52 protein-coding genes and 1 pseudogene (2 of these 53 only partly in view) are annotated in these 56,357 nt (G+C 69.8%); 32 read left to right on the forward strand and 21 right to left on the reverse strand.

Annotated features, from left to right (window positions below; genetic code table 11):
* Both hsaD and hsaA read right to left on the reverse strand, forming a co-directional pair.
* Positions 1 to 802, reverse strand: partial view of a 4,5:9,10-diseco-3-hydroxy-5,9,17-trioxoandrosta-1(10),2-diene-4-oate hydrolase gene (gene hsaD, locus M3Q35_RS18655; protein WP_273943153.1) — the 5' portion only. Its footprint begins 23 nt before the window's first position; only the first 802 of its 825 coding nucleotides appear in the window; it begins with the start codon at positions 800 to 802; its stop codon lies off the left edge, out of view.
* Positions 799 to 1,965 (reverse strand): 3-hydroxy-9,10-secoandrosta-1,3,5(10)-triene-9,17-dione monooxygenase oxygenase subunit, encoded by a 1,167-nt coding sequence (gene hsaA / locus M3Q35_RS18660; RefSeq protein WP_273943155.1) that lies wholly within the window; start codon positions 1,963 to 1,965, stop codon positions 799 to 801. The genes hsaD and hsaA overlap by 4 nt, the downstream gene beginning before the upstream one ends.
* A gap of 103 nt (positions 1,966 to 2,068) precedes the next feature.
* On the opposite strand from hsaA, the gene M3Q35_RS18665 reads away from it, so the two are divergent.
* Genes M3Q35_RS18665 through M3Q35_RS18675 form a run of 3 tightly spaced genes read left to right on the forward strand, consistent with a single transcriptional unit; the run spans position 2,069 to position 4,362 of the window.
* On the forward strand, positions 2,069 to 3,190 hold the full coding sequence (locus tag M3Q35_RS18665) for a 3-ketosteroid-9-alpha-monooxygenase, oxygenase component (RefSeq protein WP_273943157.1): 1,122 nt from the start codon (positions 2,069 to 2,071) through the stop codon (positions 3,188 to 3,190).
* Positions 3,180 to 3,422: a hypothetical protein gene (locus tag M3Q35_RS18670; protein ID WP_273943158.1), complete on the forward strand. Its 243-nt coding sequence runs from the start codon at positions 3,180 to 3,182 to the stop codon at positions 3,420 to 3,422. Before M3Q35_RS18665 ends, M3Q35_RS18670 begins: the two co-directional genes overlap by 11 nt.
* A complete protein-coding gene (locus M3Q35_RS18675) occupies positions 3,415 to 4,362 on the forward strand; it encodes a ferredoxin--NADP reductase (RefSeq protein WP_273943159.1) in 948 nt (315 codons plus the stop codon). The genes M3Q35_RS18670 and M3Q35_RS18675 overlap by 8 nt, the downstream gene beginning before the upstream one ends.
* On the opposite strand, the gene M3Q35_RS18680 is transcribed toward M3Q35_RS18675, so the two are convergent.
* Positions 4,350 to 5,249, reverse strand: coding sequence for an LLM class flavin-dependent oxidoreductase (locus M3Q35_RS18680; protein WP_273943160.1), 900 nt, complete (start codon positions 5,247 to 5,249; stop codon positions 4,350 to 4,352). The genes M3Q35_RS18675 and M3Q35_RS18680 overlap by 13 nt on opposite strands.
* Before the next feature lie 130 nt (positions 5,250 to 5,379).
* Between M3Q35_RS18680 and M3Q35_RS18685 the strand changes: the two genes are divergently transcribed.
* Complete coding sequence (locus M3Q35_RS18685) at positions 5,380 to 5,826, forward strand: hypothetical protein (protein ID WP_273943161.1); 447 nt, start codon at positions 5,380 to 5,382, stop codon at positions 5,824 to 5,826.
* On the opposite strand, the gene M3Q35_RS18690 is transcribed toward M3Q35_RS18685, so the two are convergent.
* Entirely contained in the window at positions 5,795 to 6,577 is a 783-nt protein-coding gene (locus M3Q35_RS18690) for a class I SAM-dependent methyltransferase (protein WP_273943162.1), read from the reverse strand. The two genes, M3Q35_RS18685 and M3Q35_RS18690, sit on opposite strands and share 32 nt — an antisense overlap.
* 46 nt (positions 6,578 to 6,623) lie before the next feature.
* On the opposite strand from M3Q35_RS18690, the gene M3Q35_RS18695 reads away from it, so the two are divergent.
* On the forward strand, positions 6,624 to 7,184 hold the full coding sequence (locus M3Q35_RS18695; protein ID WP_273943163.1) for a TetR/AcrR family transcriptional regulator: 561 nt from the start codon (positions 6,624 to 6,626) through the stop codon (positions 7,182 to 7,184).
* On the opposite strand, the gene M3Q35_RS18700 is transcribed toward M3Q35_RS18695, so the two are convergent.
* Genes M3Q35_RS18700 through M3Q35_RS18730 form a run of 7 tightly spaced genes read right to left on the reverse strand, consistent with a single transcriptional unit; the run spans position 7,168 to position 13,229 of the window.
* Entirely contained in the window at positions 7,168 to 7,776 is a 609-nt protein-coding gene (locus M3Q35_RS18700; RefSeq protein WP_273943165.1) for a phosphotransferase, read from the reverse strand. The two genes, M3Q35_RS18695 and M3Q35_RS18700, sit on opposite strands and share 17 nt — an antisense overlap.
* 7 nt (positions 7,777 to 7,783) lie before the next feature.
* Positions 7,784 to 8,596, reverse strand: coding sequence for a DUF1932 domain-containing protein (locus M3Q35_RS18705; RefSeq protein WP_273943166.1), 813 nt, complete (start codon positions 8,594 to 8,596; stop codon positions 7,784 to 7,786).
* Positions 8,593 to 9,057 carry a GNAT family N-acetyltransferase gene (locus tag M3Q35_RS18710; protein ID WP_273943167.1) on the reverse strand — a complete coding sequence of 155 codons (465 nt, stop codon included), beginning with the start codon at positions 9,055 to 9,057 and terminating at the stop codon, positions 8,593 to 8,595. Before M3Q35_RS18710 ends, M3Q35_RS18705 begins: the two co-directional genes overlap by 4 nt.
* A gap of 14 nt (positions 9,058 to 9,071) precedes the next feature.
* Entirely contained in the window at positions 9,072 to 10,073 is a 1,002-nt protein-coding gene (gene dmpG, locus M3Q35_RS18715; RefSeq protein ID WP_273943168.1) for a 4-hydroxy-2-oxovalerate aldolase, read from the reverse strand.
* A 3-nt stretch (positions 10,074 to 10,076) separates the two neighbouring features.
* Positions 10,077 to 10,958: an acetaldehyde dehydrogenase (acetylating) gene (locus tag M3Q35_RS18720; RefSeq protein WP_273943169.1), complete on the reverse strand. Its 882-nt coding sequence runs from the start codon at positions 10,956 to 10,958 to the stop codon at positions 10,077 to 10,079.
* Positions 10,955 to 11,755 (reverse strand): 2-keto-4-pentenoate hydratase, encoded by an 801-nt coding sequence (locus tag M3Q35_RS18725; protein ID WP_273943170.1) that lies wholly within the window; start codon positions 11,753 to 11,755, stop codon positions 10,955 to 10,957. The genes M3Q35_RS18720 and M3Q35_RS18725 overlap by 4 nt, the downstream gene beginning before the upstream one ends.
* The gene (locus M3Q35_RS18730) at positions 11,742 to 13,229 is read right to left on the reverse strand and encodes an FAD-binding protein (protein ID WP_273943171.1); all 1,488 of its coding nucleotides are present in this window, start codon (positions 13,227 to 13,229) and stop codon (positions 11,742 to 11,744) included. The genes M3Q35_RS18725 and M3Q35_RS18730 overlap by 14 nt, the downstream gene beginning before the upstream one ends.
* Before the next feature lie 83 nt (positions 13,230 to 13,312).
* Between M3Q35_RS18730 and kstD the strand changes: the two genes are divergently transcribed.
* Together kstD and M3Q35_RS18740 are read left to right on the forward strand one after the other, a co-directional pair.
* Positions 13,313 to 14,941, forward strand: coding sequence for a 3-oxosteroid 1-dehydrogenase (gene kstD, locus M3Q35_RS18735; protein ID WP_273943172.1), 1,629 nt, complete (start codon positions 13,313 to 13,315; stop codon positions 14,939 to 14,941).
* On the forward strand, positions 14,931 to 15,743 hold the full coding sequence (locus M3Q35_RS18740) for a MaoC/PaaZ C-terminal domain-containing protein (RefSeq protein WP_273943174.1): 813 nt from the start codon (positions 14,931 to 14,933) through the stop codon (positions 15,741 to 15,743). Before kstD ends, M3Q35_RS18740 begins: the two co-directional genes overlap by 11 nt.
* Before the next feature lie 98 nt (positions 15,744 to 15,841).
* Here the strand turns inward: M3Q35_RS18740 and M3Q35_RS18745 are convergent, their stop codons facing one another.
* Genes M3Q35_RS18745 through M3Q35_RS18770 form a run of 6 tightly spaced genes read right to left on the reverse strand, consistent with a single transcriptional unit; the run spans position 15,842 to position 22,316 of the window.
* Complete coding sequence (locus M3Q35_RS18745; protein ID WP_273943176.1) at positions 15,842 to 17,002, reverse strand: lipid-transfer protein; 1,161 nt, start codon at positions 17,000 to 17,002, stop codon at positions 15,842 to 15,844.
* Complete coding sequence (locus M3Q35_RS18750) at positions 16,999 to 17,370, reverse strand: MaoC family dehydratase (protein ID WP_273943177.1); 372 nt, start codon at positions 17,368 to 17,370, stop codon at positions 16,999 to 17,001. Before M3Q35_RS18750 ends, M3Q35_RS18745 begins: the two co-directional genes overlap by 4 nt.
* Complete coding sequence (locus M3Q35_RS18755; protein ID WP_273943178.1) at positions 17,367 to 18,239, reverse strand: bifunctional MaoC family dehydratase N-terminal/OB-fold nucleic acid binding domain-containing protein; 873 nt, start codon at positions 18,237 to 18,239, stop codon at positions 17,367 to 17,369. Before M3Q35_RS18755 ends, M3Q35_RS18750 begins: the two co-directional genes overlap by 4 nt.
* Entirely contained in the window at positions 18,236 to 19,390 is a 1,155-nt protein-coding gene (locus M3Q35_RS18760) for an acyl-CoA dehydrogenase family protein (RefSeq protein WP_273943179.1), read from the reverse strand. Before M3Q35_RS18760 ends, M3Q35_RS18755 begins: the two co-directional genes overlap by 4 nt.
* Positions 19,375 to 20,313, reverse strand: a complete 939-nt coding sequence (locus tag M3Q35_RS18765; protein WP_273943180.1) for an acyl-CoA dehydrogenase family protein — start codon at positions 20,311 to 20,313, stop codon at positions 19,375 to 19,377. Before M3Q35_RS18765 ends, M3Q35_RS18760 begins: the two co-directional genes overlap by 16 nt.
* A 41-nt stretch (positions 20,314 to 20,354) precedes the next feature.
* Positions 20,355 to 22,316: an acyl-CoA dehydrogenase family protein gene (locus M3Q35_RS18770; protein WP_273943181.1), complete on the reverse strand. Its 1,962-nt coding sequence runs from the start codon at positions 22,314 to 22,316 to the stop codon at positions 20,355 to 20,357.
* A 171-nt stretch (positions 22,317 to 22,487) separates the two neighbouring features.
* Between M3Q35_RS18770 and kstR the strand changes: the two genes are divergently transcribed.
* The gene (kstR, locus tag M3Q35_RS18775; RefSeq protein WP_337960607.1) at positions 22,488 to 23,087 is read left to right on the forward strand and encodes a cholesterol catabolism transcriptional regulator KstR; all 600 of its coding nucleotides are present in this window, start codon (positions 22,488 to 22,490) and stop codon (positions 23,085 to 23,087) included.
* Between the two features lie 381 nt (positions 23,088 to 23,468).
* A complete protein-coding gene (locus tag M3Q35_RS18780) occupies positions 23,469 to 24,215 on the forward strand; it encodes an amidohydrolase family protein (RefSeq protein WP_273943183.1) in 747 nt (248 codons plus the stop codon).
* Between the two features lie 5 nt (positions 24,216 to 24,220).
* On the opposite strand, the gene M3Q35_RS18785 is transcribed toward M3Q35_RS18780, so the two are convergent.
* Complete coding sequence (locus tag M3Q35_RS18785; RefSeq protein ID WP_273943184.1) at positions 24,221 to 24,886, reverse strand: PASTA domain-containing protein; 666 nt, start codon at positions 24,884 to 24,886, stop codon at positions 24,221 to 24,223.
* A gap of 5 nt (positions 24,887 to 24,891) precedes the next feature.
* Complete coding sequence (locus M3Q35_RS18790) at positions 24,892 to 26,019, reverse strand: amidohydrolase family protein (RefSeq protein ID WP_273943185.1); 1,128 nt, start codon at positions 26,017 to 26,019, stop codon at positions 24,892 to 24,894.
* A gap of 76 nt (positions 26,020 to 26,095) precedes the next feature.
* Here M3Q35_RS18790 and M3Q35_RS18795 point away from each other — a divergent pair, with 76 nt between their 5' ends.
* Both M3Q35_RS18795 and M3Q35_RS18800 read left to right on the forward strand, forming a co-directional pair.
* Positions 26,096 to 26,590 (forward strand): MarR family winged helix-turn-helix transcriptional regulator, encoded by a 495-nt coding sequence (locus M3Q35_RS18795; RefSeq protein WP_273943186.1) that lies wholly within the window; start codon positions 26,096 to 26,098, stop codon positions 26,588 to 26,590.
* A 40-nt stretch (positions 26,591 to 26,630) separates the two neighbouring features.
* Positions 26,631 to 29,141, forward strand: a complete 2,511-nt coding sequence (locus M3Q35_RS18800; protein ID WP_273943187.1) for a DEAD/DEAH box helicase — start codon at positions 26,631 to 26,633, stop codon at positions 29,139 to 29,141.
* Between the two features lie 136 nt (positions 29,142 to 29,277).
* Here M3Q35_RS18800 and M3Q35_RS18805 read toward each other — a convergent pair whose 3' ends face one another.
* Positions 29,278 to 29,592, reverse strand: a complete 315-nt coding sequence (locus M3Q35_RS18805) for a hypothetical protein (protein ID WP_273943188.1) — start codon at positions 29,590 to 29,592, stop codon at positions 29,278 to 29,280.
* A 260-nt stretch (positions 29,593 to 29,852) separates the two neighbouring features.
* Between M3Q35_RS18805 and M3Q35_RS48915 the strand changes: the two are divergent.
* The 19 genes and pseudogenes from M3Q35_RS48915 to M3Q35_RS18900 form a co-directional block, all read left to right on the forward strand.
* A pseudogene (locus tag M3Q35_RS48915) lies at positions 29,853 to 29,930 on the forward strand (hypothetical protein); the annotation flags it as partial.
* 265 nt (positions 29,931 to 30,195) lie between these two features.
* Complete coding sequence (locus M3Q35_RS18815) at positions 30,196 to 32,241, forward strand: ABC transporter ATP-binding protein (RefSeq protein ID WP_273943191.1); 2,046 nt, start codon at positions 30,196 to 30,198, stop codon at positions 32,239 to 32,241.
* Entirely contained in the window at positions 32,207 to 33,898 is a 1,692-nt protein-coding gene (locus tag M3Q35_RS18820) for an ABC transporter ATP-binding protein (protein WP_273944393.1), read from the forward strand. Before M3Q35_RS18815 ends, M3Q35_RS18820 begins: the two co-directional genes overlap by 35 nt.
* 136 nt (positions 33,899 to 34,034) lie before the next feature.
* Positions 34,035 to 35,273, forward strand: a complete 1,239-nt coding sequence (locus M3Q35_RS18825) for an SHOCT domain-containing protein (protein ID WP_273943192.1) — start codon at positions 34,035 to 34,037, stop codon at positions 35,271 to 35,273.
* Positions 35,274 to 35,372: 99 nt separating this feature from the next.
* Positions 35,373 to 36,077 carry a GntR family transcriptional regulator gene (locus M3Q35_RS18830; protein WP_273943193.1) on the forward strand — a complete coding sequence of 235 codons (705 nt, stop codon included), beginning with the start codon at positions 35,373 to 35,375 and terminating at the stop codon, positions 36,075 to 36,077.
* Positions 36,078 to 36,157: 80 nt separating this feature from the next.
* The gene (locus M3Q35_RS18835) at positions 36,158 to 37,609 is read left to right on the forward strand and encodes an NCS1 family nucleobase:cation symporter-1 (protein ID WP_273943194.1); all 1,452 of its coding nucleotides are present in this window, start codon (positions 36,158 to 36,160) and stop codon (positions 37,607 to 37,609) included.
* Positions 37,603 to 38,307: an aspartate/glutamate racemase family protein gene (locus tag M3Q35_RS18840; RefSeq protein WP_273943195.1), complete on the forward strand. Its 705-nt coding sequence runs from the start codon at positions 37,603 to 37,605 to the stop codon at positions 38,305 to 38,307. Before M3Q35_RS18835 ends, M3Q35_RS18840 begins: the two co-directional genes overlap by 7 nt.
* A 137-nt stretch (positions 38,308 to 38,444) precedes the next feature.
* A complete protein-coding gene (locus M3Q35_RS18845) occupies positions 38,445 to 40,226 on the forward strand; it encodes a serine/threonine-protein kinase (RefSeq protein WP_273943196.1) in 1,782 nt (593 codons plus the stop codon).
* Between the two features lie 45 nt (positions 40,227 to 40,271).
* On the forward strand, positions 40,272 to 40,775 hold the full coding sequence (locus tag M3Q35_RS18850; protein ID WP_273944394.1) for a DoxX family protein: 504 nt from the start codon (positions 40,272 to 40,274) through the stop codon (positions 40,773 to 40,775).
* Positions 40,776 to 40,791: 16 nt separating this feature from the next.
* A complete protein-coding gene (gene malQ, locus M3Q35_RS18855; protein WP_273943197.1) occupies positions 40,792 to 42,735 on the forward strand; it encodes a 4-alpha-glucanotransferase in 1,944 nt (647 codons plus the stop codon).
* Positions 42,736 to 42,842: 107 nt separating this feature from the next.
* Positions 42,843 to 43,616: an esterase/lipase family protein gene (locus M3Q35_RS18860; RefSeq protein ID WP_273943198.1), complete on the forward strand. Its 774-nt coding sequence runs from the start codon at positions 42,843 to 42,845 to the stop codon at positions 43,614 to 43,616.
* A complete protein-coding gene (locus M3Q35_RS18865; RefSeq protein WP_273943199.1) occupies positions 43,613 to 44,542 on the forward strand; it encodes an alpha/beta fold hydrolase in 930 nt (309 codons plus the stop codon). The genes M3Q35_RS18860 and M3Q35_RS18865 overlap by 4 nt, the downstream gene beginning before the upstream one ends.
* 8 nt (positions 44,543 to 44,550) lie before the next feature.
* Positions 44,551 to 45,981 carry a WS/DGAT/MGAT family O-acyltransferase gene (locus M3Q35_RS18870; protein ID WP_273943200.1) on the forward strand — a complete coding sequence of 477 codons (1,431 nt, stop codon included), beginning with the start codon at positions 44,551 to 44,553 and terminating at the stop codon, positions 45,979 to 45,981.
* A 92-nt stretch (positions 45,982 to 46,073) separates the two neighbouring features.
* Positions 46,074 to 46,433 (forward strand): helix-turn-helix domain-containing protein, encoded by a 360-nt coding sequence (locus M3Q35_RS18875; RefSeq protein WP_273943201.1) that lies wholly within the window; start codon positions 46,074 to 46,076, stop codon positions 46,431 to 46,433.
* 69 nt (positions 46,434 to 46,502) lie between these two features.
* The gene (locus M3Q35_RS18880) at positions 46,503 to 46,808 is read left to right on the forward strand and encodes a hypothetical protein (RefSeq protein WP_273943202.1); all 306 of its coding nucleotides are present in this window, start codon (positions 46,503 to 46,505) and stop codon (positions 46,806 to 46,808) included.
* A 312-nt stretch (positions 46,809 to 47,120) separates the two neighbouring features.
* Positions 47,121 to 48,245, forward strand: coding sequence for a Gfo/Idh/MocA family protein (locus M3Q35_RS18885; RefSeq protein WP_379793983.1), 1,125 nt, complete (start codon positions 47,121 to 47,123; stop codon positions 48,243 to 48,245).
* A complete protein-coding gene (locus M3Q35_RS18890) occupies positions 48,242 to 49,264 on the forward strand; it encodes a dihydrodipicolinate synthase family protein (protein WP_273943204.1) in 1,023 nt (340 codons plus the stop codon). Before M3Q35_RS18885 ends, M3Q35_RS18890 begins: the two co-directional genes overlap by 4 nt.
* Complete coding sequence (locus M3Q35_RS18895; protein ID WP_273943206.1) at positions 49,261 to 50,085, forward strand: sugar phosphate isomerase/epimerase family protein; 825 nt, start codon at positions 49,261 to 49,263, stop codon at positions 50,083 to 50,085. Before M3Q35_RS18890 ends, M3Q35_RS18895 begins: the two co-directional genes overlap by 4 nt.
* A gap of 24 nt (positions 50,086 to 50,109) precedes the next feature.
* Positions 50,110 to 51,144 carry a LacI family DNA-binding transcriptional regulator gene (locus M3Q35_RS18900; protein ID WP_273943207.1) on the forward strand — a complete coding sequence of 345 codons (1,035 nt, stop codon included), beginning with the start codon at positions 50,110 to 50,112 and terminating at the stop codon, positions 51,142 to 51,144.
* Here M3Q35_RS18900 and M3Q35_RS18905 read toward each other — a convergent pair.
* The gene (locus tag M3Q35_RS18905; RefSeq protein ID WP_273943208.1) at positions 51,086 to 52,216 is read right to left on the reverse strand and encodes a low temperature requirement protein A; all 1,131 of its coding nucleotides are present in this window, start codon (positions 52,214 to 52,216) and stop codon (positions 51,086 to 51,088) included. The genes M3Q35_RS18900 and M3Q35_RS18905 overlap by 59 nt on opposite strands.
* A 154-nt stretch (positions 52,217 to 52,370) precedes the next feature.
* Here M3Q35_RS18905 and M3Q35_RS18910 point away from each other — a divergent pair, with 154 nt between their 5' ends.
* Complete coding sequence (locus M3Q35_RS18910; protein ID WP_273943209.1) at positions 52,371 to 54,569, forward strand: helix-turn-helix transcriptional regulator; 2,199 nt, start codon at positions 52,371 to 52,373, stop codon at positions 54,567 to 54,569.
* 97 nt (positions 54,570 to 54,666) lie between these two features.
* On the forward strand, positions 54,667 to 56,357 hold the 5' portion of the coding sequence (locus M3Q35_RS18915; RefSeq protein WP_273943210.1) for a glycosyltransferase. It continues 838 nt past the right edge of the window; 1,691 of the gene's 2,529 nt are visible here — the first part of the coding sequence; it begins with the start codon at positions 54,667 to 54,669; its stop codon lies off the right edge, out of view.

Consider the following 56,357-nt stretch of genomic DNA (forward strand, 5'->3'; position numbering starts at 1 on the left):
TCGCGAGCCGGTTGAACTCGTCGAACTTCTCCAGCTGCGCCCAGTGCCCGCAGCCGCCGAACACGTGCAGCTGCGCGCGGCGGATCAGTTTCAGCGCCACCAGGGCCCCGTCCAGGGGATTGACCCGGTCCTCACGGCCCCACACGAGCAGAACCCGTTGGCGCAGGCGGTAAGCCTCGCGCCAGAGCATGCCTTCCTCGAAGGTGTCCGGACGGGAGAAGGACGCGCCCATGGCCGCCATGGCTTTCAGCGACTCCGGCTGGCTGGCGTACTCGAACCGCTCGTCGACCAGCTCGTCGGTGACGAGTTTCTGGTCGTACACCAGGGTTTTGAGGAAAGCCTTGAGCGCTTCCTTTGACGGCGCCATGCCGAAGGCCCCGAGCCGCTTCACGCCTTCGGTCGGATCCGGCGCGAATACGTTGAGGCCAAGGCCGCCTGGGGCCATGAGCACCAGCCGGCCGGCGCGGTCGGGGTACTTCAGCGCGAACCGCACGGCGGTGCCGCCGCCGAGGGAATTCCCCAGCAGGTCGGCCTTTTCCACGTCGAGCTCGTCCAGCAGCGCCTTGAGTGCGTCGGCGCTGTGCGTGAAGTACTGGCCGTGCTCGGTCGGCTTGTCCGACTGCCCGAAGCCCGGCTGGTCCGGTGCGATCACCCGGAAGTGCTTGGCGAACACCGGGATGTTGCGGCCGAAGTTGCTCAAGGCCGAGGCGCCGGGGCCGCCGCCGTGCAGCAGGACAAGGGGTTTGCCCTCACCGGCGTCGTGGAAGTGCAGCTTGATCGCGGCTTTTTCGGTGTACGTCATAGCATGGCGTCCTGTACCGGGATGCCGAACTCGCCGTTGCCGAACATGGCCAGCGCCCGCTCGGGGTCGTTGATCGCGTGCACCCGGCCGGCGTGCGCGTCCCGCCAGAAGCGCTGGATCGGCGTGCCGGTGCGCAGCGCGCGGCCGCCGGAGTTCTCGAACAGCAGGTCGATCGCCTCGATCGCGCGGCCGGTGCCGCGCACCTGGTCGCGGCGGATCCTCAGCCTGAGCGGCAACGGAATCCGCTCGCCGCGGTTGGCCAGGTCCATCAGCTCGGTCATGTTGTACTTGAGCTGCAACCAGGCCGCGTCGATCTCGCCGGCCGCGTGGGCGATGCGCACCTTGGCGAACGGGTCCTCGTTGGACCGTTCTCCCTTGTAGGACACGCGAACCCGGGCCGCCATGTGCTCGACGTGCGCGTTGTAGGCGCCGGTGGCCATGCCGATGATCGGCGTGGTGATGGCGTACGAGAACAGCGAGGCGAAGGGCAGCTTGTACAGCGGAGAGGTGTTCACTTCCTGGCCCGGGCACACGCATTTCGACGTGTCGGCGAAGCTCAGCGCCCGATGCCTGGGCACGTACACCTTCTCCACGATGACGTCGTTGCTGCCGGTGCCGCGCAGGCCGACCGTGTCCCACACGTCTTCGATGACGTAGTCCTTGCGCGGCAACAGGAACGTGCAGAAGTCGACCTGCTTGCCGTCTCCGTCGGTGACCACGCCGCCGAGGAACACCCAGGACGCGTGGTCGCAGCCGGAGGAGAAGCTCCAGCGGCCGGTCAGCTCGTAGCCGCCGTCGACCAGCTTCGCCCGGCCGGTCGGGGCGTAGGAGGAGGAGATGCGGCTGTCCGGGTCGTCGCCCCAGACCTCGCGCTGCGCCTCGTCCGGGAACAGGCCCAGCTGCCAGGGGTGGATGCCCACCACCGAGCTGACCCAGCCGGTCGAGCCACAGGCGCCGGCGATGGCCCTGATCGTCTCGTAGAACGTGATCGGATCGGCCTCGTGCCCGCCGTAGCGGGCCGGCTGTAGCAGCTTGAACACGCCGGCCAGCTGCAACGCCTTGATCGACTCGTCCGGCACCCGCCTGCGGTCCTCGGCCTCCTGGGCCCGCTCGCGCAGCGCCGGCAGGACCTCACGTACCGCCGCGGTCACCTGCTCGCTCATGGAGCCTAGACTAGAACGTGTTCTCGTTTGTGTCGACCGCTGGCGGTAGCCATCCGGGCCCGCAAAACTATAACCTGTTCCAGTAGTCGCCTCTGGAGGTGTGATGGGTACCGACGTCCGCACGATCGAGGCCGGCGCGCCGCCGTCCCGGTTCGCTCGGGGCTGGCACTGCCTGGGGCTGGTCAAGGACTTCGCCGACGGGCAGCCGCACGCCGTGTCGGCCTTCGGCACGAAACTGGTGGTGTTCCAGGGCTCGGACGGGTCGCTGAACGTGCTCGACGCCTACTGCCGGCACATGGGTGGCGACCTGACCCAGGGCACCGTCAAGGGGGCCGAGGTCGCCTGCCCGTTCCACGACTGGCGGTGGGGCGGCGACGGGCGCTGCAAGTCCATCCCGTACGCCAAGCGGGTGCCGCTGCGGGCCCGGACCCGGTCGTGGATCACGTGCCAGCAGAACCACCAGCTGTTCGTCTGGAACGACCCGCAGGGCAATCCGCCGCCGCCGGAGCTGGCCATTCCCCGCATCGAGGGCGCCTTCTCCGACGAGTGGAGCGACTGGACCTGGGACTCGGTGCTGATCGAGGGGGCCAACTGCCGCGAGATCGTCGACAACGTGGTCGACATGGCCCACTTCTTCTACGTGCACTTCGCGTTCCCCACGTTCTTCAAGAACGTGTTCGAGGGGCACACGGCCAGCCAGTACCTGAACTCCAAGGCGCGGCCGGACGTCAACGCCGGCTCGGCCTACTCCGGCAACGACATCGCCACCCGGTCCGAGGCCTCGTACTACGGCCCGTCGTACATGATCGACTACCTGTGGAACGACTTCCACGGCGCGACGGTCGAGACCGTGCTGATCAACTGCCACTATCCCGTGACGCCCAACTCGTTCGTGTTGCAGTGGGGCGCGATCGTCAAGAAGTTCCCCGGCATGGACGACGCCCAGGCCAACAAGATCGCCGGCAAGTTCGCCAAGAACACCGGCGTCGGTTTCCTTCAGGACGTGGAGATCTGGCGCAACAAGTCCCGTGTGGACAATCCGCTGCTGTGCGAGGAGGACGGTCCGGTGTACCAGCTTCGGCGCTGGTACGAGCAGTTCTATGTGGACGTAGAGGACGTGCAGGACGACATGGTGCGGCGGTTCGAGTTCGAGGTGGACACCACGCGGGCCAACGAGGTGTGGCAGCAGGAGGTCGCCGAGAACCTGGCCCGTCGTGGCGGCTGAGCCCGTGCGCGAGTCCGCCTGGTACCTCACCGACGGCCTTCGGCCGCATGTCTGCGACGGCTGCGGGACCACCGTGCTGGTCAAGAAGAACAGCCTCCAGCACACCAGCGTCCAGTGGCAGTCCACGACATGCTCCCGGCTGGGCCCCACGGTCGCCGGCTGCCCCGCGTTGCGGGACAGCATCGAGCGGGCCGTCCGGGACGGCACGATCGAGGTGGGTGGCGATGACTGAGCCGGTTCGCGTCGCCGAGGTGATCGAGGAGACGGCCGACGCCGTGTCGCTGGTGCTGGACGCCTCGTTCTCCTATGAGCCCGGGCAGTTCTTGACGTTCCGGCTGCCGAACGGGTTGGAGCGGTGCTACTCGCTGTCCAGTTCTCCCTACACCGGCGAGAAACCGACCGTCACCGTGAAGCGGATGGCCGGCGGCGCCTGCTCTTCGTGGATCTGCTCGGACGTGGTGGCCGGGACGGTGTTGGAGACCCGGCCGCCGGCCGGTGTCTTCACGCCGGCGTCGTTGGACGACGATCTGCTGCTTTTCGCCGGCGGCAGTGGGATAACGCCGGTGATGTCCATCGTCAAGTCGGTGTTGGCGTCGGGTTCGGGGCGAGTGGTTCTGTTCTACGCCAACCGTGATCCCGCCTCGGTGATCTTCGCCGGCGAGCTGCGGCGGCTGGCCGCCGAGCATCCGTCCCGGCTTCAGGTCGTGCACTGGCTGGAGTGCTTGCAGGGCCTGCCGTCCCGGGCTCAGCTGGCCGGCTGGGCCGCGCCTTTCGCCGGCTGGTCGGCCTTCGTGTGCGGTCCCGCGCCGTTCATGGACGCCGTGGTGTCGGTGCTGCCATCGGCCCGGGTCGAGCGCTTCGACGTCGTGCAGGAGGAGGTCGCCGACACCGGCGAGTCGTCCACTGTGGATGTGTTGCTGGACGGCGTAAGCAAAAGACTGACATGGCCGTCGCACAAGCGGCTGTTGGATGTGTTGCTGGACAACGGTTTGGACGCCCCGTACTCGTGCCGGCAGGGCCAGTGCAGCGCGTGCGCCTGCCGGATCGTGCGCGGCGAGGTCCGGTTGCTGCACAACGAGGTTCTCGACGCGGACGATCTGGCCGACGGCTATGCCCTGGCCTGCCAGGCGCTGCCCGTGACCGACGAGGTCGAGATCAGCTACACCGACTGACGGGCCTGGGCCAGCAGTTCCACCTGCTTGAACCAGTCCCCGCCGGCGAAGCTCACCACCAGTTCCTCGGCCCCGGCGGCGAAGTGCGTCGCCATCCGGTCCGCGGCCTCGCGGCCGACCCCGGTGATCGGGATGGACTCGGCCTGCTCCAACGGCATCTTGAAGCCGTTGGCCAGGCTGGAGACCAGCGCCTGCCGGCTCGACGCACCCTCGCCGAGCGACGCGACCACGCCGGTCGTGATGCCCGGCGGCGTGCGGCCACGCTGTTCCGCACCGTCATGGAGAATCTGGCGCACGGCGGCCACCGACGTCGGCGTCACCATGGACGGGAACCAGGCGTCGCCGAACTCCAGCGTGCGGCGGATCGCCACCCGCCCCGCGCCGCCGACGATCACCGGCGGCATCGGCGAACCCGGCGCCAGCGTGATCGTCGGGGTTCCGGGCAGATGGGCCAGTTTCGTCGGCTTGCCCGTGACCAGCCCCGGCAGCACCGCCAGCGCCGCGTCGGTCAGCCGCCCTCGGTCGTTCTGCGGCACGCCCACCGCCTGCCAGGAGGACACACCGTGCGGCGTGCCGCCCGAGCCCACGCCCAGCAGCACCCGGTTACCCGACAACTGTTGCAGCGCCGAGACCTGCTTCGCCACCGCCGCCACCGGCCGCAGCGGCAGGATCAGCACGCCGAACCCCACCCGCAGCCGCTCCGTGACCGCCGCTGCTGTCGTCAGCACGATCATCGCGTCCAGCATCGGCGTCCCCGACCCGACCACGATCTGATCACCGGCCCACACGGCATCAAGGCCGTGCTCCTCCGCGTGCCGCGCATACGCGACGACATCGCCCGGACTGCCACCCCGACCCACGGTCGGCAGGAACACACCGACCCGCACCGGAACAGTCTAACCGGCCGGATTCACGTCCAGTCGCAACGGGACAAAGCCGTCACTGGCCGGCCGGGGCGACTCCGGCCGGCGGCCGGCTCAGTACAGTCCCGCCATCCCTGCGGCCCGAGGAGACGATGTGGGCAAGATCTACGAGAGACAGCTGCTGAAGAAGGCCCGGCCCCTGATGGCCGAGGACGAGCAGGTGGAGGTGGTGGCCGCGGCCAAGGTCGGCTCGGTCCGCGCCAGCGCCGCGCGCAGCCTGGCGGTCGGCGTGGCCACGGCCATCGCGACCGGCGGCGCCGGCTACGGCATGCTCGTCCAGGCCGAGGCGTACTTCATCCTCACCGACCGCCAGGTGCTGGTGTTCCAGTCCGTACAGGGCAGCCCCGGCAAGCACCTCGCGACGATTCCCCGCCACCTGGCGCACCCCGTCGACGTTCGCGACGGCGCGCTGTTCCTCAAGTTCTTCCTCCAGGTCGACAGCTGGCAGGACATGTACAAGCTGACCGTGCCGCCGCTACCGCCGCGCCTGCGCAAGCGCGGCCGCCTGTTCATCCAGTCGCTGGGCGCAGTCGCGCGCTGACCGAGACCGTCACGTACGGCAGCGTGAAGCCCTCGCCGAGAGCCGGGGCGAGGCCCGTGAGGATCTCTGAACGCTGGTCGGCGGTCAGCGGCGTCATGCCGCCGTGGGTGGACAGCAGCTCCAGCCATTCGTCGCGGCTGTAGTGCCGTTCCCAGGCGTAGCGGCGGTCCTCGGACGGGTCGAAGCCGGCCTGGCGCATGCCGTCGGCGGTGCGGTCGAACTGGGCCTGGTAGAGGTCGATCATCGACTGGCCGGTGCTGAAGTCGAACGGGGCGTCGGGCACCACCCGCCGGTAGACGTCGGCGAAGGCGGCGGCGATGGGCTCGGGCAGGTCGAAGATGTGCCAGAACGTGGCGAGCCGGCCGCCGGGGTTGAGCACCCCGGCGGCTTTGGCCGCGCCGGCGACGGGGTCGACCCAGTGCCAGGCGGTGCCGGAGACGACGGTGTCGAAGCGACGGCCTTTCCCGTCCCAGGTCTCGAAGGTGGACACCTCGGTCTCGACGCCGCTCGCACGGGCGAAGTCGGCCATCCGGGCGTCCGGCTCGACGCCGAGCACGGTGCAGCCGGCAGCCTGGAACTGCCGGGCGGCGATCCCGGTGCCGCAGCCGACGTCGAGCAGGTTCCTGCCGGGGCTGTCGGCCACGATTCGCGTGATCAGGGCATCCGGATAGTGGGGGCGGTTGCGGTCATATCTGGCGGCGTCGATGCCGAAGGACTCCGCCACGGCACGCTGCTTGTCCGGAGTGGGCATGCGCCCACTCTAGTGGGCATCTGCCCACTTGGATAGAGTTCGCCGCGTGCCCACCGGGGTTCACATCCAGGACGCCCGCGCGCAGCTGTTCGACGCCGCCGAGCGGGTCCTGCTGCGCGAGGGCCCGCATGCCCTGACCAGCCGGGCCGTCACGACCGAGGCCGGCGTGGCCAAGGGGGTGCTGCACCGGCATTTCGCCGACTTCGACGGCTTTCTCACCGAGCTCGTGCTCGACCGCATCGCCCGGCTGCCCGACCTGCCGGCGATCGCCGGCCGCGGCGCCGTCGCCGACAATCTGACCGAGTTCCTGACCTCGGTGTTCTCCTCGGTCGCCGTTGGGATCGTCGCCCTGATCACCTTCCGTGACGACCTCCGCCGCCACCTGCGGGCCGCCCGTGGCCCCGGCATTCCCCTCGCCACCGAGGCCGCCGCCCTGGTCCGGGCCTACCTCGCCGCCGAACGCGACCTCGGCCGCCTCCCCGCCTCCGTCGACATCGACGCCCTGGGCCTCACCCTCATCGGCGGCTCCCACCTGCTGTTCGCCGACCGTCAGGCCGAGTCCTCCGCTGACGCCGTGCGGCGCATGGTCGTCACCGTGCTGCCCTGACCAGATCCGCCGCCCGGTCCAGATCGGCCAGTTCCCGAGCCGACATGGTCGGGTTGGCCCGGCGGTACTGAACTGCACGGTCCAGTTCAGTAGTCACGTCGAGGTGCGGGGCAAATGCCTTGAGCAGCTCGTCGGCCAGCACCGCCCGCCCCGACCCGCTGAGCGCCTCCTGCGCCAGGATCAGCGCCGACACCGCCGCGTCCAGCTCCGGCGGCCCGTCGGCGGCGTTCGTCCAGTCGATCAGGACCGGCCCGTCCGGCCCCATCAGCACGTTGTCCGGATGCAGATCCAGGTGCAGGACGTGGTGCTTCCGCAGGCGCTCATGCAGGTCCCGCATGACCGCCGCGGCTTCGGCGATGCCCTTGTCCCCGTTGCGAATCGCCGCCAGCAGGGTCGGCCCCGGCACCCGCTCCATGATCAGGTCGGCGCCGGCGGCCTCGAACACCTCCGGCACCGGGAATCCGCTTTCCCGCAGCCGGACCATCACCGCGGCCTCGGCCGCGACGTCGCCGTCGTGGCGAAACCGCCGCAGCACCCGGCCGTCCCCCAGATCGAACACGTCGGCATCCCGCCCATGGGCCAGCAGTCGCACGCTTTCCTCACCCAATTCGAAGCAGATCCAACACGTCCTTCAGCGGCAGGTCGGGGCGATCCTTGGCCGGGTCCCAGCGGCGCATGGTCTCAGCCGAGCCGCGGGCCAGGCCATCGGGCAGGCCGGCGGCGCGGAGGGCTTCAGCGGCTTCGAGCATCTCGGGGGCCCAGCGCCAGCCGCGGGCGGCCATGTCGGGGTAGGCGTCGACCTGGAGCAGCGGCCGGGCCTTGAGGCGTTCGGCCTCGGCCAGCAGCTCGTCGCCGACACCGTGAGCGGCGGCGAAGGCGTGGGAGACGGCGGCCAGCGCCCAGGTGGTCTTCTGGTACGCGGCGTAGGCGATCTTCAACGCCGAGGCGACGCCGACCTCGCCGGGCAGAACCACGACGTCGAGGGCGGTGCCGTCGAACAACTCCGGCACCCCGGTGGCATCGCCGGAGAGGTACAGCCTCGTCCCCGGACGCTGCGGCGGCCCGCCGATGATGCCGCCGTCCACGACCCGTGCACGAGGCAGCAAGGCCGCGATGCGCTGCGACCGCTCCGGCGCGATGGCGTTGGCCTCGACATAGACGCCGCTGAAGCCGGCGGCCTCCCGCGCGACGTCCTCGGCAAAGGCCGGCGGGCAGATCGAGAGCACGACATCGGACTCCGCCAGCGCCGAGCCGACATCGTGCCGCTCGACCAGCCCGGCCTCGGCCGCCCGGCGACGGGTGGCCTCGGAGCGGCCGGTGCCGACCCAGAGCACGGTCGCCCCGGCGGACACGGCCTGCCGGCCGACAGCGGCGCCCATCGCGCCCGGGTGCAGCAAGGTGACGACGGTCATGCCCCAGTCTTACCGGCCGGCACATCGAAGACCAGGTCGGGACGGGACCAGGTGACCTTGGGCGGTCGCGGCGGCACGGTGCCGACCTGACGAGCGCCGACGCGGCGGTAGAAGCCGACGGCGGGCGGATGGGAGACGACCCGTACCGAGGTGATGCCCCGGTCGGCGGCCTGGCCGAGCATATGGGTGACCAGCCGCGCGCCGATGCCGAGACCCTGCGCGGCATCGGCGACGAAGAGCATGTCCAGCTGGGCCGGTTCGGTGATCAGGCCGTAGAACCCCAGAATCTGCCCGTCGGACACGGCGACGAAGGTCGGATGTTGCTCCACATAGGACGCCGTGACCCGATATCCGTCCAGGATCGAGGCATACTCTCCCTGGTACGCCTCGGATCCGTGCATCAGGTCGGTGAGTGCGTCGGCATCTCGCGGCATCGCCTCGACGATGGTGATGGTCCCCATGCCGAGCAGCCTAGTCAGCGGCCCCGCAGCTCCAGGGCGATGTCGATGAGCTGGTCCTCCTGGCCGCCGACCAGACGGCGCTGGCCGGCGCGGACGAGGATCTCGGGGCCGGAGACGTCGTAGCGCTCGGCGGCGCGGTAGGCGTGGCGGAGGAAGCTGGAGTAGACGCCGGCGTAGCCCATGAGCAGGGCCATCCGGTCGAGCAGGCACTCCTGGTCCATGACCGGCGCGACGACGTCCTCGGCGGCGTCGAGGATCTTGAAGAAGTCGATGCCGGTGTCGATGCCGAGCTTGTCGCAGACGCCGACGAAGGCCTCGACCGGCGTGTTGCCGGCGCCGGCGCCGAAGCGGCGGGCGCTGCCGTCGATCTGACGGGCCCCGGCGCGATAGGCGATGACGGAGTTGGCGACGGCGAGGCCGAGGTTCTCGTGGCCGTGGAAGCCGACCTGGGCGTCGGTGCCGAGCTCGGCGACGAGGGCGGAGACCCGGTCACCGACCTGGTCCATGATCAGGGCACCGGCGGAGTCGACGACGTAGACGCACTGGCAGCCGGCATCGGCCATGATCCGGGCCTGCCGGGCCAACACCTCGGGCGGCTGGGAATGGGCCATCATCAGGAAACCGACGGTCTCCAAGCCCCGCTCCCGCGCCAAACCGAAGTGCTGCACGGAGATATCGGCCTCGGTGCAGTGGGTGGCGATCCGGCAGATCTGGGCGCCGTGGTCGGCGGAGACGAGAATGTCGTCCTTGACGCCGACGCCGGGCAGCATGAGGAAGGCGATGCGGGCCCGTTTCGCTGTGGCGACAGCGGTTTTGATGAGCTCCTGCTCGGGCGTGTGACTGAAGCCGTAGGTGAACGACGACCCGCCGAGCCCGTCGCCATGGGTCACCTCGATGACCGGCACGCCGGCATTGTCAAGCGCCCCAACGATGTTGCGCACATCGTCCACAGTGAACTGATGCCGCTTGGCGTGTGAGCCGTCGCGCAGCGAGGTGTCGGTGACACGGACGTCCATCGCTCAGCCCTTCGCCAGCTGTTCGCCGACGCGCGTCGCGGCGGCGGTCATGATGTCGAGATTCCCCGAGTACGAAGGCAGAAAGTCGCCGGCCCCCGCGACCTCGATGAACACGCAGACGCGGGCCATGCCGCCGGTGGCGGCGGACGGCGGGTCGAACTGGGGCTCGTCGAGCAGCCGGTAGCCGGGCACGTAGCCGGCGACCTCGGCGACCATGTCCCGAATGGACACTGCAACCAGCTCGGTGTCGGCGTCCTCGGGAATGGCACAGAAGATGGTGTCCCGCATGACCATCGGCGGCTCGGCCGGATTCAGCACGATGATCGCCTTGCCTTTGGCGGCTCCCCCGATCACCTCGATGCCGTGGCTGGTCGTACGGGTGAACTCGTCGATGTTGGCCCGCGTGCCCGGGCCGGCCGACCGTGACGACACGGTGGCGACGATTTCGGCGTAGCTGACCGGAACCGCGCGGGACACGGCCTTGACGATGGGGATCGTCGCCTGCCCGCCGCAGGTGATCAGGTTGACGTTCGGCGCGGTCAGGTGCTCGCCGAGGTTGACCGGCGGCACCACGTACGGCCCGATCGCCGCCGGGGTCAGGTCGATGGCCTTGATACCGGCTTCCTCGTACCGCGGCGCGTTGGCCCGGTGCACGGACGCCGACGTCGCCTCGAACACCAGGTCCGGCAATTCGGATTGGCTCAGCAGCCAGTCCACGCCCTCGACCGACGTCTGCAAGCCGTGCTTACGCGCCTGGGCAAGGCCTTCGCTCAGCGGGTCGATGCCGACCATCCACAGTGGATCGATCAGGTCGGAGCGGAGCAGCTTGTACATGAGGTCGGTGCCGATGTTGCCGGAGCCGACGATCGCGGCGGTCGCGGTCATGCCACTCCTTCCCCAGAGGGAGTCGATGCGAATTTCAGCGAAACCCGGCCAAGACCGGTGAAATCGGCCTGGAAACGATCACCCGGGTGGACGTCGAAGGCCCGGGTGCACGACCCCGGCAACACGATGTTGCCGGCGCGCAGCCGAACGCCGAAGTCGGCGACCTTACGCGCCAGCCAGGCCACGGCGGTGACGGGATTGCCCAGCACGGCGTCGGATCGGCCCTCGGCGACGACTTCCCCGTTACGGCGCAAGGTGGCCTCGATCTTGCGGATGTCCAGCGCCCCCGGCGGAACGCGGGCCGCGCCGAGCACGAAGCCGGCCGAGGAGGCGTTGTCGGCGATGGTGTCGGCCAACCCGATCTTCCAGTCGGCGATCCGGCTGTCGATCAGCTCGATCGCCGGGGCCAGCGCGGACGTGGCCCGCAGCACGTCGTCCTCGGTGCAGCCGGCGCCCGGAAGGTCTTCCCCCAGTACGAATCCGACCTCGACCTCGACCCGCGGCTGGCAGTACTTCAGCGGCACGGTCTGCCGCTCGTCGAGCGCCATGTCGTCGAGCAGGTGCCCGTAGTCGGGCTCGTCCACGCCCATCATCTGCTGCATGACCAGCGACGACAGCCCGACCTTGTGGCCGAGCACGGGCCGGGCGCGGCGGCCGATGTTGAGCAGCTGGATCTCGTACGCGTCGACGACGTCGATCTCCGGGAACAGCGAGGTCAGAGGCGGGATCGGCACGCGATCCCGTTCGGCGGCGGCCAGCCGGGCCGCCGCATCGGCACGCTGGTCAGCGCTGAGCACCGGACCTCCTCACCGCGGCGACGTGCCGGCCGGCCCGTCGACCCGAATACACGCAGTCGGCCAGGGACAGGCCGCTGACGTACGAGTTGGAGCAGATGCCGACGGCGTTGCGGCCGGCGGCGTACAGCCCGGCGATTGCCGTGCCGTCAACGGAAAGCACCTCGCCGGTGCGCTCGTCGACGACCAGCCCGCCGAGCGTCAGCATCGGACAGGGATACCCGACGCTGCGCTTGATCGAGACGTCGATGAGCGAGAACGGTGGCTGGCCGTCGAAATCCTTGATCGTGACGCCGGTTCGCCGGGAAAGCTCGTCGAGCGTGTCGGCGGTCGTTCGGGCCCGGCCGAACAGGTAGCGGGTCTGCAACCGCTGGAACCACGTGGTCTGCACCGGGATCTGCCGGCGGGCCTCGTCCAGCGTCGGCCCGTCGACCAGCAGCCACCCTTTGCCGTCATGCGACGTGATCATGGCGTGCCCGACGGCGGCCCCGTAGCGGTTGAGGTCGCAGATCTCGACGCCGTCCGAGTTGATCAGCTTGCCCTTCATCAGGGCGCTCGGTGGCGTGACGAACCGCCACGCCGACACGTGGTCGAGCTTTGCCGTGGCGGCACCGAGATCGGCGCCGAGCCGGATGCCGCTGCCGTCGTCGCCCAGCGTGCCGAGCGGGAGTCCACGCCGATAGGTCGGCGCATGTTCCTTCATCATCACGGGATTCGCCACGAACCCGCCGGCGCACAAGATCACGCCGTCCCGCGCGTCGATGGTGATCTCGACGCCGTGCCTGCTCTCGATACGCCGGATGGACCGGTGTAGCCGACGCCGCAACTGTGGCACGTACAGGCCGGGCTTGGCGGCGATACGTCCCAGGAACCGGTGCAGCCGCGCCGGAAACCCGGTCAGCTGCCGGCACACCACCCCGGTCACGCGGCCGTTCGGGTCGGTGATCAGCCGCTGCGCGGTGGTACGCCGCAGGATCCGCACACCGCGGTCGATCGCCGCCTGCTCCAATCGTTGGAACAGCAGCTTTCCCGACGTGCCGCGGCCGGCGGTGCGATGCCCGCGCGGGGCCGGGTTGTCGTACAGCGTCTCGCTGCCGGAGTAGTAGAGGTAGTGCCGGTCGGTCGGGTAGGACGTCTTGTACGGGCAGACGCTGGACGCGAACGGCACGCCGCGTTCCTCCAGCCAGGCCAGCATGGCCGGGCTGCCGTCACAGAAGGCGCGCAGGGTCCGGTCGCTGACGGCGTCGCCGACCTCGTGCGCGAGGTAGTCGTACATGGCGTCGGCGGTGTCGGCGATGCCGGCCTCGGTCTGCTGGGCCGTGCCGCCGCCGGCGTAGACCACGCCGCCGGACAGCGCGGTGGCCCCGCCGCCGTCGAACCGGTCCAGCACGAGCACGTCCGCCCCGGCTTCGGCGGCCTCGATCGCGGCGCACGCGCCGGCCGCCCCGAACCCGACCACCACGACCCCGGCGAGCACCCGACCTCCCGAGTAGAACGTGTTTCAGTTTCTACGCCTCCAACCATAGCGTTCCACGCGTCCTTGTCTATAACCTGTTCTACATGCCCGAGTTCGACACCGTTGTCGTCGGCAGCGGGGCCGCCGGCATGACGGCCGCGCTGACCGCCGCCCGCCGCGGCCTGAGCGCGGTCGTGCTGGAGAAGGCCGACACGTTCGGCGGCTCGACCGCCCGCTCCGGCGGCGGCATCTGGATCCCCAACAACGAGGTGCTGGTCCAGGCCGGCGTCCGCGACACCGCCGAGGACGCCCGGGCCTACCTGTCCGCGATCGTCGGCACGGACGTGTCGGCCGAGCGGCAGCGCGCCTTCCTCGACCACGGCCCGGCGATGTTGTCGTTCGTGCTGGCCAACAGCCCGCTGCGGCTGCGCTGGGTCGCCGGCTACAGCGACTACTACCCGGAGCAGCCGGGCGGCCGGCCGCGCGGCCGGTCCGTCGAGCCGCGCCCGTTCGACGCCAACCTGCTCGGCGAGGACCGCCCGCTGCTGGAGCAGCCGTACCTGCCGAGCCCGCTGCCGATCACCCAGGCCGACTACAAGTGGCTCACCCTGATCGCGCGCAACGTCCGGGGGCCGCTGCGCGCGGCCCGGGTCGGCGTCCGCGGGATGATCGGCCGGGTGCGCGGGCAACGGTTGCTGACCATGGGGCAAGCGCTTGCGGCCGGGTTGCGGGTGGGTCTTCGACGGGCCGGTGTCGAGGTGCGTCTCGGCACGCCGCTGGTCTCGCTGATCACCGAAGGTGATCGGGTCGTCGGCGTCGTCACGCCGAACGGCGAATACCGCGCCCGCTACGGCGTGCTGATCGCCTCCGGCGGCTTCGAGCGCAACGAGGCGATGCGGTCGAAGTGGCAGGACATCGGCACCGAGTGGACCGTCGGCGCGCCGGCCAACGAGGGCGACGGCATCCTGGCCGGGCAGGAGCTCGGCGCGGACGTGGCCATGATGGACGACGCGTGGTGGGGGCCGTCCATTCCGCTCAGCGGAGGCCCGTACTTCTGCCTGTCGGAACGGACTTTGCCCGGCTGCATCCTGGTCAACGGCGACGGCCGGCGCTTCGTCAACGAGGCCTCGCCGTACGTCGATGCCGTGCATGCCATGCGGGACACGGGAAGCGTGCCGGCCTGGCTGATCGCCGACCAGCGCTACCGGGACCGCTACATCTTCGCCGGCATCCCGCCGCGACGGCCGCTGCCCGGCCGGTGGCACAAGTGCGGGGCCGTGCACAAGGCGCAGACGTTGGCGGAGCTGGCGTCGGCCATCGGCGCACCGCCGGAAGCCTTGCAGGACACGGTGTCCACCTTCAATGGCTACGCGAGGACGGGCAAGGACCTGGACTTCGGTCGCGGCGACAGCGCGTACGACCACTACTACGGGGATCCGCGCGTCAAGCCCAATCCCAGCCTGGCCGAGCTGGTCAAGCCGCCGTTCTACGCGGTGCGGATCGTGCCCGGCGACCTCGGCACCAAGGGCGGCCTGTGCACCGACGTCGACGGCCGCGTGCTGCGGGCCGACGGCACGGTGATCGCCGGCCTGTACGCCGCCGGCAACGCCAGCGCGCCGGTGATGGGCCACACCTACGCCGGCCCGGGCGCGACCATCGGCCCGGCGATGACCTTCGGTTACCTTGCGGCGCAGGCCATGGCGGCGGTGAAGGAGCAGTCCGGTGTCCATTGATCCCGAGATCGCCGTCGGTGCGTCGCTCGGCGCCCGCGAGTTCGAGTGGTCGGCGTCCGACGTCATCCTCTACCACCTCGCCCTCGGGGCGACGGAGCTCAGGTACGCCTTCGAGCCGCAGCTCACCGTGCTGCCGACGTTCGGCATCGTCGCGCCGACCTTCCACGTGACCGAGCCGCCGGCCGTGGTCTTCCCGGGCATCGACATCGACCTGGCCGACACTTTGCACGGCTCGCAGCAGATCACCGTGCACGCGCCGCTGCCGACCAGCGGCAAGGCCCGGGCCACCGGCCGCATCGCCGACGTGTACGACAAGGGTTCGGCGGCTGTGATCGTCACCGAGAACGACGTCACCGACCTCGACGGAAACCCGCTCTACACCACGCGTTCCGAGATCTTCGCCCGTGGCCACGGCGGCTTCGGCGGCAACCGTGGCCCCTCAGCCAAGTCCGCCCTCCCCGACGGGCCGCCGGACGCCGTCCTGGTCACGCAAACGCTTCCGCAGCAGGCGTTGTGGTACCAGCTGTGTGGCGACCGCAACCCGCTGCACACGGACCCCGAGTTCGCCGCCCGCGCCGGCTTCCCCCGGCCCATCCTGCACGGCCTGTGCACGTATGGCATGGTGTACAAGTCCATTGTGGACCACGTCGGCACGCCGCTGCCTCGCTTCCAGGCCCGCTTCGCCGGCGTCGTCTTCCCCGGCGACACCCTGCGAACCCGCCTGTGGGGCAGCCAGTTCGCCACGTACGTAGACGACCGTGTGGTGCTCACCGGCACCCACACCCCCGCGAGTCCCGCTTAGCGACACACCGAAATGCGGTTTCGGACAGAACGGGGACTTGAGGCTCGGTTCTGCCTGAAACCGCATTTCGGTGTGACGGAGAGCGGGACTCGCGGGGGTCAGCGGTTGCGGGTGAGGACGAGACCGCTGGTCGGGACGCCGGTGCCGGCGGTGACGACGACGTTCTCCACGCCGCGGACCTGGTTGACCGAGGTCCCGCGGATCTGGCGGACAGCCTCGGCGATGCCGTTCATGCCGTGAATGTACGCCTCGCCGAGCTGGCCGCCATGGGGATTGAGCGGGAGCGTGCCGGTGAGGCCGATGCGGCCGTCGGCGATGAACTCCTTGGCCTCGCCGCGGCCGCAGAAGCCGAGCTCCTCCAACTGGATCAGGACGTACGGGGTGAAATGGTCGTAGAGCACGGCGACGTCGATCTCGTCGGGGCCGAAGCCGGCCTGGTGCCAGAGCTGCCGGCCGACCAGGCCCATCTCGGGCAGCTGGGCGATGTCGTCACGGTAGTAGCTGCTCATGACGTACTGGTCGGCGGAACTTCCTTGTGCGGCAGCGGAAATCAGCGCCAAAGGCTGCGCAAGGTCGCGGGCGCGGGCGGCCGAGGTGACGACGATGGCCACGGCGCCGTCGCTCTCCTGGCAGCAGTCGAGCAGGTGCAGCGGCTCGGTGATCCAGCGCGAAGCCTGGTGCTCCTGCAAGGTGATCGGCCGGCCGTGGAACCAGGCGTGCGGATTGGTGGCGGCGTGCTCGCGCATCGTCACGGCGACGCGGCCGAAATCCTCGCTGGTGGCCCCGAATTCGTGCATGTAGCGCCGGGCGACCATGGCCACGGTGGACGCGGGCGTGCCCAATCCCATGGGATACGACCAGCTGTTGTCCACACCGGACGACGTCGGCACGGTCGCCGCGGCCGTCGCGAACTGTCCGAACCGGTGCCCGGAGCGCTCGTTGAACGCCCGGTAGCACACGACAACCTCGGCCACGCCGGTGGCGACGGCCATCGCCGCGTGCTGCACGGTCGCGCAGGCCGCACCGCCGCCGTAGTTGATACGGCTGAAGAACGTCAGCTCGGGCACGCCGAGTTCGCGGGCCACGGCGATCTCGGCGTTGCTGTCCATGGTGAACGACACCAGTCCGTCCACATCGGACGGCTTGAGGCCGGCGTCGGCCAACGCCGCCGACACGGCCTCCACGGCCAGCCGAAGCTCACTGCGGCCGGAGTCCTTGGAGAACTCGGTCGCGCCGATGCCGGCGATCGCGGCGGTCATGGCAGCACCACCTTGACCGTGCCGGTGACGTGGTCGCCGAGGCTGTTGCGGCCGACGACCCGCACGGTCGCCTCCGCCCCGTCCTGCGCAGTCACCGAACCGCTGAAGGTCAGCGTCTCCCCGGCGTAACACGGCACGCCGAGCTTGATGGAGACGTTGCGCACGAAGGCATCCGGGCCGGCCCAGTCGGTGACGAACCGCTGCACCAGGCCGGTGGTGGTGAGGATGTTGAGGAAGATGTCCTTGGATCCCCGCTGCACGGCCTTGTCGCGGTCGTGGTGCACGTCCTGGAAATCCCGCGTGGCCAGCGCCGTGCTGATCACGAACGTCGGCGTGACATCGATGGTCAGTTCTGGCAGGTCGGTCATCGGACCTCCCACGCCGGCAGGACGAATTCGCCCGAAGGCACGTACCGCACCCGCACCGGCAGGCCGATCTTGACCTGCTCGGGGTCGATGTCGTGCAGCTCGCCGAGCATGCGCACGCCCTCCTCCAACTCCACCAGGGCAATCACGAACGGGGTGCGCTTGCCCGGCACCTGCGGATGGTGGTGCACCACATAGCTGTACACCTCGCCCAGTCCACTGGCGACGACATACGTCGGGTCAAGGGCGTTGCAGCGCGGGCACATCGGGCCCGGCGGATGCCGCAAAGCCCCGCAGGCCGAGCACTTCTGGATGCGCAGCTCGCCGGTCTTCGTCCCGTCCCAGAAGAAGGCGGTGTCCCGGCTGACCAGCGGCGGCACCGAAGCCGTGACAGCCGGCTTGGGCTTGAACTTCAGGACGCTCCACAGCATTTCGCCGACGACCTCGTCGCCGGACCGCCAGATGTTGTGGGTGGTGACGAACCAGCCCTCGCCCAGCGCGGTCCGCTTGGGGCCGACCACGTCGGCCAGCCGACTGGTCACGGCCAGCCGCTCCCCCGGCTTCACCAGCCGGTGGTAGGTCTGGTCGCTGTTGGTGGCGACGACGGAGGTGTAGCCGGCGGCGTCGAGCACCTCCATCATCCGGCCGAGCGGATCGTCGTCGGACCGCTGGGGATGCAGGCCGCCCATGGTCCACACCTGGATCATGGCCGGCGGTGCGACGGCGGGATAGGCGGAACTGTTGTCCCCCAACGCCTCCGTCCAGTTGTTGATCATCGGCTCGTTCACCGGGTCACGGGCGGTGCGCGGCGTGCACTCGCCCCGCGCGGCCAGTTCCCGCGCGGCGGCCAGGATCTGCTCGTCGGCGTTCATCGCGGCACCCTCGGCAGGCCAAGGCCGGCCGTCGCGATCAGTTCCCGCTGCACCTCGTCCACACCGCCGCCGAAGGTCAGCACCAGGTTGCGTTTGGCCTGGATGTCCAGCCAGCGCACCAGGTCCGCGGTGTCCCGGTCGGCCGGGTCGCCGTGCCGGCCGACGATCTCCTCCAGCTCGGCGGTGATCGTCTGGGTGCGACCGGAGGCGAAGACCTTGGTCGCGGAGGCGTCGGCGATCCGGTCCAGCCCGGTCGACTCGGAGCCGGCGACCTGCCAGTTCAGCAGCTCGTTGACCCGTACCACCGCGGCAACCCGCGCCAGCGTGGTGGCAACGTCCACATGGGACAGCAGGTCGTGCTTGGCCGCCCACTCGTGCACGCGGTCGTGCAGCGCCGCCATCCGCCCGGCCGGCCCGAGCATCACGCGCTCGTGGTTGAGCTGCGTGGTGATCAGCCGCCAGCCGGCGTGCTCGGTGCCGACCAGTCGGGTCACGGGCACGCGGACATCGTTGTAGTAGCTGGCGTTCACGTGGTGCGCGCCATCGCAGGTGATGATCGGCGTCCACGAGAAGCCGGGATCGGTGGTGTCGACGATCAGGATCGAGATGCCCTTGTGCTTGGGGGCAGCCGGATCCGTGCGGCAGGCCAGCCAGATGAAGTCGGCGTCGTGCGCGCCGGTGGTGAAGATCTTCTGCCCGTTGACCACGTAGTGATCGCCGTCGCGAACCGCCTTGGTACGCAAGGAGGCCAGGTCGGTGCCGGCGCCGGGTTCGGTGTAGCCGATGGCGAAGTGCAGGTCGCCGGACAGGATCCGCGGCAGGAAGTAGGACTTCTGCTCGTCGGTGCCGAAGGCTTGCAGCGTCGGACCGACGGTCTGGAGCGTCACGTACGGCAGCGGCACATCGGCCCGCGCCGCCTCGTTGACGAAGATCTGCTGCTCGATCTCGCCGAAGCCGCGGCCGCCGTACTCGACCGGCCAGCCGACACCGAGCCAGCCGTCCCGGCCCATACGTTTGACGACCTCGCGGTAGACGTCGCCGTGCCGGGCGGTCAGCATCACCTCACGCTCGGCCGGTGACAGCAGGCCGGCGAAGTAGGCGCGCAGCTCGTCGCGGAGTTTCCGTTGCTCGCCGGTCAGTTCGATGTGCACAGCGCCTCCAGCCGGTGCCGTGCGCCGCCGATCGAGCGCACCAGGTCCTTGGCGAGCGAGTAGTAGCGGTGCAGTGGGTACGTAATGTCAAGACCGAGGCCGCCGTGCAGGTGGTGGCAGGTTCTCATGGCCGGCAACAACTCCTCGGCCAGCCAGTGCGCGGCGATGTCCACATCGGACTCCGCGTCCAGCCCCTCGGCCAGCCGCCAGCACGCCGACCACGTGGCCAGGTGCAGGGTCCGCGAGGAGATGTAGACCTCGGCGATCTGCTGTGCGACGGCCTGGAAGGTGGCCAGCGGCCGGCCGAACTGCTCACGGGTCGCAACGTGCTTTCTGGTCAGCTCCAACGCCTCCGCCAATACGCCGTCGGCCGTCGCGCAGGCACCGGCGAGGGCAAAGAGGTGCAGGTCGGCCAGCCCGTCGAAGGTCCACTCGTACGGCACGTCGACCAGGTGCAGGCTGAACTCGGGCCGGCCACTGGAAGTGGGGGCGGGATTTAGCGTGACACCGGGCGTTTCCGGGTCGACGAGTGCGACGGCGGCACCCTCGTCGGTCGACACCGGCACGAGGATCCGGTGCGCTCCGACGGCGTCCGGCACCCCGATCTTCACCCCGTTGATCACGCCGCCGGCGGCCCTGGTGCGCGGCCGTGACGTCATGGGGTCGGACGGTTCGTGCAGCGCGGCGGTCACCCGGGCGCCCTCAGGCACCTCGATGCCGTGCTTGGCCAGCGGCAGCACACCGAGGGCGAGCGCGGGCAGCGGCGTCGCCGCCCGGCCGGCCTCGGTGAGCACGACCATGGCGCTGAGCACGTCCATGTCCGCTGTGACCAGCGTGCTCCAGGCGGCGGCAGGGGCGTCGCGGAACACATCGGCGGCCACCTCGCGGAGGGTCACCCGCGTGTCGTCGAGCGTGAAGTCCACCCGCACCCCTAACTGGAACGTGTTCTAGTTCTAGCGTACGGTCACGCCCTGGGCAAGCCCAGCAGCCGCTCGCCGGCCAGCGTGAGCAGCACCTGCTCGGTGCCGCCGGCGATGCTCAGGCAGCGGGTCATCAGGAACTCCCGGCTGCGTTCGCCGGTGACCGCGCCCAGCGGCCCGTCGAGATCCAGTGCCGTCTCGGCCACGTTCTGCCGGTGCCGCACCCCGACCAGCTTGCGCACGCTGGAGGCCGCGCCGGGGTCGAGGTCGGCGAGTTTCCGCAGCGTGGTGCGCAGGTCAAGCAGCGACATGGCCAGCCCGTCGGCAACCAGGCCGCCCAGCCGCTCGCTCGGCTCGGCCGTGGAAAGAACACGTTCCACTTCCTCGCCGAGCGACGAGCCGCGGCTCATCGCCACCCGCTCGTTGGCCAGGGTGGTCCGGGCCAGCTTCCAGCCGCCGTCGACCGCGCCGACCACGTGGTCGTCGGGCACGAACACGCCGTCCAGGAAGACCTCGTTGAACACCGCGTCGCCGGTGATCTCCCGCAGCGGCCGGATGTCGATGCCGGACGTGCGCATGTCGACCAGGAAGTACGTGATGCCACGGTGTTTGGGCACGTCAGGGTTGGTACGGGCGAGGCAGATGGCCCAGTCGGCCGTGCGGGCCAGCGAAGTCCAGACCTTCTGCCCGGTGAGCTTCCATCCGCCCTCGACCCGCTCCGCCTTCGTTCGCAGCGAGGCCAGGTCGGAGCCGGCGCCGGGCTCGCTGAACAGCTGGCACCAGGTGATCTCGCCGCGCAGGGTCGGGCCGGCGAACTGCTCGCGCTGCTGGTCCGTGCCGTGGGCCAGGATCGTCGGCACGGCCCACCAGCCGATGACCAGGTCGGGCCGCTGCACACCGGCCCGGTCCAGCTCCTCGTCGATGATCAGCTGCTCGGTCGGGCCGGCGTCCAGGCCGTACGGGCGGGGCCAGTGCGGGGCCAGGAAACCGCTGTCCGCCAGCTGTTTCCGCTGGTCATCGGCGCTGGCGATGACTTCGACGGCCTGACGGACCTGGGTGCGATCGGCGTCGATCGCGAGCGTGAGCGTGCGGCGGTGGCCGGCCTTGGCCAGCTCGGCCACGCGCCGACGCCAGCGGGCGGTGCCGCCGAGCAGCTGACGGGTGGAGATCGCGCGGCGCAGGTAGCGGTGGGCATCGTGCTCCCAGGTGAAGCCGATGCCGCCGAGCACCTGGATGCAGTCATTGGCGTTGTCCACGGCGGCATCCACGGCGATCGCGGCCGCGGTGGCTGCGGCCAGCGGGAATTCGGCCGGCTCCTGGTCGTACGCGCGGGCGGCGTCCCAGGCGACCGCGGCGGCCCGCTCGGACCGGCACAGCATCTCCACGCACAGGTGCTTGACCGCCTGGAAGGAGCCGATGGGCTGGCCGAACTGGGTGCGGATCTTGGCGTACTCCACGGCCGTGCGCAGGCACCAGTCGGCGATGCCGGCGGCCTCGGCGGCGGCCAGCGTGGCGAAGATGTCCGCCACCGGCAACGGTCCCAGCCGCTGATCGTCAGCAATCGGGTCCACCTGCGGAAATCCCAGTGGCCGCCCCAGGTCCACCGGGTCGGCCGGGTCGATCACGGCATCGGCCAGCGCCCAGTCGTCACCGTCCTTGACCAGCATGGGCCCGGATTCGCCCAGCGCAACGGGTCCACAGTGGACAGCCACGGCGACGCTGCCGTCGGCGATGCCGGGCAGCAGTTTGGCCGCGAGCGGGTGATCGGGAACTCTGGCCAGGGCGACCGCGGCGGTCAGCGTGGACAGGACGGGGCCCGGGGCGAGCAGCTCGGCCGCCGCCTCGACGGCCACGGCCAGGTCGGCGACCGGGTTGCCGAGGCCGCCGACCGCCTCGGGCAGGGCCAGGCCGAACAGGCCCAGCGCGGCGAGATCGGGCCAGGCCGGTCCGGCGGCCAGCACCGCCGCCCGCAGCTGGCGTCCGCCGTCATCGATGACCATCGACATCGGCCGATAATAGAACGTGTTCCAGTTGGGTGGACTGGGCCAGCTGGGCGACGGACGTCCGGGTGAGGCCCCGGGCCAGGCCGCCCCCGTCCCGACATGCGGATAACGTGAAAATGAAACACGTTCCGATCGTGTAAGTTGAGTCCGACGACAACCATGCAGGGGGCAGGGATGGCTGCGACGCCACGCCAGATCGCCGAGGAGGAACTCGGCTCGTCGGCCCAGCGGGACCGGCGGCGGCGGATCATCGACGCGACGATCGCGCTGGCCTCCAAGGGCGGCTTCGAGGCCGTCCAGATGCGGGCCGTGGCCGAGCGGGCCGATGTCGCGCTGGGGACGCTGTACCGGTACTTCCCGTCCAAGATCCACCTGTTGGTCTCGGGCCTGGGCGCTCAGCTCGACCGGGCGCTCGACCGCATGCAGCGCGCCCCCATCCCCGGCGACACGCGCGGCGAGCGCATGCTCTACGTGCTCAGCCGGATCACCCGCAACATGCAGCGCGACCCGCACCTGGCCGAGGCCATGACCCGCGCCTTCATGTTCGCCGACACCTCCGCCGCCGCCGAGGTCGACCTGGTCGCGCGGCAGCTGGAGGAGCTGTTCACGCTCGCCCTCGGCAAGGACGAGCCGTCCGAGGAGGACAAGGCCATCGCCCGCGTGATCGGCGACGTGTGGCTGTCCAACCTGGTCGCCTGGGTCACGCGGCGGGCCTCGGCCACCGACGTCACCAACCGCCTTGAGCTGACCGTCCGGCTGTTGATGCGGGACTAGTCTCGGCCGGGTGACGCCCACGCTGCTCCGCTCCGCTGCCTATCTGGATGTCGCTGCCGGCGAGATCGTGCACGACGACGTGCTGATCGACGGGGACGTCATCGGGTCGAGCGAGCTCGTGCCCGATGAGACGATCGACTGCCGGGGAACGTTGCTGCTGCCCGGTTTCATCGACTGCCACACGCACGTCGCCCTCACCGAGGCGCTCGGCGGCGGCTCGATCGACCTGCCCCGCTCCGTGCGATCCCTGTCCGCCGTGCCCGTGCTTCGCACGCTGCTGGGGCTGGGCATCACCACCGTGCGCGACGCGTGGGGCGCGGACGCCGGGCTGCGGCTGGCCCTGGAGCGGGGCTGGATCGAGGGTCCGCAGTTGCTGTCTCGTTGCGGCAGGTCTGCACCACCGGCGGCATCGGTGATCACTGGACGCCGGCCACCGGGCCGTACAACGGTTATGCCGACCCGTCCATGCCCGATCCCGTTTTCGACGGCCCCGACGGGGCGCGGGCCGCCGTCCGCCGCATGGTGCGCGCCGGGGCCGACTGGATCAAGGCCACCGTCACCGGCTCCATCGTCGCCGGCACCGGCGTGCATGACGTGCAGTTCACCCCGTCCGAGATGCAGGCCTTGGTTTCCGAAGCCGCCAGCCGACAGCGGCACGTCATGGTGCACGCCCACGGCGCTCGCGGCGCCGAGCTCGCCGCCCGCTGCGGTGCCCGCAGCATCGAGCACGGCGTCTACCTCGACGAGGCCGCCGTCGCCGCCATGGTCGAGAACGGCACCTATTACGTGCCAACGCTTTCCGCCCATGGCAGCCCCGAGCACCGGCACTCCGTGCAGCTCGCCCTCGCCGCCGGCGTGCCCATCGCCATGGGCACCGACAATCCCGTCACGCCGCATTCCCAGGCCCTCGACGAGATCTCCGCCCTCGCCCACGCCGGCCTCGGCGCCGTCGGCGCCCTCCGCGCCGCCACCCTCAACGCCGCCCAGCTCCTCCAGTTCTCCGACCGCGGCGAGATCGCCGTCGGCAAGCGCGCCGACCTCGTCCTCCTCGACGGCGACGACCTGGCCGTCGACAACCTCGCCACTCGCATCAAAGCCGTCTGGCACAACGGAAAGCGATTCCGCTGAGTCGACTAGAAATCGACTGTCACCGACGATCCCTTTGCTGCCGAGGAGCCGGCCGCCGGCTGTTGACTGACGACCGTGCTACCGTCGTTGGCCGGCAGCTTGAGTTGGTTGATCTGCAGCTTGAACGACGTAAGGCCAAGTGCTTTCGTGGCGTCAGCCTGGGTCTGGCCAGAAAGGTTCGGCACGGTTTCGGTGCCGAACGCGGCGTTGAGGATGTTCTGCTGGGCCTGCGTCGCGTTCTGCGACGCGAAATAGAAGGCCACCACCGAGCCCGCGCTGGCCGCGACGGCACCGATCAAGGTGCCTCGTACGCTCTGGTCATTGACGGCGAAGGCGAACGACGCCAGCGCGAGCAGCGCGATGATGAGACTGATCCCCATCCAGCCTCGCACCACGGACTTGTCGAGGCCGAGTGGTTGCGCCAGCGCTTTGTTGGATCTGGCCACAACCACGATCACGCCGGCGAGCAAGGCCGCGCCGACTGTGGTGCCCGCGATCCACACGACGTTTTCCCACGGCAACGTTGGTCCTGGCGTCGAGTTCTGTGCCAGCCAGGTTTCGCGAAAACCGGCATCGAAGTTCTCCTCCAGCGCCCCGATGGCCAGGAGTGAGACGCCGTGCGGGCGCTTACCGACAGAGCATCGCCCGCGCGCCGAGGGCGTTACCTCCATGCCGCTCAGGCCAAGACCTTGCGGGCCAGGCCGTGGACGGCGGCACGGAGTGACGGCAGGTCGTGGTGGACGAGGACGCCGTCGCGTTTGACGATGTGGCCGTCGACCAGGACGGTGTGGACGTCGGTGATGCCGGCGGCGGAGACGATGCCGCCGGGGAGCAACTCCTCAGGCAGGTGGCTGAAGCCGGAGAGCAGGACGATGTCGGCGCGCTGGCCGACTTCGAGGGAACCTACGGACGGGAGGCCGATGGCGCGGGCGCCGTCGATGGTCGCGGACCGCAACAAGGAGCCGGCGGACAGAGGGAAACCGCGGAGGCGTTCCAGCCACAGGGCGGCGCGCATCTGCTCGAACATGTCGGACGACGAGTTGATGACGACGTCCACGCCCAAAGCGGGTTTGCCACCGGCGGCGACGAAACGGCCGTAGACGGGGGAACCGTGGCCCATCATGGATTCGACGGGAGGCGTGACGGTGAGGCCGCAGCCGGCGGAGGCGAGCAGGCGCAGCTCGTCGTCGGTACAAGCGTTGCCGTGTACGAAATGCAGGTCGGGACCGAGTAGGTCGGCCAGGCGGGCGACGGAGCCGGGCTCGGTGACGTGCATGGTGGTCGAAAGCCCCAACGACCGGGCCACAGAGATGTCCCGAACGTTGTCCTCAAAGGACAGAGCGGGGCCGAAAGACGCAACGGCAGCGGAAACCAAGCCGGTACCAGCGAACCTGTCAACGTCGGAAGGAGAAGCGCCGTACACGGCACGGATGCCGGACTCCTGCAACGCCTCGACCTCGACGTCCATGGACCCGTGACCCCAGTCGAGGACGGTCGTCACGCCGGCGTTCAACGCCTCGACGGCCCCGAGCAGCACAGCGGCCCGAAGCTCATCCGAAGAGAGAACCAGCCGCGGCAACACATCGGACAGGAAAGCGCTGAGCGAGAGGTCGGCCCCGCTCCCCCGCATCGGCGCCTGCACGAGATGCCGATGGGTGTCCACGAACCCCGGCAGCACAACAAGCCCGTGCGCCGAGAGCTCCGACGAGCCCGAGAAAGAGCCGATCCCGGCGATGGCCCCGTCCGAGATCAGCACGTCGGCAACGCCGACACCCACCACATGCCCACCCTTGATCACCAACATCGAGCAATCCCCTCACTAGAAAGCTTTATGCAAAGCTATACCGAAAGCTTTCTACGGGCAAGCTAGCCTGAGGGGCATGCGGGACACGGTCGACGGCATCCTGGACGCCTGGCGCGGGCAGCTGCCGGAGATCGCCGGCATCGAGCTGGAGCTGTCCAAACGCGCCGGCCGCCTGCACACGCTGCTGTCCGACGCCACCAACGCCCAGCTCAGCCGGTTCGGCCTGACCAAGGCGGAGTACGACGTGCTGGCGGTGCTGCGCTCCAGCGGCGCCCCCTACCGGCTGCGCCCGACCGACCTCACGGCCCGCCTGCTGCTCTCCTCCGGCGGCACCAGCAACGTGCTCCGACGCCTGGTCACCGAAGGTCTCGTCACCAGAGAAGCCGATCCGGACGACGCCCGCAGCACCTGGGTCCAGCTCACCGACAAAGGCGTCGAGACCGCCGACGAAGCCGTGAAGGCCAGCACCGAGGCCCAGCGACGGCTGCTGACCGCCGTCCCGCCGGAAACCGCACGACACGCCGCCGACGTCTTGCGCGAGGTGCTGCTGGCCCTCGGCGACCGCCCCTGACACCCATCCGACCCCGACGACAGGGCACGATCACCCCATCATGACGCTCACCGACCAGCTGCCCGGCGACAACGACCCGGACGCCCTCTACGAAGCCTTCTCCGCCTGGGCCGACGGGCAGGGCCTGCCGCTCTACCCGCACCAGCAGGAGGCGCTGATCGAGGTCGTCTCCGGCTCGAACGTCATCCTCAGCACGCCGACCGGCTCGGGCAAGAGCCTGGTCGCGGCGGGGGCGCACTTCGCGGCGCTGGCCAACGGCGTCAGGACCTTCTACACCGCGCCGATCAAGGCGCTGGTGTCGGAGAAGTTCTTCGCGCTGTGCGAGACGTTCGGCGCGGACAAGGTGGGCATGCTCACCGGCGACGCCAGCGTGAACGAGCAGGCGCCGATCATCTGCTGCACGGCCGAGATCCTGGCCAACATCGCGCTGCGGGACGGCGCCGACGCCGACGTCGGCCAGGTCGTGATGGACGAGTTCCACTTCTACTCGGAGCCGGACCGCGGCTGGGCCTGGCAGGTGCCGCTGCTGGAGCTGCCCAAGGCGCAGTTCGTGCTGATGTCGGCCACGCTGGGCGACGTCACGAGGTTCGAGAAGGACCTGACCCGCCGCACCGGCCGCACGACCGCGGTGGTCAAGAACGCCGAACGCCCGGTCCCGCTGCACTTCAGCTACGTGCTGACGCCGTTGCAGGAGACCCTGGAGGAGCTGCTCCAGACCAAGCAGGCCCCGGTCTACGTCGTGCACTTCACGCAGGCGGCGGCGATCGAGCGGGCCCAGGCGCTGATGAGCATCAACGTCTCGACCAGGGCCGAGAAGGACGCGATCGCCGAGCTGATCGGCCGGTTCCGGTTCAGCTCGGGCTTCGGCAAGACGCTGTCCCGGCTGGTCCGGCACGGCATCGGCGTGCACCACGCCGGCATGCTGCCCAAGTACCGCCGCCTGGTGGAGCGGCTGGCCCAGGCCGGCCTGCTCAAGATCATCTGCGGCACGGACACCCTCGGCGTCGGCATCAACGTGCCGATCCGCACGGTCCTGTTCACCGCGCTGTCCAAGTACGACGGCGTCCGCACGCGTCACCTCAAGGCCCGCGAGTTCCACCAGATCGCCGGCCGCGCCGGCCGGGCCGGCTACGACACCGTCGGCATGGTCGTCGTGCAGGCCCCCGAGCACGTGGTGGAGAACGAGAAGGCGCTGGCCAAGGCGGGCGACGACCCGAAGAAGCGGCGCAAGGTGGTGCGCAAGAAGCCGCCGGAGGGCTTCGTGTCCTGGGGCGAGGCGACGTTCACCCGCCTGGTCGAGGCCGAGCCGGAGCCGCTGACCTCCAGCTTCCAGGTCAGCCACTCCATGCTGCTCAACGTGATCGGCCGGCCCGGCGACGCGTTCACGGCCATGCGGCACCTGCTCGAGGACAACCACGAGGACCGCAAGTCGCAGATCCGGCTGATCCGCCGGGCCATCGCGATGTACAAGGCGCTGCTGGCGGCCGGCGTGATCGAGAAGCTGGATGAGCCCGACGAGCAGGGCCGCAGCATCCGCATCACCGTCGACCTCCAGCTCGACTTCGCCCTCAACCAGCCGCTCTCGCCGCTGGCCCTGGCCTCGGTCGACCTGCTCGACCGCGACTCTCCGACGTACGCGCTGGACGTGGTGTCGATCATCGAGGCGACCCTGGACGACCCGCGCCAGGTGCTGTCGGCGCAGCAGTTCAAGGCCCGCGGCGATGCCGTCAACCAGATGAAGGCCGACGGCATCGAGTACGACGAGCGGATGGCGCTGCTCGAGGACGTGACGTACCCGAAGCCGCTGGAGGAGCTGCTCAACGCCGCGTACGACGCCTACCGGCGCGGCCACCCGTGGGTGCTCGACCACCACCTGTCGCCCAAGGCCGTGGTCCGCGACATGTTCGAACGGGCCATGACGTTCACCGAGTACGTCGGCTTCTACCAGCTGGCCCGCTCCGAGGGCCTGGTGCTGCGCTACCTGGCCGACGCGTTCAAGGCGCTGCGCCAGACCGTGCCGGCCGAGGCCAAGACCGAGGAGCTGACCGACCTGGTGGAGTGGCTGGGCGAGCTGGTCCGCCAGGTCGACTCCAGCCTGATCGACGAGTGGGAGAAGCTGGCCAACCCCGAGGACCAGCTGGAGCCGCAGCCGATCGACGAGCGGCCGCCGGCCGTCACGACCAACGAGCGGGCCTTCCGGGTGCTGGTCCGCAACGCCCTGTTCCGCCGGGTCGAGCTGGCCGCGCTGCGCCGCTACGACATCCTGGGCGAGCTCGACGCCGAGTACGGCTGGGACACGGTGGCCTGGCGGGACGCGATGGAGCCGTACTTCGACGAGTACGACCGGCTCGGCACCGGACCCAACGCCCGCGGCCCGCAGCTGCTCCAGATCGAGAAGGAGCCCGAGCGCTGGCTGGTCCGGCAGGTCTTCGACGACCCGGACGGCGACCACGACTGGGGCATCACCGCCGAGGTGGACCTGCTCGGCTCGGACGAGGCCGGCACGGCGGCGATCACGGTGACCGATGTCGGCCCTCTGACGACGGCCTGACCGCCGACCTCCGACATCGGCCCCCGCACATCGACGACCGTCTGACGCCCGGTCGTCCACCTGAAGGAGGCTCCGGCCCCCACCCGACGGGTCGGAACCTCCTTCAGGGCGCTCCTGCCCGGCCCTCCCCGGCCGGTCAGGAGATCGCGGCGTCGACCCGGCGCTCGATCAGCTCGAGCACCTGTTCCGGGTCGAGCCCCGGCTGGACGGCGGCCAATGCCTTGACCGCCTCCAGGGCGGCGGTGGCCATCGCCTCGGCCCGGCCGGCCCGCACGCTCGACCGGACGAGCCACTCCGGGAAGGAGTAGGTCTCCTGGCTGGTCGGGTCGCTCGGGTCGTGCTCCGGGTTGACCAGCCGCCAGCCGTTCAGCGCGCTGATCATCGTGGCCGGCAGGGCCTGCAGCGACTCATCGAGCCCCTTGACCGCGACCGCCACGTCCTGCGATGCCATCCGTCGCCCTTTCTCCCCTTTTGTGTGCCCAGTCCCCCCGGGCACCGCCATGGTGCTGCCTCACGAGCTGCCGCGACATCCGGGAAACCCCGTACATCCACAACTACGGATGTAGACTCAGTATTTGATACCCTGAATATGTGACACCCGAAACAGTCGAACCGGGCATGGCGCTGGCCCGGCTGGCCCGCGTGGCCGAGCGGGCGCTGATCCGCGTCGAGCTGACGCTGCCGCAGTACCGGATGCTGTCGGTGCTGGCCATGGCCAACTCGGCCACGCCGTCGCGGGTGGCCTGGCTGCTGGCGGTCAAGCCGGCCACCGTCACCGCGGTGATGGACGGCCTGGTCGCCGGCGGGTACGTCCGCCGCGAGCCGGACCAGAACGACCGACGCAAGGTGACGCACGTGGTCACCTACGACGGCCGCCGCATGCTGGACGTGGCCAATGCCGAGATCCGACGCGACCTGGGCAGGCTGGCCGAGTTCCTGGAGCCGGAACAGGCCGAGCTGGCCATGGCCGGACTGGTGCTGTGGACCGAGGCGCTGAATCGGGCAAGGCAAGCCGAATGGGCCGCCCGCGAGGGCGCGCAGAGGGGGAATGCAGGTGAGCAAGACCTATCCGCCACCGACGGCGGTGATCGATCCCGACCCGAGCCGGTCGTGGCTGCGCCGGGCCTGGCCGCTGGTCAAGGCGCACCGGCTGATGTTCGGCACGGCGCTGGCCTCGTCGGCGCTGAGCCTGCTGGTGTCGGTGCAGGTCCCGACGCTGATCCAGGACGCGCTGGACAACTCGATCACCAGCCACAAGGTGCCGCTGGCCGACTACATGTGGTGGCTGGTCGGGCTGACCGCGGTCATGCTGGTCGCCGGCTTCTTCGCCCGCCAGCTGCTGTTCCGCACCGCGTACAAGATCGAGTACGACCTGCGCAACCTGATGTACGAACACCTGACCGGCCTGTCCTTCCCGTTCTACGACCGGGTGCAGACCGGGCAGCTGATCTCACGGGCCAACTCCGACATCCGGTCGGTGCAGATGTACCTGGCGTTCGCGCCGTTCATGCTGGTGCAGTGCGGCATCGCCGTGGTCGCCTTCGGCTACATGCTGGCGATCAGCGTGCCGCTGGCCATCCTTTCCATGCTGCCGATGCCGCTGGTCTTCGTCACCTCGCGGCAGATGCAGCGCTCCATGTTCCCGGTGTCGTGGCTGATCCAGTCCCGGCTGGCCGACGTGGCCACCGTGGTCGACGAGAACGTCAACGGCGTGCGTGTGGTCAAGTCGTTCGCGGCCGAACGGCGTCAGCTGTCGCTGCTCCAGAAGGCCGCGGTCAAGGTGCGCTGGGCCTACGTGAAGGACACCGACCTGCGGGCCCGGTGGACGCCCGCGGCGCAGAACCTGCCGCGGGTCGGCATGGCGATCGTGTTGCTGTACGGCGGATACCTGGCCATCCAGGGCGGTCTCGGCGTCGGCGCGATCCTGGCCTTCAACTCGTACCTGCTGATGTTGCAGATCCCGTTCACCATGCTCGGGATGCTGATCATGATGGGGCAGCGGGCGTCGGCCTCGGCCAAGCGCCTGTACGAGGTGCTGGACGAGAAGCCGGAGATCGTCGACTCCGCCACGGCCGTCGACCTCGAGGACGTTCGCGGCGATGTCGAGTTCCACGGCGTCCGCTTCGGTTACGCCGACGGGCCCGATGTGCTGGACAACTTCTCGCTCCGTATGGACAGCGGCGAAACCGTTGCCCTGGTTGGGCGTACGGGCAGCGGAAAGTCCACAGTGGCCCGTCTGCTGCCGCGTTTCTACGACGTGCGCGAGGGTTCCGTGACCGTGGACGGGCATGACGTGCGCGATGTGACCCTGCACAGCCTGCGGGACACGGTCGGCATCGTGCTGGACGAGCCGTTCCTGTTCTCGGCCTCGGTGCGGGACAACATCGCTTACGGGCGGCCGGATGCCGACATCACCGACATCGAGCGGGTAGCCCGGCTGGCCGGCGCGCACGAGTTCATCATGGAGCTGTCCGAGGGCTACGACACCGTGATCGGCGAGCGCGGCTACACGCTGTCCGGCGGGCAGCGGCAGCGCATCGCCATCGCCCGAACCCTGCTGGTGAACCCGCCCGTGCTGGTCCTCGACGACGCCACCAGCGCCATCGACGTCCAGGTGGAGCAGGAGATCCACGCCGGGCTGCGCACGCTGTTCGCCGGCCGGACCACGCTGATCATCGCCCACCGGCTGTCCACGATCAGCCTGGCCGATCGGGTGGTGCTGCTGGACGGCGGGGAGATCGTCGCCGACGGCACCCACGCCGAGCTGTTGGAGAGCACGCCGTTGTACGCGGAAGTGTTGGCGCAGGCCAATGTCGAGGAGTTGGGGGTGTGGCGCGATGACGTTTCCCGGAGGTGGGGGCGGCGGACAGATGTTCGGCGCCGCGCGGGCCGGCGCGTCGGGGCTGCCGTTCGCCGGCGTGCCGTCGGAGATGCAGGCCGGCGTGGACAAACTGCTGCGCACCGAGCCCGAGCACCCGGAGCCCGAGGTCGTCTTCGACCACGGGCGGCCCGATCCCGACGGCTCCCGGCTGAGCCTGCGGCGGTTGGTCCGGCCGTACTGGGCCATGTCGCTGCTGGCGGGCGTGCTGGTTGTCGTTGAGGCGCTGACGTTGCAGGCCGGCCCCAAGCTGACCCAGCTCGGCATCGACAACGGCATCATCGCCAAGAACTACAGCGTGCTGGTGCTCGTCGCCGCGGTGTACCTGGCCAGCCTGCTGGTCACCGGCCTCGCGCAGGCCGCCCGGGTCAAGGTCACCGGGCGGATCGCGGCGTGGGTGATGAACGACCTGCGGGTGCGGGTTTTCACTCAGCTGCAACGGCTTTCGCTGGACTTCTACACCGGCGAGAAGGCCGGCGTGATCATGACCCGGATGACCAGCGACATCGAGAACCTGCAACAGCTGTTGCAGGACGGGCTGGTCCAGTTCGCCATCCAGGGCCTGACCATGGTCGTGGTCACGGCCGTGCTGTTCACGTTCGACGTGCGGCTGGCGCTGATCACCGTGGTGCTGGTGGTGCCGATCCTGACCGTGCTGTCGCTGTGGTTCCACCGGGCGTCGAGCAAGGGCTACGTGCGGGTGCGGGACAACATCGCCAACGTGCTGGCCGACCTTTCCGAGAGCCTGCAAGGTGTTCGCATCGTCACCGCGCACAACCGGCAGCGGCACAACACCGAGCACCACCGGCGGGTCACCGGGGAGTACTACGACACCAACGTGCAGACCGGGCGGATCAACTCGATCTACGGCCCCGGCACCCAGGTCGTCGGCGTGGCCGGGCAGCTGGCCCTGCTGGCCATCGGCGCCGGCATGGTGGCCGACGGCGAGTTGACCATCGGCGAGCTGGTGGCCTTCCTGCTCTACCTCGGCGCGTTCTTCCAGCCCATCCAGCAGCTGGTGCAGCTGTACAACATGTACCAGCAGGGGCAGTCGTCCATCGTCAAGCTCCGGTCGCTGCTGGGCACCAAGCCGGACGTGGTGGAGTCTTCCGATGCCGTTGATCTCCCGCCGGTCCAGGGCGAGATCACCTTCGACGACGTCACCTTCGGCTATCTCCCCGACCGTCCGGTGATTTCCGGTGTGTCCCTGGACATCCGGGCCGGCGAGACGGTGGCCTTCGTCGGTCCCACCGGCGCCGGCAAGTCCACCCTGGCCAAGCTGGTGACCCGGTTCTACGACCCGACGGCCGGCCGGGTGCTCATCGACGGGCACGATCTCCGCGACGTCCACATCGAGTCGCTGCGCCGGCAGCTCGGCGTCGTTCCCCAGGAGCCCTTCCTGTTCGCCGGGCCGTTGCGGGACAACATCCGCTTCGCCTCCCCCGACGCCACCGACGACGAGGTGTGGGCCGCGCTGCGGGCCGTCGGTCTCGTCGAGGTCGTCGAGCGGATGCCGCAGGGTCTGGACACCATCGTCCAGGAGCGGGGCCAGTCCCTGTCCTCCGGCGAGCGCCAGCTGGTCGCTCTGGCCCGGGCTTTCCTGGCCCAGCCCCGGGTTCTCGTGCTGGACGAGGCAACCTCCAATTTGGACCTCCAGTCCGAGACCAAGATCGAGGACGCCTTGGACGTCCTGCTGGAGCAGCGGACCGCCATCCTCATCGCGCACCGCCTGTCCACCGCGATGAAGGCCGACCGCATCGTCGTGGTCGACGAGGGCCGGATCATCGAGTCCGGCTCCCACGACCAGCTCGTCGCCGCCGGCGGCAAGTACACCCAGATGTACGCCACCTGGACCAGCCAGACGGCCGACGTGCACTGAGAACCCCCACATGCGCTTCCTATGTGGCTTCCAATGCCACATAGGAAGCGCATGTGGCAGTCGAACTTGCGCAAATCGCCCACAGGGCGGGTCCGCCGGCGCTTTACTGGTCCCCGGTGATCGAAGGGGGACGGGGTTGGACACGTACAAGGCTCAGGGCGCGGAAGTCACCTTCGACGGGGACGTCCTGGTGCTGACCAGAAAGCGGATCGGCAAGGACGACGTGCGCCGCATCCCGCTCGCCGCGGTGACGGACGTTCGGTTCAAGCCCGGCAGCACGTTCACCGCCGACCTGGTGCAGCTGGTGCTGAACGACGAGCCGCCGGCCGAGATGACGCTGCTCGAACCGAACACGCTGGCCTTCCCGAGAACGCCCAAGCACAAGGAGTCCTTGGCGGCACTGCAAGCACGGTTACAGGCGGCGGTCGAGCACAATCGCGCCACCGATGGCGGCCCCGTCGCCTACGACGCGCCGCGGCAGACCCTCAGCCAGCGCCTCGAGGACAGGACTCAGCGCACCAAGCAGAACCAGGCCGCCCTCCAGGATGGCGTGCAGGCGGCGCAAGCCAAGCTGCGGGACGAGTGGCAAGCCGGACAAGCCGCCATGCGGGAGGTCCGGCAGGCCGAACAGGACACCAAGCAGGCCAGGCAGGCCGCCCGGCAGGCCGAGCGAGACGCCAAGCGCGCCGAGCGGGAAGCCCAGCAGGCCGCTCAGCAGGCCGAGCGAGACGCCAAGCGCGCCGAGCGGGAGGCCCGGCAGGCCGAGGCCGATCGGGTCCGAGCCGAAGCCGACCGGCTCGCTGCCGAAGCCGACGAGCGGGCGCGGATCGACGGCATCCGCGCCAAGCTGGCCGACGCGGGGATCACCCGTGACGACGTGGTCGACGCGGCCGTGGCCTACGGCTCCGTCCCGCTGGCAATCGGCCCGATCGTCCGCCTCCTGGGGCCCGACGAGCACATGACCCGCTTGACCTGGGCAATCTTCGAGGAAGACGGCAACACGGTCGCGTTGACCGATTCCCGGCTGATCATCGCGGAAACGGGCCTGTTCACCGACCGGGTGAACGAGTTTCCGCTGACCTTCATCGCCACGGTCGGCGTGAGCCATGAATTCCTGTCCAACGAGCTGACCGTGCTGCTGCACGCCGGCCCGGCCGTGCGGCTGCGCCGGGTCGAGGACATCGAGGGCTTCGCCGACGCCCTGCGCGGCGCGGTGCGCCAGGCCAACACCCCGGCGGCCACCGCACCGCCGCCGGCCGCGCCCCAGCCGGACGTCATGGACCAGATCGCCAAGCTGGCCGACCTGCGCGCCGCCGGTGTGCTCACGGACGAGGAGTTCCAGACGAAGAAGACCGAGCTGCTGAACCGCCTGTGACCTCACATGCGCTTCCTATGTGGCATCTGATGCCACATAGGAAGCGCATGTGGCTTCTGATGCCGGCGATGTGCCGCGTTGGGCGTACCGTGTGCGGGCATGCCGGGTCCTCGACGTCGGTCCGTGCTCATCGCCCGGTTGGCCGGTGAGCACCGGGACAGCTCGCAGGCGGCGATCCTCGCCGAGCTGCGGCGCTGCCTGCTGGACGGCGGCGTGCCGCCGGGCACGCCCATCCCGCTGGACGAGGTGGCGACCGTGTTCGGCGTGAGCGTGATCCCGGTCCGGGAGTCGCTGAAGACACTGATCGGCGAGGGCCTGGTCGAACACCGGCCCAACCTCGGCTACACCGTCGCCAAGCTGACGCCGGCCGAGCTCCGCGAGATGTACCTCGTCCGCGAGGTGTTGGAGACCGCCGCCTTGACCGCCGCCCTTCGCCGCGCCGACGCCGCGGCCGACGAGGCCGTGCAGGCGGCCCATGCGGCGATGGAACTGGCCGTCCGCGACGGCGACGCGGCGGCCTACCACCGGGAGAGCCGGAGATTCCACCTGGCCCTGGTGCGGCCGTGCGGGATGCGCCGGCTGCTGAGCATGTTCGAGTCGGCCTGGAACATCACCGAGCCGCTCCAGTCCATGACCCACCTCGCCCCGGCCGAACGCGCTGCCCTGCAACGGGATCACGACCAGATCCTGGCCGCTTTCCTGGCCCGGGACGAGGAAACGCTGCTGACCGCCGCCCGCGCCCATCACGGCGGCCTGCGCACCGCGCTGGACTCGGTGCCCAGCGACACCGGTCTGTTCGCCTGAGAACATATATGGTTCCCGTCATCGGGCCGTAACACGGCGCTCCTAGCGTTGCGCAGCAGCCGATCGCTGGAGGAGCGCCCATGACCGACATCCTGGCCCGCAGCGAGAAAACCGCCGTGACCGAGCTCGATCCCCGACTGGCCAACGACGATCTGAAGCCGTTGGCGAAACAGAGTTGGGGCGCCTACAACATCTTCGCCTTCTGGATGTCGGACGTGCACAGCGTCGGCGGCTACGTCACCGCGGGCAGCCTGTTCATGCTGGGCCTGAGCAGCTGGCAGGTGCTGGTGGCGCTGCTGGTCGGCATCGGCATCGTGCAGGTGTTCTGCAACCTGGTGGCCAAACCGAGCCAGGCCGCCGCCGTGCCGTACCCGGTGGTGTGCCGCAGCGCGTTCGGCGTGCTGGGGGCCAACATCCCGGCGGTGATCCGCGGCCTGATCGCGGTGGCCTGGTACGGCATACAGACCTACCTGGCCTCGGCGGCGCTGGATGTGTTGCTGCTCAAGGTGTTTCCCGACCTGACACCCTTCGCGGACGTGCGGCAGCACGGATTTCTCGGGTTGTCGTTGCTGGGCTGGGGCTCGTTCATGCTGCTGTGGGTGTTGCAGGCGGCGGTGTTCTGGACCGGCATGAACACCATCCGCCGCTTCATCGACTTCTGCGGCCCGGCGGTGTACGTGGTGATGATCGCCCTCGCCGGCTACCTGGTGCACCGGGCCGGCTGGGGCGCCATCGACCTGAGCCTCGGCCAGGTGAAGTACCAGGGCCTGGACGTGATCCCGGTGATGCTGGGGGCGATCGCCCTCGTGGTGTCGTACTTCTCCGGCCCGATGCTGAACTTCGGCGACTTCTCCCGCTACGGCCGTTCGTTCAAGGCGGTCAGACGCGGCAACCTGCTGGGGCTGCCGGTGAACTTCCTGGCCTTCTCCGTGCTGGTGGTCGTGACGGCATCGCTGACCGTGCCGGTGTTCGGGCAGCTGATCACCGATCCGGTGCAGACCGTGGCCCGTATCGACAGCACCACGGCGATCGTGTTGGGGGCCTTGACGTTCACCACCGCCACCATCGGCATCAACATCGTGGCCAACTTCATCTCACCGGCCTTCGACTTCAGCAACCTGAGCCCGCAGCGGATCAGCTGGCGAGCCGGCGGCATGATCGCCGCGGTCGGCTCGGTGCTGATCACGCCGTGGAACCTGTACAGCAGCCCCGATGTCATCCACTACACGCTGGAGACACTGGGCGCGTTCATCGGCCCGCTGTTCGGCGTGCTGATCGCCGACTACTACCTGGTCCGCCGCCAGCGGCTCGACGTCGCCGCGCTGTTCAGTATGTCCAAGACCGGAACCTATTGGTACGCCAAGGGTTTCAACCCGAGGGCGATCATCGCCACCGCCGTCGGGGCGGCCGTCGCCGTGACGCCGGTGCTGTGGACGACCGGGCCCGGCATGGCCACCGCCGCGCAGTACAGCTGGTTCATCGGCATGGGCCTGAGCCTGCTGGTGTACCGGGTGGTGTCGCCGAAGTGCTGATCAAGGTGGTCAATCCCAACACCAGCCGCGAGATGACCGCCGTGATCGAGCACGCCGCGCTGACCGTCGCCGCGCACAGCACGACAATCGAAGCCGTGACGGCACGGATGGGGCCGGCGTCGATCGAGAGCCACTACGACGAGGCGCTGGCCGTGCCCGGCGTGCTGGCCGAGATCAGCGGCGCCGACGGCTACGTCATCGCCTGTTTCGGCGACCCCGGCCTTGACGCCGCCCGCGAGGTCGCCGACGGTCCCGTGGCCGGCATCGCCGAGGCCGCCATGCACGCCGCCGCCTTCCTCGGCCGGGGTTTCACCGTCGTCACCACCCTGGCCCGGACCGCCGGCCGGGCCTGGGACCTGGTCGACCGCTACGGCATGAGCCGGCTCTGCCGCCGGGTCCGGGCGTGCGAGGTGCCCGTGCTGGAGATCGCCCTGGCCGAGAAAGCCGTGACCGAGGAGTGCCGCGCGGCCGCCGCCAAGGACGGCTGCGACGCCATCGTGCTGGGCTGCGCCGGCATGGCCGACCTGGCCGCGCGCCTCACCGCCGAGCTGGGCCTGCCGGTGATCGACGGCGTTGCCGCCGCCACCCTCCAGGTGCAGTCCCTGGTGACCATGGGGCTGCGCACCGGCTCTCGGCACGAGTACGCCCCTCCCCCGCCCAAGCCGTACACCGGTCCGCTGGCCGAATTCGGCGCCTGACACCCCCGCCGATCAGGGCGGCTGCCCGAAGGGGCAATGACCAATGAACCTCGGTCCGGCCCGAGGGTGCGGAAAATGCCGCAGGTCGGGCAATTGCCGTCGCCTACACTGCGCCGCGTGTGTGCGGTGGTGTCCGGATGAGACAGATCGGCAATGGTCGCTATGCGCTGACGCGCGAGCTCGGCCGGGGCGGCATGGGCGTGGTGTGGCTGGCCGAGGACCGGGTGCTCGACCGGCAAGCCGCGGTCAAGGAGCTCACGCTGCCGGCGGAGGTGCCGGAGCAGCAGCGCGCGGTGTACCGGGAGCGCGTGGTGCGCGAGGCCCGTACGGCGAGCAAGCTGCGCGAGCCGTCGGTGGTCACGGTGTACGACCTGCTCACCGAGGACGGCCGCACGTACATCGTGATGGAGTACGTCGACGCGCCGACGCTGGCTGACCTGATCGACCGGGACGGCCCGATGCCGACGGAGCGGGTGGCCCGGCTGGGCGGCGAGCTGCTGTCGGCGCTGGAGGCGGCGCACGCGGCCGGCATCGTGCACCGGGATGTCAAGCCGGGCAACGTGATGGTGCCGGCCAAGGGCACCTCGAAGCTGACGGACTTCGGCATCGCGCAGTCGTTCACGGATCCGCGCCTGACGTCGACCGGGGCGCTGATCGGCACGCCGTCGTACATGTCGCCGGAGCGGCTGTCGGGCGGCGAGCCGTCGGCGGCCTGGGATCTGTGGGCCTTGGGGGCCACGCTGTTCTGCGCGGTCGAGGGCTATGACGCGTTCGGCCGTGAGACGGTCACGGCGACCATGCTGGCCGTGATGACCGAACGGGCCGAGCTCGCCCGGTGCACCGGCCCGCTGGCCGAGCTGATCATGGGCCTGCTCGAGCCGGATCCGGCGCGACGGCTGACCGCCACCGAGGCCCGGCCGCTGCTGGAGTGGGCGGTCAAGCCCAACGGCCCGAAGCCGACGCGGCTGCTGCCCGACCCGAAGCCGACCCTGGTCGATCCCGACGCCGACCACGGCCCGAATCCGACGGCCCACCATCCCGGACCCACGCCGACGATCGCCGACCAGCCGGGCCCGAGGCCGACGCGCATCGATCCGGACGCCGAGCAGCCCCGGCCGCGGACGGCCCCGTTCGTCGACCCGGCCGCGCCGCCGTTCTCGACCCCGCCCGGTCCTCAGCCGGGCGCGCCGTTCGGCCCCGGCCCGGATCCGTTCGCCAACCATCCGCACGCCGACCGGGTCCGCGCCCAGCAGGCCCAGGCCATGGCCCGCTACCAGTCGTTCCGCCGGCTGACCCGGATCGCCATGATCGCGGTGCCGATCATCATGGTGATCGCGTTCATCCCGCTGATCACGACCGTCTTCAGCACGATGAACACGCTCAACCAGCCGATCCTCACGCCCGGCGCGACCACGGGGACGACGGCCACCACCACCGAGACCACCACCACGACCACGAAGACCTCGACGCCGGATGTCATCGCGGCCATGCAGGCGCTCATGACCTACGGCTCGGACGGCGACATCCCCTCCCAGGAGGTCCCGTTCGAGAGCGACTCCTGCTTCGCGTGGCTGCCGACCAAGGGCCAGCCCGCCCCCAAGGCGTTCGACTACGTCGACTGCTCGAAGCCGCACAGCGTGCAGGCCTTCGGCTTCGGCATCATCACGCCGGACATCGAGGCCCCGTACCCGACGGCCGAGCAGCTGACCGAGCGGGCGACCGCGCAGTGCACCAAGCAGTTCCTGTCGACGCGGATCACGTTCAAGGACAAGGAGCACTCGCTGCGCTACTGGGTGCTTGTGCCGACAAAGACGGCGTGGAATCCGCCGCCCGGCCCGACCTTCGTCCCGGCGGCGCGGACGTACTGGTGTGTCGCCGGCCGCGCCGACGGCACGCAACTCACGGACACCATCGAATGAGCCTGCCCGTGAGCGGGGCTCGCTAGGGTGTCCGACGTGACGAACATGTCCCGTTGGTCGGACGAGAACGGCGGCCTGGACTTCGGGCTCCTGCTGCTGCGCCTGATGCTGGCGGTCGCGATGGGGGCGCACGGCCTGATGCAGGTGTTCGGCCTGTTCGGCGGCCCGGGCATGGCGGCGTTCGGCACGCTGCTGCACGGCTACGGCTACAGCCGCAACCTGGAGTTCCTGATCTGGCTGACCGGGATCACCGAGGTCGCCGCGTCGGTGCTGCTGGTGATCGGCCTGTTCACCCCGCTGGCCGCGGCCGCCCTGCTCGGCGTGGGCATCAGCGCGGTGCGGGCCAAGTGGACCGGCGGGTTCGCCGGCGGCGCCGGCTTCGAGCTGGAGATCACGCTGGCCGCGATCGCCCTCACCCTGCTGCTGACCGGCCCCGGCTGGTACGCGCTCGACCGGCACACGGCCTGGCGGCGCAAGCCGTTGGGCTTCGCGATCGGCGGCATCATCGTGGCGGTCGGCGGAGCCGTGGCGGTGGGCTCGCTGTTCTGACGCCAGAATGGTCCCCATGGATGATCAGCTGGTCGAGCTGGCCGATGCCCACGGGGTGGCCACCTGGTACGAGGGCAGCGAACGGCGTCGGGTCGACGTGCCGGCCGACGTGGTGGTGTCCGTGCTGGCCGAGCTCGGTGTCACCGCCGACACACCCGAGGCCATCCGCGCGGCGTTGGCCGAGCTCAGGCCGGATGACCTACCCCCAACCATCGTCCTGCGCGCCGGCCAGTCCCGCCCGCTGCCACCCCCTACCGATGCAGGGAAGGACGCCTTCACTGCATCCAACGCAGGTAAGGCGTCCTTCCCTGCATCCGGCGGGGCCACAATTCGGACCGAGGACGGGCGGGTCGTCGAGGTCGGGGACGAGATCCCCGGCGATCTGCCGCTGGGCTGGCACACGCTGACCGTTCAGGACCGGGACATCACGCTGGTCGTCGCGCCGGCCCGGCTGCCGGAGCCGCCGCGGACCTGGGGCTGGATGCTCCAGCTGTACTCGATGCATTCCCGCGAGTCCTGGGGCGTCGGCGACCTCAGGGACCTCACCGATTTCGTCACGTGGTCGAAGGACACCGGCGCCGGCGTGGTGCTGCTCAACCCGATGCACGCCGTGGCCCCAGTGCACCCCATCCAGCCCTCCCCCTACTCCCCCTCCAGCCGCCGCCACACCAACCCGGTCTACCTCCGCGTGACCGCGACGAATGAATACCTGGTGGCGTCTGACGCCACCAAAGCGGCGGTCGACGCGCTCCAACCGGACGACACCACCGACCTGATCAACTACGACCGGGTCTGGGACGCCAAGATCAAGGCGCTCGAGCTGCTGAAGCCGTCCGAGCTGACGGAAGGCGACGATTTCGCCGTCTACTGCGCCCTGGCCGAGGTCCACGGCGCGGACTACCGGGACTGGCCCGAGGAGCTGCGGCACCCGGACAACCCAGCGGTACGGGAACAAGCGGATCCGGCCCGGATCTCCTTCCACGCCTGGCTCCAGGAGTTGTGCGACCAGCAGCTGGAGCAGGCCCGCCAGGCGGCCGAGGGCATGGCCGTCGGCATCGTGCACGACCTGCCGGTCGGCGTCGACCCGGGCGGCGCGGACGCCTGGGCGCTCCAGGACGTGCTGGCCACGGGCGTCACGGTCGGCGCGCCGCCGGACGCCTTCAACCAGCAGGGCCAGAACTGGTCCCTGCCGCCATGGCACCCGCGGAAGCTGGCCGAGGCCGGCTACCAGCCGTACCGGGACCTGCTGCGGGCGGTTTTCCGGCACTCGCAGGGCCTGCGCATCGACCACATCGCCGGCCTGTGGCGGCTGTGGTGGATCCCCGGCGGCGACGCCCGCAAGGGCACGTACGTCCGCTACGACGCCGACGCGATGACCGGCATCCTCGCCCTGGAGGCCCATCGAGCCGGCGCCGCGGTCATCGGCGAAGACCTCGGCACCGTGGAGCACAAGGTCACGGAAACCTTGCACAGCAACAACATGCTGTCCTCGGCGGTGCTGTGGTTCGAGCGTGACGACCACGGGAACATGCTGCCGCACGAGAACTGGCCCGAACGCGCGGCGGCCAGCATCAGCACCCACGACCTGCCGACCGCGGCGGGATTCCTGCGCAGCGAGCACGTCCGGGTGCGGGCCGAGCTCAACGTGCTGGCCGGCGATGTGGACGCCGAGTACGCGCAGGCGGCCAGGGAACGCCGGGAACTGCTGGCCGTGCTGGGCGAGGACGAGTCGTCCGCCGAGGAGGACGTGATCATCGCGATGCACGCCCTGCTGGCCGACACGCCGTGCCGGATCGCGCTGGCCTCACCGTACGACGTGATCGGCGAGACCCGTCAGCCCAATCTGCCCGGCACGGTCGACGAATACCCCAACTGGCGGATTCCGTTCCCGATCCATCTCGCCGCGTTCATGGCCGACCCCCGAGTGTCACGGGCAGTGAGCACAATGCGCCGGCGATGACGGCCATTCTGCCCGAACACCCCTAGCGTTATTGCTTGTCGCCGGGCGATCTCCTTACGATCGGGGTTAACGCAAAGTAACGCCCCGGCGAAACGAGAGGGGCCAGCATGTCCGTCACCGACGACGCGGCGCGACGCCCGTCCCTGCACTGGTTCCTGACCGAGCCGGTCCGCGGCGCGATGACGTTCGGCACGCTGCCGTTCGCCGTCCCGCTGCTGTCCCGCGCGCCGCGCGGCGACGGGCACGGCGTGCTGCTGCTGCCCGGGCTGATGGCGGACGACATGAGCAACCAGGCGCTGCGGGCGTACCTCAGCATGCTGGGGTACGCCACGCGCGGCTGGGGTCTCGGCCGCAACATCGGGCCGACCGACGCGGTGCTGGACGGCATGCCGGTGCTGTTGCAGGACATGGCCGCGGCGACCGGCGGCCCGGTGTCGCTGGTCGGCTGGAGCCTGGGCGGCATCTACGCCCGTGAGCTGGCCCGCGACCATCCGCACCTGGTGCGTCAGGTGATCACGCTGGGCAGCCCGTTCGCGTTGGTCGATCCGCGGCAGAGCCGGGCCGAGCCGGCGTTCCGCCGCCGCTCCCGCCGGCACGCGCATCCGGACCGGGTCCCCGGCCGCGACACGCTGAGCCGGCCGATTCCCGTGCCGTCGACGGCGATCTACTCCAAATCGGACGGCATCGTGCACTGGCGGGCCTGCATGCAGGAGCCGGCGGCGGACCGGGAGAACATCGAGGTCACCTGCGCCCACCTCGGCTTCGGCGTCGATCCGGCCACGCTGTGGGCGGTCGCCGACCGGCTGGCCCAGAAGCGTGGCCGGTGGCAGCCGTTCCGCCCGGCCGGCTGGGCCCGCGCGTTCTACCCGGTGGCCCGATGACCCGGCCGGCGCCATGGACGTTCGCCGAGCGGTGGGGCGCCAAGGGGTGGATCACCGACATCGACGGCCCCGTGCACTGGATCGACTTCGGCGGTGAGGGTGACGGGCCGCCGATCGTGTTCGTGCACGGGCTGGGCGGCTCGCACCTGAACTGGGCGCTGGTCGGCTCGGCGCTGGCTCAGGGCCGCCGCGCGGTCGCGTTGGATCTGCGCGGCTTCGGGCTGACGCCAGGTTCGCCGCGCAGCACCACGATCCGGTCCAACGTGCGCCTGGTGGACGCGTTCATCCGGGAGATCGTCGGCGGGCCGGCCGTGCTCGTCGGCAACTCGATGGGCGGCGTGATCTCCGTGCTGCAAACCCACAACACCCCTTCCTCCGTAGCGGGACTGGTGCTCGTCGACCCGGCGCTGCCGCCGGTCTCCACCCGCCCGGACCTCCGCGTGGCCGGCATGTTCGCCACGTATCTGCTGCCCGGCCTCGGCGAGCTGTACATGCGCCTCGCCCAGTCGCGATTGCCGGCGCGGCAACAGGTTCGTCGCATGCACGGCCTGGTGTTCGCCGATCCCCGCCGCGTCGATCCGAAGCTGGAGGAGGCGTCGATCGCGCTCGTCGAGCAGCGCCGGTCCATCCGTGGCAAGGAGGAGTCGTTCCTCGGCGCCACCCGCTCGCTGATGCGCTTCCTGGCCCGGCCCGACCGCTACCGGGACATCATGGCCGGCATCTCCGCGCCGGTCCTGCTGATCAGCGGCGACGCCGACCGGCTGGTGCCGATCGCCGCGGCCCGTCGGGTCGCGGCGGCCAATCCCCAGTGGGACAGCGTGTTCATGACCGGCGTCGGCCACACGCCCCAACTGGAGACGCCGGCCGCGGTGATCGACGCCGTGACGACCTGGCTCGCCCGCACCACCACCATCGCCGGAAAGTGAAGGGTGCCATGCAGCAACTCACCGGACTGGACGCCGCGTTCCTCGCCCTGGAGACGACCAACTCCACCGGCCACGTCGGCGGTGTCTGCGTGCTCGATCCGAGCGAGGCGCCGCGGCCGCTGGACCTGGCGCTGCTCACCGAGGTGCTGGGGCAGCGGCTGCCGCTCGTGCCGGTGATGCGCCGCAAGCTGCTCGAGGTCCCGTTGGGCCTCGACCAGCCGTACTGGGTGGACGACGCCGATTTCGACATCGAGTACCACATCCGCGAGGTCGCCCTGCCCGGCCCGGGTTCGATGGCCCAGCTGACCGAGCAGCTGGCCCGGCTGCACGCCCGCCCGCTGGACCGGCGGCGGCCGCTGTGGGAGACGTACCTGATCACCGGCCTGGCCGACGGGCTGGTCGCCGTCTACACCAAGGTGCACCACGCGGCCATCGACGGCGTGTCCGGGGCCGAGCTGCTGACCGTGCTGCTCGATCTGAAGCCGGAGGGGCGGAAACTGCCGCCGGCCAAGGAGTTCGTGCCGGCCAAGCCGCCGAACCCGGTGACCCTGATGGCCCGGGTGGCGGCCCGGCTGGCCTGGCGGCCGGTGCAGACCGTGCAGCTGGCCGGCGAGTTCGTGCGCAAGGTGCCGACACTGGCGCCGCTGGTCAGCCCGCTGGTCGGGGAGATGTTGGGCCTCAACCGCGGCGACGGCAGCGTCATTCCGACCACGTTGGGCCTGGCGCCGAGCACCCCGTTCAACAAGAAGATCACCCCGCACCGGCGGGTGGCGTTCCGCAGCGTGAGTCTCGCGGACGTGAAGACGGTCAAGAACGCCTTCGGCACCTCGGTCAACGACGTGGTGATGGGCATGTGCGCCGGTGCGCTGCGCAAGTGGCTCACCGACCACGAAGCCCTGCCGTCCAGTCCGTTGAACGCGATGATCCCCGTGTCCGTCCGCGACGAGGCGGCCAAGGGCAAGATGGGCAACCGGGTGTCGGCGATGTTGGCCGTGCTGCCGACCAATCTGGACGATCCCGAGCAGCGGCTGTCGGTGGTGCACGAGGCCACGAAGGTGGCCAAGTCGCAGCAGGCCACCATTCCGCAGGGCCTGGTCGACGACATCTCCGACTTCGCGCCGCCGGCGCTGACCGCGCGGGTGGCCCGGGTCGCGTTCGCCACCGGCATGATGCATCGCCTGCCACCGTTCAACATCTGCATCTCCAACGTGCCCGGGCCGAACGTGCCGGTGTACCTGGCCGGGGCCCGGCTGCTGGCCCAGTACCCGATGTCGGTGATCCTGGACGGGCAGGGCCTGAACATCACGCTGGTCGGCTACCTCGGCGAGCTGCACTTCGGGCTGGTGGCCTGCCGGGAGCTGGTGCCGGACATCGAGAACCTGGCCACGTACCTGGTCGACGAGCTCAACCTGCTGCTCAAGGCGGCCGCCGCGCGCTGACGTTGCGTAGGCCACTTCGCAGGTGCTTGACGTACCACGCACCGCGTGGTTTCCTTGTGTCATCAGGTTGAGCGGCTCGAGGGAGGTCGGAGATGGCGGACCAGCACAGTGAGGCCCTCTCCGACCTCGGCAAGTACATCCGGGCGCAGCGCGAGGTCGCACGGCTCTCGCTGCGTCACCTCGCCCGGGTCACCAACGTGTCCGACTCGTATCTGAGCCAGGTCGAGCGGGGCCTGTACCGCCCGTCGGCCGAGGTGCTCAAGTCGATCGCCGCCGGTCTCGGCATTTCCGCCGACGACCTGTTCCGCCGGCTCGGCTGGCTCGACCAGGACGGCTCCGATGCCGCGTCCGAGCCCAGCGTGCTGGCCGCCATCGCCGCCGACGAGCGCCTGAGCCCCGCTCAGAAATCCGCGCTCGCCCAGACGTACCAGGCCATGGTCGGCGACAGCTGATCTTCGTTTCACCCTTCCACGGCACCGCCCTGCCCTTTTCACGCCCCTTTCCTTGAGGAGAAGACTGCCATGACCACGTACAGCGAGCTGACCCAGCAGTTCGGCGACCAGTACGTCGCCGCCGTCAAGCGCACCGGTGACGCCGTCGCCGACGGTGTCACCCGCCTGACCTCTTTGGTCGACCTGGACAAGGTCCCCTTCGTCGCCGACATCGCCAAGACCGTCACCGCCTTCGGCGCCACCCTGCCCCAGCCCGCCGACATCGTCGAGGCCAACTTCGCCCTGGCCGAGCGCGTCGTCGTCGCCCAGCGCGACTTCGCCACCCGCGTCCTCGGCAAGGTGGAGCCGAAGGCCGAGGACAAGTCCGCCGGCTGACCCCAGCCCCTTCCCCTTACCCCCACGTGAGTGGCTCATTTGGCCTCCACCCCCACCTAAGCCACTCACGTGCCTCCCGGCTCCCCACGTGAGTGGCTCATTTGGCTTCCAGACCCAACTGAGCCACTCAGGTAGAGCAACCCCCAGCGGCGGCCCCGGGCAGCTCTGTCCGGTTTTCCGAGGGCGCCGGTCAGCGCTCTCCGCATGCGGGTGGTCTTGGTTGACACCCCCGAACCTTGCTCCTAGCCTCCCCGTAGAAAGGCTTTTCTATGCGGGAGGTGGCGCGTGGCGCGGAGGACCGTCGGGGTGGCCATGAACGGGGTTACCGGGCGGATGGGCTACAACCAGCATCTGCTCCGCTCCGTGCTGGCCATCCGCGACCAAGGCGGCCTGGCCACGGCCGACGGCACGGTCATCTGGCCGGAACCGGTGCTCATCGGGCGCAACGAGGACCGCATCCGGGCGATCGCGGAGCAGCACGGTCTCGAGCGCTGGACGACGGATGTGGCCAAGGCCCTGGCCGAGCCGGACGTGGAGATCTACTTCGACGCCCAGGTGACCTCGGCCCGCAAAGAGGGCGTGCTGGCGGCGATCGACGCGGGCAAGCACATCTACTGCGAGAAGCCGACGGCCGAGTCCCTTGACGACGCGCTGGACCTGGCCAGGCAAGCCGCCGCGGCCGGGGTGAAAACCGGTGTGGTGCAGGACAAACTGTTCCTGCCGGGGTTACGCAAGCTCAAGCGGCTGGTCGACGGGGGCTTCTTCGGCCGGGTGCTGTCGGTCCGCGGCGAGTTCGGCTACTGGGTGTTCGAAGGCGACTGGCAGCCGGCGCAGCGCCCGTCCTGGAACTACCGGGCCGAGCAGGGCGGCGGCATCGTGCTCGACATGTTCTGCCACTGGCAGTACGTCTTACGCGACATCTTCGGCCCGGTCCGCAGCGTGCAAGCGCTTACCGCGACCCACATCCCCGAGCGGGTGGACGAGCGCGGCCTGCCCTACGCGGCAACGGCCGACGACGCGGCGTACGGGATTTTCCAGCTGGACAACGGAATCGTGGCCCAGATCAACTCGTCCTGGGCGACAAGGGTGAACCGCGACGAGCTCGTCGAGTTCCATGTGGACGGAACCGAGGGCAGCGCGGTCGCCGGACTGCGGCACTGCCGCGTGCAACACCGTTCCATCACGCCGAAAGCGGTGTGGAACCCCGATCTGCCGTCCCCGGTGGACTTTCGCGCGCAATGGCAGGAAGTCCCGGACAACACCGCGTTCGACAACGGCTTCAAGGAGCAGTGGGAACTGTTCCTCCGCCACGTGGTGCTGGACGAGCCGTGGCACTGGGACCTGCTCGCCGGCGCACGTGGTGTGCAACTGGCGGAGCTGGGCCTGAAGTCGGCGGCCGAGGGCCGTCGCATCGCCGTCCCGGAGCTAACGCTGTGAGTAGCCGGGTCGTTTTCGCCGCTGCGCATGTCGTCGCCGATCCGGACGACAGCACGCGGCTGGACTGGGACGCCACGATGGCGTTTCGCCGTCATCTCTGGCAGTTGGGCCTTGGTGTCGCCGAGGCGATGGACACCGCGCAGCGGGGCATGGGCCTGGACTGGTCGACGGCGGCCGAGCTGATCAAGCGCAGCGCCGCCGAGGCTGACGGCGGCCTGATCGCCTGCGGCGCCGGCACCGATCAGCTGGCGGGGCCGGCAACCGGTCTTGACGACGTGATCGCGGCCTACACCGAGCAGCTGTCGGTGGTGGAAAGCGCTGGGGCGCAACCCATCCTGATGGCCAGCCGGCAGCTGGCGGCGACCGCCCGTGACGCCGACGACTATCACGAGGTGTACGGCCGGCTGCTGAACCAGGTGTCGGACAAGGCGATCCTGCACTGGCTGGGCCCGATGTTCGACCCGGCGCTGACCGGCTACTGGGGCAGCGAGGATCTCGACCAGGCGACCGAGACGTTCCTGGCGGTGATCGAGGCCAACGCCGGGCGCGTCGACGGCGTGAAGATCTCGTTGCTGGACGCGGAACGCGAGATCCAGCTGCGACGCCGACTGCCGAAGGGCGTGCGCTGCTACACGGGCGACGACTTCAACTACCCGCGACTGATCGCCGGCGACGAGCAGGGGCACAGCGACGCCCTGCTGGGCATCTTCGACCCGCTGGCCGTCGTGGCCGCGCGGGCGCTGGCCCACCTGGACGACGGCGACACCGCGGGCTTTCTGTCCACATTGGAGCCAACGGTTCCGTTGGCCCGACACGTCTTCGAGCCGCCGACCCGGTTCTACAAGACGGGCGTGGTGTTCCTGGCCTGGCTCGCCGGTCACCAGGACCACTTCAGCATGATCGGCGGTCTGGAGACCGCACGCTCCCGTGAACACCTGCTGCGCTGCTACGAACTCGCGGCCGAGCTGAACCTGTTCCCCGATCCCGAGTTGGCCGCGAGCCGGGTGGCGCTGCTATGAGCAATCTCCAGCGGCTGAGCATCAACAGCGAGACGATCAAGCAGTGGTCGCTCGAAGAGCTGGTCGCCGGCTGTGTCGACGCGGGCGTGCCGGGCATCGCGCCCTGGCGGGAACCGGTCGCGACGTACGGGCTGGCCAAGGCGGCGCGGCTGATCCACAACGCCGGGCTCACGGTCACCAGCCTGTGCCGCGGCGGTTTCTACACGGCCAGAGAACCGGCCGAGCGCAAGCAGGCCCTGGACGACAATCGCCGGGCGATCGACGAGGCAGCTGAACTGAACAGTCCAGTACTGGTCCTCGTCTCCGGCGGGCTGGATGACCGCGACCTCAAGGGCGCCCGCGGCCGGGTGGCCGACGCGCTGGCCGAGCTCGCGCCGTACGCCGGCGAACGCCGCGTCACGCTGGCCATCGAGCCGCTGCACCCGATGTTCTGCTCCGACCGCTGCGTGGTCTCGACCCTGAAACAGGCCTTCGACCTGGCCGAACCGTTCCCGAAAGAGCAGGTCGGCGTGGTCGTCGACACCTATCACTGCTGGTGGGAACCCGATCTCGACGACCAGATCGCCCGGCTCGGCGCGGCCGGCCGGATCGCGCTGTTCCAGGTCGCGGACTGGATCACCCCGCTGCCCGAAGGCGTCCTGCTCGGCCGGGGCCAGCTCGGCGACGGCCACGTCCCGCTGCGGGACATACGCCACCAAGTCGACGCCAGTGGCTACCAAGGGCCCGTCGAGGTGGAGATATTCAACGCCGACCTGAGGAAACGCAACGGGGCCGAGGTGCTTGCCGAGGTCATTCGGCGCTACCGTGATCACCTGGTCTGAACGGGACGAATCCGGGGGTTCCACATGCCCGTCACGCTGGTCGAGGTGGCCGCTCGCGCCGGCGTGTCGCCGGCCACGGTGTCCCGTGTGCTCAACGGCAACTACCCGGTCGCGGAAAGCACGCGGCAGCGGGTCGAGGAGGCCGTGCGCGAGCTGGACTACGTGGTCAACGCCCACGCCCGAGCCCTGCTGCACGCGACCAGCGGCATCGTCGGCGTGGTGCTCAACGACGCGTCCGACCCGTTCTTCGCCGGCATCGCCCGTGGCATCCAGGGCGCGGCCGCCGAGACCAGCCGGCTGTCCGTGATCTGCAATTCCGAGGGCGACCCCGAGCAGGAGTTCGCCTTCCTCGACCTGCTGCGCGGGCACCGCGCCGACGCCGTGATCCTGGTCGGTGCGGCGCCGGAGGACGAGGAGTACCGCGCCGCGGCGATCGCGCGAGCCAAGGGCCTGCGCAGCAGCGGCACACGGCTCGTGCTGTGCGGCCGCCCCGCCCCTGGCGACGACGCGCCCGGCGATGTCGTGACGATCGACAACGAGGGCGGCTCCATCGCCATCACCCGGCACCTGGTCGAGCTGGGCCACCGGCGCATCGCCTACGTCACCGGTCCCGACGGCCGCAGCACCACCACCGCCCGGCTGGCCGGTTTCCGCGCCGCGCTGGCCGAGGCCGGCCTCGCCGTCGACGAGAACCTGGTCGTACACGGCGACTTCAGCCGCCAGGCCGGCCGCGAGGCAGTGGAGCGCCTGCTCGCCGCCGGCCACGACTTCACCGCCGTGCTGGCGGCCAACGATCTCGTGGCCGCCGGCGCCGTCAGCGCACTGCGCGCCGCCGGCAGGAGCATCCCCGACGACGTCTCGGTTGCCGGCTACGACAACCTGCCCACCGCCGTCGACGTGTGGCCCAACCTCACCACCGTGCACGTGCCGTTGGAGGAGATCGGGCGCAAGGCCGTCGAGCTGGCCTTCGGTCCCGGCAACGCCCAGGAGACGACCGTGGTCACAGTTCCGACGGAGCTGGTTGTTCGAGACTCGACGGCCGGCCCAGCGACAGGCTGAACACCACCAGCAGCACGACGACCAGGGCCGTGGCCGGCACTGCCCACGGCGTCAGCGGCGTGAGCAGGACCAACGCCGCCGCCAGCAGGTGCACGGCGTCCAGCACGTGTTCCTTCCGCGGCCGCACCTGCAACGCCCACGCGCTGAGCACGTACACCGCCACCGGCACGGCCACAGCCCAGCCGATGTGGTCGTGGGCCTCGACGGCCTCCTCCAGCCCCGCGCCGACGGCCGCCGCCGAGGCGAAGACGAGGTAGTGGCTGTAGCCCCAGATGATCGACGTACGCAGCGAGGTCAGCAGGTAGAACACGGGCCGGTCGAAGTACAGCCACCACATGCCGAACACGATCAGCAGCCCGCTCGCGGCCAGCGTGGCCAGGTCGCCGACGCCGGTGCCGGAGTCCAGCGCCGCCTGGGTGGCCGTGGTCGCGGCCAGCACCGACTCGCCCAACACGATCAACGTGAACAGGCTGTACCGCTCGGTGATGTGGTGCGGATGCCACGTGGTCGGCTCCGCGCTCTCGGCGAAGATCGGCACGGCCATTTCCAGCAGCACGAACACCCCGAACGCCCACAGCGGCAGCAGCGGCAGGCACACCCACAGCACCTGGGCGACGAAGATGCCGCCGGCGTAGCGCAGAGCGGTCCGGCGGCGGTCGGGGTCGGCCTTGGCCGCACGCAGCCACTGGCTGACCATGGCCAGCCGCATCACCACGTACCCCGCGATCACGATGCGGAAGTCGTCGTCGAACGCCCGCGGCACACCGGCCGCCATGATCAGCACACCGGTGATCTGCACCAGCGTGGTCGTCCGGTAGACGCCGTCGTCGGTGTCGTAGGCGGTGGCGAACCAGGTGAAGTTCATCCAGGCCCACCAGATACCGAAGAAGATCATCGCGTAGTGCAGCACCCCGTTGCCGGGGTGATCGCTGCCCAGCGCGTGGTGCAGCTGCGCCGCCGCCTGCGAGACGGCGACCACGAAACACAGGTCGAAGAACAGCTCCAGCGGGGTCGACACCCGGTGCACCTCGTGCATGCCCCGGGGACGCATCAACCGGTACCACGTAGTCACGCCGCATACTCTCACCCACCAGCGGCGATTCCCGCTCGGCGACCCACCGAACGGAGGTTTCCTGCCTCAGTTACCGGCTCGGTAGGCTCGCACCGCTACCGGACGACGTCGGGAGAGCGGGTTGGGCTGGCGAGCGGCGGACACGACCTCTTTCGTGGGACGGCAGGCCGAAATCGGGGCGGCGAGTTCGCTGCTGTCCCAGCATCGCCTGGTCACCATGATTGGCCCGGGCGGCGCCGGCAAGACACGGCTAGCCGTGCGCATCGCCACCCATTCGGCGGATTCTTTCGCCGACGGGGTCCATCTCGTCGCATTGGACTCGCTGGCCGATCCGGGGCTGCTGGCCGAGTTGGTCGCGGCCGAGATCGGCATGCGCGATGCACCGGCCGATTCCTTCCACCAGGTGGCCACGTTCCTCCAGGACAAGTCGCTGCTGCTCGTGCTGGACAACTGTGAGCACATGGTCGAGGCCTGCGGCATGCTGATCGGCAAGGTGCTGGCCGCCGCGCCTCACGTACGAATACTGGCGACCAGTCGGCATGTGCTGGGCATCGAGGGCGAGCACCTGCTGCACGTGCCGCCGCTGGAGGAAAGCGACGCGGTTCGGCTCTTTGTCGACCGGGCCTCGGCGGTGGTGCCGGGATTCGCGGTGAAACCGACGAACGGCGACACCATCGGCCGAATCTGCCGGCAGCTCGACGGGCTGCCGCTGGCCATTGAGCTGGCCGCCGCGTGGACGCGCGTGCTGTCGATGAACGAGTTGTTGGCGCAGCTCGACAATCGCTTCGATCTGCTGTCGCGGGGCGGCGCGTTCCGGCCGTCGCGGCAGCAGACGCTGGCCGCGACCGTGGACTGGAGCTACACCCTGTGCTCGCCCGAGGAGCAGCTGCTGTGGGCCCGGCTGTCGGTGTTCAAGGACGGCTTCTCGCTGACCTCGGCCGAATCGGTGTGCGCGGGCGGCCCGATCCGGCGTGGTGACGTGTTGATGGCCATCGCCGGCCTGGTCGACAAATCGGTGTTGGTGCGCGAGGGCTACAACGGCTCCGCCCGCTACTGGATGCTGGAGACGATTCGCCGGTACGGGCACGACCGGCTGGCCGAGTCCGGGCAGACCGAGGAGTTCCGGGCCCGGCACAACTCCCACTTTCTCGAGTTCGCCCGGGGCATTGCCGCCGACTGGTTCACCGGGCGGCAGCTGGAATACCTCGCGCTGACCCGGCGTGAACACGCCAATCTCCGCTCGGCGCTGGAATACGGTGTCGGCTCGGATGCGCTGACCGGGCCGTGGCTGGCCGTGTCGCTGCATTTCTTCTGGCTGAACTGTGGATTCGTCGGCGAGGGCCGGCGCTGGCTGACCCAGATCCTCGAACGGGACGATCTGCCCGCCGAGCTTCGTGTTCAGGCTTTGTGGGTCACCGCTTACGCGACGGCGGTGCTCGGCGGCCATGCGAAAGCGATGGAGATCGGGGCGGAAGCCGTCGCACTGGCCCGTTCCCTCGGCGATGACGAATTGCTGTCGCTGGCCTCGTACGGCGAAGGTGTCGCCGCGCTCATCGGGGCCGACTATCCCCGCGCGGACGCACGTCTCGAGGAAGCCATTGCCTGCTACCACCGCGTGGAGAATCCCGGCGGGCGGCTGTATCCGCCCTATGCCGCCCGCGCGATGATCGCGGCGTTGACCGGCGATCCGGAGCGCTCGATTGCCTTGGCCGACAAGGCGATCGAGTTCTCGGGACAACGGGGCGAACTGTGGGCGCGCGGCTATGCGCACTACGCGCTCACGATGGCCAAGTGGTTGCAGGGCGACCTGGATACCGCTTTCCGCAATGCGGCGGAATGCGTCCGGTGCTGCCTGAGCTTCAACGAGACCAGTCTGTTCACGGTGTTGGCGGAAACGTTGGCCGGTATCGCCCTTGGCGCGGGCGAGCACGCGCGGGCGGCGCGGATCCTCGGCATGGTCGAGCGCACGTCGCTGTTGGTCGGGGCCGAGTCGGCGCTGGGCGACAGCCCGGTCTGGCTGGGTGCTCACCACGCCGGCATCGCGGAACTGCGGCGGCGCATGGGCGACAAGCCGTTCGAGGCGGCATTCGAGGCCGGCCGGGCGATCGGGTCCTTGAGTGAGGCCGGGCCGTTCCTGCTGGAGGGGCTGACGCCCAGCCTGGGGCCGCTCACCCGGCGCGAGATGGACGTGGCCGTGCTGCTGGCCGACGGCTTGACCAACAAGCAGATCGGCGCCCGGCTGTCGATCTCGCCGCGCACCGTCGGCGCGCACGTCGACCACATCCTGAGCAAGCTCGGTTTCACCTCGCGCGTGCAGATCGGCGTGTGGATCACCTCGCGCGGCACATCGTAGCCCTGGCCGGTCCGGCTCGCAGCGCGTAAGGCAGTTCCGGGCAGATCTCCTTGGTCGGCCGGCGTTTTCGGTCCGGCAGCGGGTTAGCGTGCGGTGTATGTCGGTGCTGTGGGGAATCTCGTTCGACGCGACCCCGATCTCCGGACTCGTGGTCGAGTTCGTGAAGACGGCATCGGTGTTCCGCGACCGCGGCCACCGCGTGCACCTCGATCTGGGCTACGACATCAAGGCCGACAAGAACGCCTTCTTCCGGCCGTACCGGGAGGAATCCTCGGCGCTGCCGGACTGGGTGCGGCTCGACCGACCCTGCTTGGCGGGAATCGAGGGATACCAAGCGGAATTCGTCGCCGAGGTGCTGCGCGAGGTGGTCGGCGCGGGACGGGCGGACCTGCTGCCCCAGGTGGAGGCGCTGGCTTGCCTTGTCGCCGAACGGATCGTGGCCGCGTGGCGGCGGGCTCAGGTGACCTTCGTGGTGGTGGAGAACGGCACGCTGCCGGAGAACATCATCTACACCAAGGCGTTGTACCAGGCCATCGCGCTGTACGGGCGAGAGGCCGGGCTGGGGCGGTTCGTGTTGTGGCGGGACCACGACCTGATGTGGCAGAGCGAGCCGGGCAGCGGAAAGTACGGCCGCGAGCCGTATCCGCACGCCGTGCAACCCGTCGACTCGCCGCACATCCAGTACGTCGCACTGCACGACGAGGCGGCGCGGAAAACGCTCTCCTGGGCTCGTGACCTACACGACATCGCTGTGCTGCCCAACACCTTCGACCACTCCCCTCCCCGGCCTCTGCCGGGATTCCGGGCCCACTTCGGTATCCCTGAAGGGGTTCCGATCATCGCCCGCTGCACCAGGGTGATCCCGCAGAAGCGCATCGACCGGGACCTGCACCTGATCGCCCAACTGTCGGACGTGCACCTGTTCGTGGCCGGCGATCCGGCCGAGGATCCCGACGAATTCCTGCGTCTGCAACGGCTGGGCGCCGATCTGGGCGTGACCGAGCGGGTGGTGTTCGGCGGCCGGCTGGCCCCGCGCGAGGTGCGGACCGGGCGGGCCTACTCGATCCGGGACCTGCTGGCCGAGGCCACCCTGGCGTCTTTCCTCACCTCGTACGACTACGAGAGCTACGGCAACCCGATCGGCGAGGCCATCGCCTCCGGCGTGCCCTACCTGACCAGCGACTACGCGCTGTACCACACGGTGTACGGGCATCTCGGCTTCCGAGCCCCGGTCCTCACCGCCGACCTGCCCGATCAGTCCTTTGTGGACTCCGTGGCCGAACTGCTGCTGGACGAAGGGAAGCGTGCGCGCATGGCGGAACACAACCACCGGATCGGCCGGCAGCACTTCGACCGGGACCGGACCGAGCAGCTCGTCGACGACATGCTGGCCACCCGGACCCGGCTGTCGGTGGTGCTGCCGGTGTTCAACGAGGCCGCCAACCTGCCGGCCGTGCTGGCCAGCCTGCACGCCCAGGAGCTGGATCACGACCTGTACGACATCGTGTTGGTGGACAACAACTCCACCGATGACACGGTCGCCGTGGCCCGGGCCTTCGCGGCCGCGCACCCATCACTGACGATCCACCTGCTCGACGAGCCGGAGCAGGGCGTGGCCTGCGCCCGCAAGACCGGCATGGACTTCGCGGCTCGGCGGCTCGGCCGCGCCGCCGGCACCCGCTACTACCTGGTCTCGGCCGACGCCGACTGCCGCGTCGACTCGCGCTGGCTGCCGGAACTGTTCCGTACCATGGAATCCAACAAGGCCGCCATCGGCGTCTGCGACTA

The sequence above is a fragment of the Kutzneria chonburiensis genome, from assembly GCF_028622115.1.
GTDB lineage: Bacteria > Actinomycetota > Actinomycetes > Mycobacteriales > Pseudonocardiaceae > Kutzneria > Kutzneria chonburiensis.

What these genes read in the sequence shown, in the direction of transcription:
- hsaA (WP_273943155.1), bottom strand. Translation starts at nt 1,965, where the DNA reads ATGAGCGAGCAGGTGACCGCGGCGGTACGTGAGGTCCTGCCGGCGCTG.
- M3Q35_RS18665 (WP_273943157.1), top strand. Translation starts at nt 2,069, where the DNA reads ATGGGTACCGACGTCCGCACGATCGAGGCCGGCGCGCCGCCGTCCCGG.
- M3Q35_RS18675 (WP_273943159.1), top strand. Translation starts at nt 3,415, where the DNA reads ATGACTGAGCCGGTTCGCGTCGCCGAGGTGATCGAGGAGACGGCCGAC.
- M3Q35_RS18690 (WP_273943162.1), bottom strand. Translation starts at nt 6,577, where the DNA reads ATGCCCACTCCGGACAAGCAGCGTGCCGTGGCGGAGTCCTTCGGCATC.
- M3Q35_RS18705 (WP_273943166.1), bottom strand. Translation starts at nt 8,596, where the DNA reads ATGACCGTCGTCACCTTGCTGCACCCGGGCGCGATGGGCGCCGCTGTC.
- M3Q35_RS18710 (WP_273943167.1), bottom strand. Translation starts at nt 9,057, where the DNA reads ATGGGGACCATCACCATCGTCGAGGCGATGCCGCGAGATGCCGACGCA.
- dmpG (WP_273943168.1), bottom strand. Translation starts at nt 10,073, where the DNA reads ATGGACGTCCGTGTCACCGACACCTCGCTGCGCGACGGCTCACACGCC.
- M3Q35_RS18720 (WP_273943169.1), bottom strand. Translation starts at nt 10,958, where the DNA reads ATGACCGCGACCGCCGCGATCGTCGGCTCCGGCAACATCGGCACCGAC.
- kstD (WP_273943172.1), top strand. Translation starts at nt 13,313, where the DNA reads ATGCCCGAGTTCGACACCGTTGTCGTCGGCAGCGGGGCCGCCGGCATG.
- M3Q35_RS18745 (WP_273943176.1), bottom strand. Translation starts at nt 17,002, where the DNA reads ATGACCGCCGCGATCGCCGGCATCGGCGCGACCGAGTTCTCCAAGGAC.
- M3Q35_RS18750 (WP_273943177.1), bottom strand. Translation starts at nt 17,370, where the DNA reads ATGACCGACCTGCCAGAACTGACCATCGATGTCACGCCGACGTTCGTG.
- M3Q35_RS18755 (WP_273943178.1), bottom strand. Translation starts at nt 18,239, where the DNA reads ATGAACGCCGACGAGCAGATCCTGGCCGCCGCGCGGGAACTGGCCGCG.
- M3Q35_RS18770 (WP_273943181.1), bottom strand. Translation starts at nt 22,316, where the DNA reads ATGTCGATGGTCATCGATGACGGCGGACGCCAGCTGCGGGCGGCGGTG.
- kstR (WP_337960607.1), top strand. Translation starts at nt 22,488, where the DNA reads ATGGCTGCGACGCCACGCCAGATCGCCGAGGAGGAACTCGGCTCGTCG.
- M3Q35_RS18785 (WP_273943184.1), bottom strand. Translation starts at nt 24,886, where the DNA reads ATGGAGGTAACGCCCTCGGCGCGCGGGCGATGCTCTGTCGGTAAGCGC.
- M3Q35_RS18790 (WP_273943185.1), bottom strand. Translation starts at nt 26,019, where the DNA reads ATGTTGGTGATCAAGGGTGGGCATGTGGTGGGTGTCGGCGTTGCCGAC.
- M3Q35_RS18795 (WP_273943186.1), top strand. Translation starts at nt 26,096, where the DNA reads ATGCGGGACACGGTCGACGGCATCCTGGACGCCTGGCGCGGGCAGCTG.
- M3Q35_RS18800 (WP_273943187.1), top strand. Translation starts at nt 26,631, where the DNA reads ATGACGCTCACCGACCAGCTGCCCGGCGACAACGACCCGGACGCCCTC.
- M3Q35_RS18805 (WP_273943188.1), bottom strand. Translation starts at nt 29,592, where the DNA reads ATGGCATCGCAGGACGTGGCGGTCGCGGTCAAGGGGCTCGATGAGTCG.
- M3Q35_RS18820 (WP_273944393.1), top strand. Translation starts at nt 32,207, where the DNA reads ATGTCGCTGCTGGCGGGCGTGCTGGTTGTCGTTGAGGCGCTGACGTTG.
- M3Q35_RS18830 (WP_273943193.1), top strand. Translation starts at nt 35,373, where the DNA reads ATGCCGGGTCCTCGACGTCGGTCCGTGCTCATCGCCCGGTTGGCCGGT.
- M3Q35_RS18835 (WP_273943194.1), top strand. Translation starts at nt 36,158, where the DNA reads ATGACCGACATCCTGGCCCGCAGCGAGAAAACCGCCGTGACCGAGCTC.
- M3Q35_RS18845 (WP_273943196.1), top strand. Translation starts at nt 38,445, where the DNA reads ATGAGACAGATCGGCAATGGTCGCTATGCGCTGACGCGCGAGCTCGGC.
- M3Q35_RS18850 (WP_273944394.1), top strand. Translation starts at nt 40,272, where the DNA reads ATGTCCCGTTGGTCGGACGAGAACGGCGGCCTGGACTTCGGGCTCCTG.
- malQ (WP_273943197.1), top strand. Translation starts at nt 40,792, where the DNA reads ATGGATGATCAGCTGGTCGAGCTGGCCGATGCCCACGGGGTGGCCACC.
- M3Q35_RS18860 (WP_273943198.1), top strand. Translation starts at nt 42,843, where the DNA reads ATGTCCGTCACCGACGACGCGGCGCGACGCCCGTCCCTGCACTGGTTC.
- M3Q35_RS18865 (WP_273943199.1), top strand. Translation starts at nt 43,613, where the DNA reads ATGACCCGGCCGGCGCCATGGACGTTCGCCGAGCGGTGGGGCGCCAAG.
- M3Q35_RS18870 (WP_273943200.1), top strand. Translation starts at nt 44,551, where the DNA reads ATGCAGCAACTCACCGGACTGGACGCCGCGTTCCTCGCCCTGGAGACG.
- M3Q35_RS18875 (WP_273943201.1), top strand. Translation starts at nt 46,074, where the DNA reads ATGGCGGACCAGCACAGTGAGGCCCTCTCCGACCTCGGCAAGTACATC.
- M3Q35_RS18880 (WP_273943202.1), top strand. Translation starts at nt 46,503, where the DNA reads ATGACCACGTACAGCGAGCTGACCCAGCAGTTCGGCGACCAGTACGTC.
- M3Q35_RS18885 (WP_379793983.1), top strand. Translation starts at nt 47,121, where the DNA reads ATGAACGGGGTTACCGGGCGGATGGGCTACAACCAGCATCTGCTCCGC.
- M3Q35_RS18895 (WP_273943206.1), top strand. Translation starts at nt 49,261, where the DNA reads ATGAGCAATCTCCAGCGGCTGAGCATCAACAGCGAGACGATCAAGCAG.
- M3Q35_RS18900 (WP_273943207.1), top strand. Translation starts at nt 50,110, where the DNA reads ATGCCCGTCACGCTGGTCGAGGTGGCCGCTCGCGCCGGCGTGTCGCCG.